The organism is Anaerotruncus sp. (assembly GCF_057433415.1).
This window is the reverse complement of record NZ_DBMDHH010000016.1, coordinates 1-56512: the sequence shown is the minus strand read 5'-3', so window position 1 is coordinate 56512 and position 56512 is coordinate 1. Positions and strand designations below refer to the sequence as shown.

General features: G+C 65.2%; 50 protein-coding genes and 1 riboswitch. Of the genes, 34 read left to right on the top strand and 16 right to left on the bottom strand.

Going from position 1 to position 56512, the window contains the following annotated elements:
* The 22 genes from ACZO3G_RS06505 to eno form a co-directional block, all read left to right on the top strand.
* Nucleotides 1-260, top strand: a 260-nt coding sequence (locus ACZO3G_RS06505) for a cupin domain-containing protein (RefSeq protein WP_486846951.1), incomplete at its 5' end; no start/stop codon positions are given.
* Nucleotides 261-476: 216 nt separating this feature from the next.
* Nucleotides 477-1652 (top strand): M20 family metallopeptidase, encoded by a 1176-nt coding sequence (locus tag ACZO3G_RS06500; protein WP_276874304.1) that lies wholly within the window; start codon nucleotides 477-479, stop codon nucleotides 1650-1652.
* A gap of 22 nt (nucleotides 1653-1674) precedes the next feature.
* The gene (locus ACZO3G_RS06495; RefSeq protein WP_276874302.1) at nucleotides 1675-3027 is read left to right on the top strand and encodes a GntP family permease; all 1353 of its coding nucleotides are present in this window, start codon (nucleotides 1675-1677) and stop codon (nucleotides 3025-3027) included.
* Nucleotides 3028-3046: 19 nt separating this feature from the next.
* Complete coding sequence (gene dsdA, locus ACZO3G_RS06490; protein WP_277138602.1) at nucleotides 3047-4402, top strand: D-serine ammonia-lyase; 1356 nt, start codon at nucleotides 3047-3049, stop codon at nucleotides 4400-4402.
* Between the two features lie 631 nt (nucleotides 4403-5033).
* A complete protein-coding gene (locus ACZO3G_RS06485; protein ID WP_207654170.1) occupies nucleotides 5034-6539 on the top strand; it encodes a sugar ABC transporter ATP-binding protein in 1506 nt (501 codons plus the stop codon).
* Entirely contained in the window at nucleotides 6526-7530 is a 1005-nt protein-coding gene (locus ACZO3G_RS06480) for an ABC transporter permease (protein ID WP_277138601.1), read from the top strand. Before ACZO3G_RS06485 ends, ACZO3G_RS06480 begins: the two co-directional genes overlap by 14 nt.
* Before the next feature lie 59 nt (nucleotides 7531-7589).
* Entirely contained in the window at nucleotides 7590-8660 is a 1071-nt protein-coding gene (locus tag ACZO3G_RS06475; protein ID WP_276872545.1) for a sugar ABC transporter substrate-binding protein, read from the top strand.
* A 242-nt stretch (nucleotides 8661-8902) separates the two neighbouring features.
* Nucleotides 8903-9853 carry an ABC transporter permease gene (locus tag ACZO3G_RS06470; RefSeq protein WP_276872547.1) on the top strand — a complete coding sequence of 317 codons (951 nt, stop codon included), beginning with the start codon at nucleotides 8903-8905 and terminating at the stop codon, nucleotides 9851-9853.
* A gap of 42 nt (nucleotides 9854-9895) precedes the next feature.
* Nucleotides 9896-10720, top strand: coding sequence for a sugar phosphate isomerase/epimerase family protein (locus ACZO3G_RS06465; protein WP_276872544.1), 825 nt, complete (start codon nucleotides 9896-9898; stop codon nucleotides 10718-10720).
* Nucleotides 10721-10747: 27 nt separating this feature from the next.
* Nucleotides 10748-12283, top strand: coding sequence for a xylulokinase (locus ACZO3G_RS06460; protein WP_276872543.1), 1536 nt, complete (start codon nucleotides 10748-10750; stop codon nucleotides 12281-12283).
* Between the two features lie 24 nt (nucleotides 12284-12307).
* Complete coding sequence (locus ACZO3G_RS06455) at nucleotides 12308-13315, top strand: dihydroxyacetone kinase subunit DhaK (RefSeq protein WP_276872542.1); 1008 nt, start codon at nucleotides 12308-12310, stop codon at nucleotides 13313-13315.
* Nucleotides 13316-13326: 11 nt separating this feature from the next.
* Nucleotides 13327-13941, top strand: a complete 615-nt coding sequence (locus tag ACZO3G_RS06450; RefSeq protein ID WP_101548700.1) for a dihydroxyacetone kinase subunit L — start codon at nucleotides 13327-13329, stop codon at nucleotides 13939-13941.
* 12 nt (nucleotides 13942-13953) lie between these two features.
* The gene (locus tag ACZO3G_RS06445; protein ID WP_101548702.1) at nucleotides 13954-14619 is read left to right on the top strand and encodes a class II aldolase/adducin family protein; all 666 of its coding nucleotides are present in this window, start codon (nucleotides 13954-13956) and stop codon (nucleotides 14617-14619) included.
* Between the two features lie 25 nt (nucleotides 14620-14644).
* Nucleotides 14645-16186, top strand: a complete 1542-nt coding sequence (locus ACZO3G_RS06440; protein WP_276872541.1) for an FGGY-family carbohydrate kinase — start codon at nucleotides 14645-14647, stop codon at nucleotides 16184-16186.
* A complete protein-coding gene (locus ACZO3G_RS06435; protein ID WP_276872540.1) occupies nucleotides 16183-17628 on the top strand; it encodes a hypothetical protein in 1446 nt (481 codons plus the stop codon). Before ACZO3G_RS06440 ends, ACZO3G_RS06435 begins: the two co-directional genes overlap by 4 nt.
* Nucleotides 17629-17705: 77 nt before the next feature.
* A complete protein-coding gene (locus ACZO3G_RS06430; RefSeq protein WP_276872539.1) occupies nucleotides 17706-18488 on the top strand; it encodes a triose-phosphate isomerase in 783 nt (260 codons plus the stop codon).
* A 20-nt stretch (nucleotides 18489-18508) separates the two neighbouring features.
* Nucleotides 18509-18949 (top strand): RpiB/LacA/LacB family sugar-phosphate isomerase, encoded by a 441-nt coding sequence (locus ACZO3G_RS06425; protein WP_101548710.1) that lies wholly within the window; start codon nucleotides 18509-18511, stop codon nucleotides 18947-18949.
* Between the two features lie 41 nt (nucleotides 18950-18990).
* Nucleotides 18991-20556: an FGGY-family carbohydrate kinase gene (locus ACZO3G_RS06420; protein WP_276872538.1), complete on the top strand. Its 1566-nt coding sequence runs from the start codon at nucleotides 18991-18993 to the stop codon at nucleotides 20554-20556.
* The gene (locus ACZO3G_RS06415; protein ID WP_242970797.1) at nucleotides 20546-21487 is read left to right on the top strand and encodes a transketolase family protein; all 942 of its coding nucleotides are present in this window, start codon (nucleotides 20546-20548) and stop codon (nucleotides 21485-21487) included. The genes ACZO3G_RS06420 and ACZO3G_RS06415 overlap by 11 nt, the downstream gene beginning before the upstream one ends.
* A 5-nt stretch (nucleotides 21488-21492) precedes the next feature.
* Nucleotides 21493-22311 carry a transketolase gene (locus ACZO3G_RS06410; protein WP_101548716.1) on the top strand — a complete coding sequence of 273 codons (819 nt, stop codon included), beginning with the start codon at nucleotides 21493-21495 and terminating at the stop codon, nucleotides 22309-22311.
* Nucleotides 22312-22502: 191 nt separating this feature from the next.
* Nucleotides 22503-23381 carry a MurR/RpiR family transcriptional regulator gene (locus tag ACZO3G_RS06405; protein ID WP_158595645.1) on the top strand — a complete coding sequence of 293 codons (879 nt, stop codon included), beginning with the start codon at nucleotides 22503-22505 and terminating at the stop codon, nucleotides 23379-23381.
* 298 nt (nucleotides 23382-23679) lie between these two features.
* Entirely contained in the window at nucleotides 23680-24963 is a 1284-nt protein-coding gene (gene eno, locus ACZO3G_RS06400) for a phosphopyruvate hydratase (protein ID WP_277138572.1), read from the top strand.
* 96 nt (nucleotides 24964-25059) lie between these two features.
* Here the strand turns inward: eno and ACZO3G_RS06395 are convergent, their stop codons facing one another.
* The 13 genes from ACZO3G_RS06395 to ACZO3G_RS06335 all read right to left on the bottom strand — a co-directional run bounded on the left by ACZO3G_RS06395 (nucleotide 25060) and on the right by ACZO3G_RS06335 (nucleotide 39074).
* Nucleotides 25060-26286 carry a hypothetical protein gene (locus ACZO3G_RS06395; RefSeq protein ID WP_276871838.1) on the bottom strand — a complete coding sequence of 409 codons (1227 nt, stop codon included), beginning with the start codon at nucleotides 26284-26286 and terminating at the stop codon, nucleotides 25060-25062.
* A 96-nt stretch (nucleotides 26287-26382) separates the two neighbouring features.
* Nucleotides 26383-26535 (bottom strand): hypothetical protein, encoded by a 153-nt coding sequence (locus tag ACZO3G_RS06390; RefSeq protein WP_276871835.1) that lies wholly within the window; start codon nucleotides 26533-26535, stop codon nucleotides 26383-26385.
* The gene (locus ACZO3G_RS06385; protein ID WP_276871832.1) at nucleotides 26532-27647 is read right to left on the bottom strand and encodes an ABC transporter ATP-binding protein; all 1116 of its coding nucleotides are present in this window, start codon (nucleotides 27645-27647) and stop codon (nucleotides 26532-26534) included. The genes ACZO3G_RS06390 and ACZO3G_RS06385 overlap by 4 nt, the downstream gene beginning before the upstream one ends.
* Nucleotides 27647-28678: an iron chelate uptake ABC transporter family permease subunit gene (locus ACZO3G_RS06380; RefSeq protein ID WP_101548726.1), complete on the bottom strand. Its 1032-nt coding sequence runs from the start codon at nucleotides 28676-28678 to the stop codon at nucleotides 27647-27649. The genes ACZO3G_RS06385 and ACZO3G_RS06380 overlap by 1 nt, the downstream gene beginning before the upstream one ends.
* Nucleotides 28679-28701: 23 nt before the next feature.
* Nucleotides 28702-29844 (bottom strand): ABC transporter substrate-binding protein, encoded by a 1143-nt coding sequence (locus ACZO3G_RS06375; RefSeq protein ID WP_276871829.1) that lies wholly within the window; start codon nucleotides 29842-29844, stop codon nucleotides 28702-28704.
* Nucleotides 29841-30743, bottom strand: a complete 903-nt coding sequence (locus tag ACZO3G_RS06370) for a hypothetical protein (protein WP_276871827.1) — start codon at nucleotides 30741-30743, stop codon at nucleotides 29841-29843. Before ACZO3G_RS06370 ends, ACZO3G_RS06375 begins: the two co-directional genes overlap by 4 nt.
* 196 nt (nucleotides 30744-30939) lie before the next feature.
* Nucleotides 30940-31899 (bottom strand): sirohydrochlorin cobaltochelatase, encoded by a 960-nt coding sequence (locus ACZO3G_RS06365; protein ID WP_276871824.1) that lies wholly within the window; start codon nucleotides 31897-31899, stop codon nucleotides 30940-30942.
* A 205-nt stretch (nucleotides 31900-32104) separates the two neighbouring features.
* Nucleotides 32105-32283, bottom strand: a riboswitch (cobalamin riboswitch).
* Nucleotides 32284-32389: 106 nt separating this feature from the next.
* On the bottom strand, nucleotides 32390-33868 hold the full coding sequence (locus ACZO3G_RS06360; protein ID WP_101548730.1) for a xylulokinase: 1479 nt from the start codon (nucleotides 33866-33868) through the stop codon (nucleotides 32390-32392).
* Entirely contained in the window at nucleotides 33826-34638 is an 813-nt protein-coding gene (locus ACZO3G_RS06355; RefSeq protein WP_101548733.1) for a tryptophan synthase subunit alpha, read from the bottom strand. The genes ACZO3G_RS06360 and ACZO3G_RS06355 overlap by 43 nt, the downstream gene beginning before the upstream one ends.
* Nucleotides 34635-35588 (bottom strand): ABC transporter permease, encoded by a 954-nt coding sequence (locus tag ACZO3G_RS06350; protein WP_101548735.1) that lies wholly within the window; start codon nucleotides 35586-35588, stop codon nucleotides 34635-34637. The genes ACZO3G_RS06355 and ACZO3G_RS06350 overlap by 4 nt, the downstream gene beginning before the upstream one ends.
* 16 nt (nucleotides 35589-35604) lie before the next feature.
* Nucleotides 35605-37086: a sugar ABC transporter ATP-binding protein gene (locus ACZO3G_RS06345; protein ID WP_101548738.1), complete on the bottom strand. Its 1482-nt coding sequence runs from the start codon at nucleotides 37084-37086 to the stop codon at nucleotides 35605-35607.
* A gap of 33 nt (nucleotides 37087-37119) precedes the next feature.
* On the bottom strand, nucleotides 37120-38115 hold the full coding sequence (locus ACZO3G_RS06340; protein ID WP_101548740.1) for a sugar ABC transporter substrate-binding protein: 996 nt from the start codon (nucleotides 38113-38115) through the stop codon (nucleotides 37120-37122).
* A 20-nt stretch (nucleotides 38116-38135) separates the two neighbouring features.
* Nucleotides 38136-39074: a sugar-binding transcriptional regulator gene (locus tag ACZO3G_RS06335; RefSeq protein WP_172439131.1), complete on the bottom strand. Its 939-nt coding sequence runs from the start codon at nucleotides 39072-39074 to the stop codon at nucleotides 38136-38138.
* Nucleotides 39075-39413: 339 nt separating this feature from the next.
* Between ACZO3G_RS06335 and ACZO3G_RS06330 the strand changes: the two genes are divergently transcribed.
* The 6 genes from ACZO3G_RS06330 to ACZO3G_RS06305 all read left to right on the top strand — a co-directional run bounded on the left by ACZO3G_RS06330 (nucleotide 39414) and on the right by ACZO3G_RS06305 (nucleotide 44358).
* Nucleotides 39414-40154 carry an NfeD family protein gene (locus ACZO3G_RS06330; protein WP_276871814.1) on the top strand — a complete coding sequence of 247 codons (741 nt, stop codon included), beginning with the start codon at nucleotides 39414-39416 and terminating at the stop codon, nucleotides 40152-40154.
* A gap of 14 nt (nucleotides 40155-40168) precedes the next feature.
* Nucleotides 40169-41797 carry a flotillin family protein gene (locus ACZO3G_RS06325; RefSeq protein ID WP_101548745.1) on the top strand — a complete coding sequence of 543 codons (1629 nt, stop codon included), beginning with the start codon at nucleotides 40169-40171 and terminating at the stop codon, nucleotides 41795-41797.
* Between the two features lie 163 nt (nucleotides 41798-41960).
* Complete coding sequence (locus ACZO3G_RS06320; protein WP_101548747.1) at nucleotides 41961-42356, top strand: DUF134 domain-containing protein; 396 nt, start codon at nucleotides 41961-41963, stop codon at nucleotides 42354-42356.
* Nucleotides 42334-42717: a NifB/NifX family molybdenum-iron cluster-binding protein gene (locus tag ACZO3G_RS06315; protein WP_101548749.1), complete on the top strand. Its 384-nt coding sequence runs from the start codon at nucleotides 42334-42336 to the stop codon at nucleotides 42715-42717. The genes ACZO3G_RS06320 and ACZO3G_RS06315 overlap by 23 nt, the downstream gene beginning before the upstream one ends.
* A gap of 248 nt (nucleotides 42718-42965) precedes the next feature.
* Complete coding sequence (locus ACZO3G_RS06310; protein WP_276871807.1) at nucleotides 42966-43442, top strand: peptidylprolyl isomerase; 477 nt, start codon at nucleotides 42966-42968, stop codon at nucleotides 43440-43442.
* A 4-nt stretch (nucleotides 43443-43446) separates the two neighbouring features.
* Complete coding sequence (locus ACZO3G_RS06305) at nucleotides 43447-44358, top strand: CPBP family intramembrane glutamic endopeptidase (RefSeq protein ID WP_276871804.1); 912 nt, start codon at nucleotides 43447-43449, stop codon at nucleotides 44356-44358.
* Nucleotides 44359-44864: 506 nt separating this feature from the next.
* On the opposite strand, the gene ypeB is transcribed toward ACZO3G_RS06305, so the two are convergent.
* Entirely contained in the window at nucleotides 44865-46232 is a 1368-nt protein-coding gene (ypeB, locus tag ACZO3G_RS06300) for a germination protein YpeB (RefSeq protein ID WP_276871800.1), read from the bottom strand.
* A gap of 177 nt (nucleotides 46233-46409) precedes the next feature.
* On the opposite strand from ypeB, the gene ACZO3G_RS06295 reads away from it, so the two are divergent.
* From ACZO3G_RS06295 to ACZO3G_RS06275, 5 genes are all read left to right on the top strand, one after another.
* Nucleotides 46410-47552, top strand: a complete 1143-nt coding sequence (locus ACZO3G_RS06295; protein ID WP_276871796.1) for a cysteine desulfurase family protein — start codon at nucleotides 46410-46412, stop codon at nucleotides 47550-47552.
* Between the two features lie 21 nt (nucleotides 47553-47573).
* The gene (gene thiI / locus ACZO3G_RS06290; RefSeq protein ID WP_276871795.1) at nucleotides 47574-48743 is read left to right on the top strand and encodes a tRNA uracil 4-sulfurtransferase ThiI; all 1170 of its coding nucleotides are present in this window, start codon (nucleotides 47574-47576) and stop codon (nucleotides 48741-48743) included.
* A 33-nt stretch (nucleotides 48744-48776) separates the two neighbouring features.
* Nucleotides 48777-52649 carry a nicotinamide-nucleotide amidohydrolase family protein gene (locus ACZO3G_RS06285; protein WP_277138571.1) on the top strand — a complete coding sequence of 1291 codons (3873 nt, stop codon included), beginning with the start codon at nucleotides 48777-48779 and terminating at the stop codon, nucleotides 52647-52649.
* A gap of 184 nt (nucleotides 52650-52833) precedes the next feature.
* Nucleotides 52834-53886 (top strand): class B sortase, encoded by a 1053-nt coding sequence (locus ACZO3G_RS06280; protein ID WP_276871793.1) that lies wholly within the window; start codon nucleotides 52834-52836, stop codon nucleotides 53884-53886.
* 57 nt (nucleotides 53887-53943) lie between these two features.
* Nucleotides 53944-54504 (top strand): serine acetyltransferase, encoded by a 561-nt coding sequence (locus ACZO3G_RS06275; RefSeq protein ID WP_276871792.1) that lies wholly within the window; start codon nucleotides 53944-53946, stop codon nucleotides 54502-54504.
* A 79-nt stretch (nucleotides 54505-54583) separates the two neighbouring features.
* On the opposite strand, the gene ACZO3G_RS06270 is transcribed toward ACZO3G_RS06275, so the two are convergent.
* Complete coding sequence (locus tag ACZO3G_RS06270; protein ID WP_121587054.1) at nucleotides 54584-54916, bottom strand: helix-turn-helix domain-containing protein; 333 nt, start codon at nucleotides 54914-54916, stop codon at nucleotides 54584-54586.
* A gap of 168 nt (nucleotides 54917-55084) precedes the next feature.
* Between ACZO3G_RS06270 and ACZO3G_RS06265 the strand changes: the two genes are divergently transcribed.
* A complete protein-coding gene (locus ACZO3G_RS06265; protein ID WP_276871790.1) occupies nucleotides 55085-55399 on the top strand; it encodes a hypothetical protein in 315 nt (104 codons plus the stop codon).
* A 72-nt stretch (nucleotides 55400-55471) separates the two neighbouring features.
* On the opposite strand, the gene ACZO3G_RS06260 is transcribed toward ACZO3G_RS06265, so the two are convergent.
* Nucleotides 55472-56170, bottom strand: a complete 699-nt coding sequence (locus tag ACZO3G_RS06260) for a M23 family metallopeptidase (RefSeq protein WP_207654173.1) — start codon at nucleotides 56168-56170, stop codon at nucleotides 55472-55474.
* Nucleotides 56171-56512 lie beyond the last annotated feature (342 nt).

Genomic DNA, 56512 nt, shown 5'->3' with positions numbered 1-56512 from the left:
CCAACGTCAGCGGGGACATCGAATTCTGCATGATGCACGTGCCGGGGAAGAACGATTCCCACAACGTCGAGACGATGCACCACGGCGAGGAGGTCGCCTATGTGGTCAAGGGGCGGATCACCGTCTACGTCAACGACGTCCCCTACGAGCTGGAGGAGGGCGACAGCGTCCTGATCCCGCCCGAGAGCCTCCACCGCTGGAAGAACGACGGGGACGAGGAATGCGACGTCCTGTTCGCGATCACGCCGCCCAGCTTTTGACGGCGGCGGGCGGCGGAAACCGGCCGACATGGTCAGATTGTACAATTTTTTGGCTGTGAACAAATCTATTTGACGATTTTTAATTGAACAGGTTGACATTTTTAAAACGGGTGTTAAACTGTACTTAACAAACAGCGTTGTTGTTAAGTACTTTTTAATGCCCTTTTGTTATTTTCGCAGAAAATGACCGGGAAAAATGGAATGGAGGAACCTGCAGTGAAAAAAGACCTCTCCGCGGCATATGCGTACATCGACGAGATCCGGGAGGAGACCCTCGGGCTCTACCGGGAATTCGTCAACCGTGAAAGCTGGAGCAAGACGCCGGACAAGGTCCGCATATTTTCCGACTTCCTGAAGGCGGAGATGGAGAAGGCCGGATTCGAATGCCGGTACGTGCCGGTGGGCGTCAACGCCGACACGCTGGTCGGCGTCCTGGGCAAGGACCGCCCGGGCAAGCCGATCCTCTTCTGCGGGCACATGGACACCGTCTTCCCGACGGGCATGCACCCGGAAAACCCCTTCAAGATCGTCGACGGCAAGGCCTACGGCCCCGGCGTCCTCGACATGAAGGGCGGCATCCTGATCGCGCTGACCACCGTGAAGGCGCTCAACAGGATCGGGTACGACGAGCGTCCGATCAAGTTCTGCTTCTCGGGGGACGAGGAGATCAACCACACCGGCTCCCAGGGCGCCGAGGTGATGGAGGCGGAGGCGAAGGGCTGCCTGTGCGCCTTCAATATGGAGACGGGCATGATCGACAACTACCTCTGCACCGGCCGCAAGGGCTGCCTGCGCTACACGGTCGAGGTGGACGGCGTGGAGACCCACTCGGGCAACGACTTCCAGGGCGGCAGGAGCGCGATCGCCGAGATGGCCTACAAGATCATCGACTTCCACAACATGACCGACCTTTCGATCGGCAACACCTGCAACATCGGGACGATCTCGGGCGGCACGGTGCCCAACGCGGTCCCCGCCCACTGCGAGGTGGTGCTCGACATGCGCTACACCACCCTGAGCGGCAAGGAAAAGCTGCTCGCCCGACTCGACGAAATCTGCAAAAAGACCTACATCGACGGCACCTCCACCAAATACGCCTTCCTGAACAAGCTGGACGTCTTTGAGACGACCGGCGAGGGCATGCGGTTCTTCGAGTACGTCAGGGGGATCGCGAAGGAATACGGCCTCCCGGAGGTCAACGGCCGCCCGCTCGGCGGCGGGTCCGACGCCGCGTCCACGACGATGGCGGGCGTCCCGACGATCTGCTCCTGCGGCGTGCGCGGGCAGTGGAACCACACCATGAAGGAGTACGCGGTGGTCGACTCGATCTTCGACAGGAGCAAGATGTACGTCGCCGCCGTGGCCAATTCGGATCAATTCGCACAGGAATGATATCTAGGAGGGAGAGAACGGCATGAATACTCTGATTGTTTTCCTGGTTTCCATGGTTTTTCTGCTGGTGGTACTGATCCGCTTCAAATGGAGCGCGTCGGTGGGACTCGTCTCTGCGACGATCATGATGGGGCTGCTTTCCGGCATGAAGATCGCCGATCTGACCGGCGCCATCAGCGGCGGCTTCGGCAGCACGATGACCAGCACCGGACTCGTCATCATCTTCGGATGCATCTTCGGCGAGATGCTCGGCTCGTCCGGCGCGCTGGAGGAGATCGCGAAATTCCTCCTGCGCAAGGTCGGCTCCAAGCACGACTACCTCGCGATCAACCTGCTGGGCTACGTGGTCTCGATCCCCGTCTATTTCGGGTCGGCCTACGTCATGCTCTCGCCCCTGCTCAATTCGCTGCAGAAGCTCACCAATAAGAAGATGACCGGCTATGTGAACGCGCTCTTCGTGGGCCTGCTGCTCACCCACTGCATCGTCGCGCCGACGCCCGGCCCGGTCGCGGTCGCGGCGGAGGTCGGCGCGAACCTCGGCTGGTTCATCTTCTACGGCCTGATCGTCTCGATCATCGCGAGCCTGCTCTGCGGCTGGCAGTTCTCCAACGGCATCAACGCCAGAGGCCGCAAGGAGGCCCAGGAGTTCCTCGACGCCAACAGCGACCTGATCAAGGCCGACGAAACCAAGCCGTCGGCGGGCATCGGCTTCGCGCTGATCCTTTTCCCGATCATCCTCATCGTGCTGGGCGCCGTCGTACCGATGTTCGTCGCGGAGGGGAGCATCCTCTACACCGTCTTCCAGTTCATCGGCGATAAAAACGTCGCCCTCTTCATGGCGATGCTGCTCGCCGCCGTGACCCTGCGCAAATACCTGGTCGCGGGCCCGGCCAAGAAGGGCATCATGCGGTATATCGACACGAGCGCCAACAAGGTCGGCAGCATCCTCATGGTCATCGGATGCGGCGGCTGCTTTGCCAAGGTCATCACCCAGACGGGCATCGGCGACGCGCTGGCGAACATGTTCTCCCACTTCAACATGCCCGTGCTGCTGCTCGGCTTCCTGCTCGCCATGATCATCCGCGCGGCGGTCGGCTCCGCCACGGTCGCCATGATGACGGCGGTCTCCATCGTCGGCCCGGCGATCGCGCTGCAGGGGCTGTCGCCCGTGCTCGTGGGCCTCGCGGTCTGCGCCGGCACCGTCGGCCTCACCCTGCCCACCGACGGCGCCTTCTGGCACCCCTCCCAGCTCAACGGCATCTCCATCAACGAGACGATGGTCGTGACGGTCAGCACCACGCTGGCCAGCGTGGTCGCCTTTGCGATCATCCTGCTCATCAACTGCTTCAGCGGCTTCCTGCCGGGATTATTCTAGTACGTTTTAGGAGTCGATTATGGATAACACGATATTGTCGATGGAGGAAAGCGAATGGAGCGCGAAATACCCGCTCCTCCGCTCCCTCCGGGATTTACGGGAATGCTTCTGGATCAACGATCAAAAACGCCCCGCCGCGCAAGCGGCGGGGAACTGTCCGTTCACCATCCGGGACATCGAGGACGCCAGCGACCGGCTGGACCGGTTCGCCCCCTATCTCGCCGCGGCCTTCCCCGAGACGGCCGTTTCGGGCGGGATTCTGGAGTCCCCGCTGCGGGAGATCCCCCGCATGAAAAAGGCCCTCGAGGAGCAGAGCGGCGTCCCGATCGACGGGAGGCTGCTGCTCAAATGCGACAGCGAGCTTCCGATCTCCGGCTCCATCAAGGCGCGGGGCGGCATCTACGAGGTCCTCAAGCACGCGGAGGAGCTCGCGGTCGAAGAGGGGCTGCTCTCCTGGACGGACGATTACGCGCGCCTCGCGGAGCCGCGCTTCCGGGAGTTCTTTTCGCGGTATAAGATCGCGGTGGGCTCGACGGGGAACCTCGGGCTTTCGATCGGCATCATGAGCGCGAAGCTCGGCTTCCACGTCACCGTCCACATGTCGGCGGACGCGCGCCAGTGGAAGAAGGATATGCTGCGCGGCCTCGGCGTGCACGTCGTCGAATATGAGAACGACTACAGCCTCGCGGTCACCGAGGGGCGCAGGCAGGCGCAGTCCGACCCCTCCTGCCACTTCATCGACGACGAAAACTCGAAGGACCTCTTCCTCGGCTACGCGGTGGCCGCCCTCCGGCTCAAAAAGCAGCTGGAGGAGATGCGGATCGCCGTCGACCGCGAGCACCCGCTCTTCGTCTACCTGCCCTGCGGGGTCGGCGGGGGTCCGGGCGGCGTCGCCTTCGGCATCAAGACCCTCTTCGGGGACGCGGCCCACTGCTTCTTTGCGGAGCCGACCCATTCCCCCTGCATGCTGCTGGGGCTCTATACCGGACGCTACGACGGGGTCTGCGTGCAGGACATCGGCATCGACAACCGGACCGCGGCCGACGGGCTGGCGGTCGGCAGGTGCTCCCATCTGGTCGGGCGGCTGATGCCCCCGTTCATCAGCGGCGCGATGACGGTCAGCGACCGGCATATGTACCGTCTGCTCGCGCGGATGGCGGACACCGAGGGCATCCGCCTCGAGCCGAGCGCGCTGGCCGGCGTCCCGGGCGTCCTCAACCTCCTCGGGACCGGGGAGGGGCGCGGCTACCTGGTCCGGGAGAAGCTCGCCGGCTTCCAGGGCCAGTTCACGCACATCGCGTGGGCGACGGGCGGCAGCATGGTGCCCGCGGACGTGATGGAGGAGTACTACCGGAAGGGCACGGAGGGGGAATAGCCGTCCGGGGCCATAGACGGAATCAGGAGAAAAAGGACCCGGCGCCTGTGCAGACAGGCGCCGGGTCCTTTTTGTCCGGGGCGGCGCCCGCGTCATCCGCGGGCGCCGTTTTTTTACCCGCCGCGGGGAAGGCCGGATACGCGAATACGCACCACCGGGAGAAAAAACTGTGTCACTTTCTACAAAGAAACGCGGACGGTTTTGTTGAGCTGGAACGAATCGGGGGAAATATTCATTTTTGGTATTGACTTTGTTGATAAAAAGTATAATAATCAAGTAAAAGATTACAGAATTTGAAATAGAAAAGTTAAATATTTTCTCAAGAAAATCTGCTTCAGATTTCCATTTTCGCGCTTTTTTCAAATGATATGTTGCAAATTGTGTGAAATTTCCGTGATAAACATGTGGTTATTCGGACGCTTTGACAACACGGCATCGTAATTTATTTCAAAAATAATAAAAATATTATGAATTATAATTTGCCAGATTAAAATTGAGATTTTGCCGAAAAGATCGGCGACGGCCGCACACCGCAGCACCGCGGACGCCCGGGAGGTAACGGTTGCTGCCGCGGGGTCACGGCAGCATTTATAACAATAAACAGGTGAGGTATCTTATGAGCACTGTGATTTTGGAAACAAAAAATCTCACAAAGGCGTTCGCAAACAAAAAGGTCGTCTCCGGGGTCGACTTCGTTGTCCGCGAAGGCGAAATCACCGCCCTGCTGGGGGAAAACGGCGCGGGCAAATCCACCTTCAAAAACATGCTGGTCGGACTGCTGGAGCCCACCGAGGGGTCCATCACCTTCGACGGCAGGGAGATGAAGGAGATCAAGATGGGCAAGCTGCCGATCGCCGCGGTGCATCAGGAACTGAGCCTGTTTTTGAACCTCACCGTCGCCGAAAACATCTGCATCGAGGACTTCCCCGGGAAGAAGTCGATGGTCAACTGGAAGAAGTGCCGCGAGGAAGCCCTCAAGTACATGGGCATCATGAACATCCAGCTCGACCCGGACGCGATCGTCGGGACCCTGGGCCCCGGCGAGCAGCAGCTGATCGAGATCGCCAAGGCGATCCGGCTCAACCCCCGCGTGCTGATCCTAGACGAGCCCACCGCATCCCTGACGGCGCCGGAACGCGAGCGGCTGTTCGAGGTGATGCGCACGCTGAAGAAACAGCGCATCGGCATGATCTTCATCACGCATTTCCTGGACGAGGTGTTCGCCGTCTGCGACAAGGTCGTCGTGCTGCGCAACTCCGAAAAGGTCTGCGACGCGCCGGTGACGGAGGTCACCAAGCACGAGATCGAGGAGCACATGGTCGGCCATTCGCTGGAGGGTTCCTCCTTCAGCCTGGGCGAGCCGGACCCGGAGGTCGCGCTGCGCGTGACCGGGCTCGAGTCGGAGAGCTTCGCGGACATCAATTTCGAGGTACATAAGGGCGAGATCCTCGGCGTGGCGGGCCTCATCGGCGCGGGACGCACCGAGCTGATGGAATCCATCTTCGGCCTGCGCAAATGCGGGGGCACGATCGAGTTCATGGGCGAGACCTTTAAAAGGTGGAACACGCAGCAGCTGATCAAAAAGGGAATGGTGATGATCCCGGAGGACCGCAAAAACTGCGGCATCTTCCCGCGGCGCGACCTGAAGGAGAACATCACCGCGGCCCAGATCGACCACTTTGTCAACCGGAGGGTGAAGTTCTTCGGCTTCCGCAGGGAAAAGGAGAACGCGCAGAAGGTCATCGACCGCTTCCGCGTCGCCTGCCCCGGCATCGAAGCCTACATCACCGAGCTCAGCGGCGGCAACCAGCAGAAGATCATCGTCGGCCGGTGGCTGAGCCATTCCCCGAAGGTCTGCATGTTCGACGACCCAACCCGGGGCGTGGACGTGGGCTCGAGGGCGGAGATCGGCGAGTACATCGTCGAGCTTGCCAAAACGGGCACGGCCGTGATCCTGGTCTCTTCCGACCTGAACGAGCTGGTCTCCATGGCGCACAGGATCATCGTGATGCGGCGCGGCCGGATGGTCTCCGAGCTGATGCGCGAGGACTTCGACGTGCGCCGGATTCTGTCGATCGCGTCCTCACAACAGGAAGACGAATCGTCGGTAGGGGGTAACCATGGTGAAAACGCATAACAGCCCGCTGAAAAGATTTATGAGCGAGCAGTGGGCGGCCGCTCTGATCGGCAACATTCTGCTCTTTTTGATCCTGGCCGTGTCGCAGCCGGCCTTCTTACAGGCGACCAACATTATGAACATCCTCTGCCAGTGCAGCCTGTTTGGAATCATGGCCATCGGCATGACCTTCGTCATCTCCACCGGCGGCATCGACATTTCGGTGGGCATGAACGCGCTGTTTACCATGGCGCTGATGTACCGGCTGAACTCCTACGGCATCTTCCCCGTGTGGGCGATCTTCCTGATCGTGCTGGTCGTCGGGTGCCTGGTCGGACTGCTCAACGGCTTCATGGCCAGCGTGCTCAATTTTCCCGACATGATCGCCACGCTGGCGACGATGTCCATCCTGCGGGGCGCGGCCTACCTGCTGCTCGACAATTCCCAGAAGTTCGTGGACGCCCCGCTGCGGGTGATCGGGAACTCCAAGCTGTTCCAGCTGGTCCCCACCCCCACGGTCCTCATGGTCATCATGACCGTCATCGGCATCCTCGTTCTGCGTTACAGCCGCTTCGGCCGGTATGTGCTGGCAGTCGGCGGAAGCAAGAACTCGGCCGTCTTTTCCGGCCTGAACGTCACCCGCATCCGGATCGGCGCCTATGTCATCTGCGGGGTCTGCGCCGCGCTGGGCGGCATCGTCTACGCCGGGCGCATCGGCTCGATCGCCCCCAACTCCTGCATGGGCTACGAGTTCACCGTCATCACCGCCGTCGTTCTGGGCGGCACCAAGATGAGCGGCGGCAAATCCTCCATTGTGGGGTCCGCGCTCGGATGCGTTTTCCTCTACCTGATCGAAAACGCCATGACGATGCTGGACATCTCCAGCTACTACCAGGTCTTCGCGCGCGCGGTGATGATGCTCTGCGCCATCGCGATCGACACCGCCACCACGATGCGCAACAACGCGAGCGTCATCAGGGAACGGCGCGCGCGCTTCCTGCAGATCCAATAGGATTGGTACCCGGCACGGCTTGCCGTGCAGAAAATAACAAAAGTCTAGGAGGACAAGAAATGAGAAAGGCATTAGCACTGGTTCTGGCGCTCGCAATGACACTCGCGCTCGCCGCCTGCGGCAGCTCCGCACCCGAGGCGCCCGCGAACACCCCGGCTCCCGAAAGCGCCGCCCCCAGCGCGGCGGACGACGCCGCTCCCGCCCCCAGCGAGGACGCGGGCAAGACCATCAAGATCGGCGTTTCCACCGATACCGCCACCACGGTTTTCCGCAAGGTGGAGCTGATGGGCCTTTACAGCGCGGCGGAGGCCGCCGGCAACGTGGAGATCATCGAGCTGTGCGCCGATGACGACACCACCACCCAGTACACCCAGTTCAAATCCCTGATCGACCAGGGCGTCGACGTCATCGTCTGCTGCGCCATCGACCAGGACGCCATCCTCACCGCTTATGACTATGCCCAGGCGGCGGGCGTCCCGGTTATCAACTACGACCGCAAGGTGGAGCACGAGAACGTCTTCTTCACCGCGATGTACGATTCCTACAGCGACGCCAAGCAGCTCGCAGAATACCTCCTCTCCGTGGACGACGGCGAAGAGCACACGATCTTCCTGACGGTCGGCTCCCTCGCGGACCCCAACGGCATTGCCCGCCGCGAAGGCTTCCAGGAGACGATCGCCGCCTCCGGCCACACCAACCTCAAGGTCGTCGAGATCATGACCGACTGGGACGTCGACAAGGCGCTCACCAACATGCAGAACGCGCTGCAGGTCTACACCCCCTGGGCGGTTGCCAACGTCTCCGCGCACATGGACGGCTCCTGCTACCAGGCGCTGGAGGAGGCCGGCCTCAAGATTAAACGCGGCGAGGAAGGCCATGTCTACTACACCTCGCTCTCCGGCGAGCCTCCCGCAGTCGCCTACATGGAAGAGGGCTACACCGACAAGATCTTCGTCATCCCGGCCGACACCGCCGGCGGCGCGATCTACGACGCGGCCGTCAAGCTCGTCAACGGCGAGACCCTTGAGAGCGACACCTTCTATATGCCCACCTTCGGCGTCGGCCCCGACGAGCTCGAGGCGAAGTCCGACGAGATCTGGACCGTCAAGTATGCCGACATGCTGGGATAATCTCCCCGCAGACGCAAGACGCGCCACCCTGTAAACTTTCCGCCCAAAGGTGCGGCGGGTTTGCCGTCGGCTCGGCCGCGGCAGACCCGCCGTTCCCCGAGGGAAGCTCGCACAACCCAAGAACGCTTCGATGAGAGGTCAATCATATGGATACAAAGTTCAAAAGCAATTCGACATTGGGAAATAAGAATCGGTTCTGGAACGGCTTCAAGAAGTTTTCCTTGGATTTGCCGGTTGTGTATATGCTGATCGTGGTCTGCGTTGTGATGGGCTTCCTGAATCGCAATTTCTTCTCGATGGCGAACATCATCTCCATGCTCACCTCGTATTCCTACTACATCATCGGCGCCATCGGCCTGGTATTCGTGTTCCTTTCCGGCAACTCGGGAATTGACCTGAGCATCGGATATGTGACGGGCTTTTCCGCCGTGGTCTCCACCAAGACCATGTCCCTGCTCTCCGACGCGAACCCGGATATGAACCCCTGGCTCATCATCGTGCTCGGCCTGCTGGTCTCCTGCACGATCGGCGCGCTGTTCGGCCTTCTGAACGGCATCGCGGTGGCAAAGTTCCACATCGCGCCCTTTATCATCACCCTGGCCAGCCAGCTTCTGGCAATGGGACTGTGCTATGTGTTCACGAACGGTTACACCGTTTCCGGCGGTCCCCGGGAGCTCTCCCGGCTCTCCACCCTCACGGGCATCCACATCGGGAAGACCATCATCCCCATGGCGGCGATCATCCCCATCGTCATCTTCATCCTGATGGCGGTGGTGCTGAGCAAGACCACGTTCGGCAGGCAGGTCATCCTGACCGGCAGCAACCCCAAGAGCGCCGAGCACGCGGGCATTTCGGTCTCCCGGATCTATATCATCGTCTACCTGCTCTCCGGCATCTTCGCCGGGATCGCGGCGATGTTCATCCCCATGTGCATCGGCGGCGTGAACCCCGATGTCGGCGCAAACCTGCTCATGCCGATGGTGGCGGCGGTCACGATCGGCGGGATCAGCCAGTCCGGCGGCTACGGCAACATGGTGCAGGCCGGCTTCGGCATCCTGTTCATCATGTGCCTGATGAGCGCAATGACCTTCCTGGGCTTCGGCCTGCCGACCCAGCAGCTCGCCTACGGAATTGTAATCGTGTTTACAATGACGCTCCTCGGCTACATCGAGAGAAAGCGTTTTAGAGTATAAGCGCGCAAAAAAGTCATTAAGAAGGTAAAGGAGTAATCAGCAATGAATTTCGGAATTGGCTCGTTCGCATACAGGTGGTCGATCGGCCGCCCCTACTACCGCCCCGAGGACCCCATGACGGTGGACCAGCTCATTGACCGCTGCGTCAAGTACGGCGTGAAGGCCGTCCTGCTCTGCAACAACATCTCCCTGCACGAGTTCACCGAGGAGCAACTCACCGCGATCCGCGACCGGATCGTGAAGGAGGGCATGACGGTCGAGACCGGCTCGCGCGGCACGGATTTCAACTACTTCAAGCGGATGCTCGAGGTCTCCAAATTCCTCGGCTCCAAGGTGCTGCGCATCGGCTGGGACATGGACCGCGACACCGACGCGGCCGGCCTGGAGCGGCAGGTGCAGAAGGGCATCGAGACGATCGGCGCGCTCATGCCCACGGCGCATGAGTACGGCGTGCACGTCGCGATCGAGAACGGCAAGCTCAACGACGTCTACGAGGTCAAGAAGATCATCGAAGGCGTGAACGACCCCTTCTTCGGCTGCGCGCTCGACACCTGCAACTCCACCTGCTTCATGACCCCGACCGAGACGGTGGTGCGCACCCTCGCGCCCTATGCGAAGACCGTCCACTTCAAGGACTATGTCGTCTCCCTCGACCCGCGCGGCGACGTGATCACCGGCGTCCCCCTCGGACAGGGATACGTGGATTTCCCGCTCATGCTGGACATCCTCAAGCAGAACGGCTACGACGGGAACATCTTCCTGGAGCTCTACATCAACCGCTGCGACACCCATGCCGAGACCGTCGCCTACGAAGAGGAATGCGTGAAGCAGAGCATGGCCTACGCGCATGACACGCTGGGCTTCTGACCCGGATGCCGGAGCGGAGGTGCGCATATGAAAGAGGCGTATATCGGCGTCGACATCGGCTCCTCCGGCTGCAAGGCCATCGCGGTCGACGGGGAGGGGAAGACCCTCGGCGTCCAGTCGGTGCGGTATGACAACACCCTGGTCTGCACGGGGCTGGGCTGCTACGAGCAGCCCGCCCGCGTGCTGCGCGACGCCGGGCTTGACTGCATCCGCGCGCTCGTGCGGGAGCTCGGCCCGGACCGCCGCACGGCGGCCATCGGCCTCACCGGGCAGATGCACGGGCTTGTGGCGCTGGACGAACATCTGGAACCGCTCCGCCCCATCCTCAGCTGCGTCGATTTCCGCAATGAGAAGCAGAACGACGAAATCTACGCCAAGGTGGGCGGCAAGGAGGGCCTTCTGCCCTACACCAACAACAAGATGGTCCCCTCCTGCACGGCGGGGAAGATCCTCTGGATGCGGGAGAATGAGCCCGCGCTCTTTGCCCGGACGCGGGTCGTCGTGAACCCCAAGGACTATGTGCGCACCGTGCTGACCGGCGTCCCGGCGACCGACGAGTCGGACGCCAGCGGCTTCGGCGTCTACGACGTGCGAAACCACCGCTGGAACCGGGAGCTGCTCGACCTGATCGGCCTGCCCGAAGAGGTGCTGCCGCCGGTCCTCCACGCCGACCAGGCGGTCGGGACCGTGCTGCCGGAGGTGGCCGCCGAGCTGGGCCTCGGCCCGGACACGGTGGTCGTGGCGGGCGCGGGGGACGCGATCATGCAGACGGTGGGCTCCGGCGCCGTGGAGGAGGGCGTCTACAGCGTCGTCCTCGGCTCGGGCGGGCTCATCTCCACCTCGCTGGGCGTCTGCGCCCACAACGAGGGCGCGCGGCTGCAGGTCTATTCCAGCGCCGCCCGCGACCAGTGGGTGGCCTACACCGGCCTCATGAGCGTGGGCACCTCGGTCAACTGGATGCGCGAGAGCCTTTACGCGGCCGAGTCCGCGCGCGGCGCGGAAGAGGGCTTCCGGCGGATGGACGAGGAGGCTGCGCGGGTGCGCCCCGGCTGCGACGGGCTGCTCTTCTTCCCCTCGCTCCTCGGCCAGCGCAACCCGGTGGACGACCCCTACGCGAAGGGCGTGACGGTGGGGCTGACCCCGTCGCACACCCGCGGGCACCTCTACCGGGCCCTGCTGGAGGGGCTGGCGTTCGGGATGCGGGAGGTCTACCTCCAGCTCCGCGAGGTGGGCGCGCCGATGAGGTGCATCCGGATTTCCGGCGGCGGCGCGGTCAACACCCTCTGGTGTCAGATCTTCGCGGACCTCTTCCAGGCCCCGGTCCGCCGGGTGCCGGAATATTCCGCCTGCGGCGCGCTGGGCGCGGCCGTGCTGGCCTCCCATCACGGCAAGGACCCCGCGTCGCTGCCCGGGCGGTTCGCCTCCTTTGGAAGCGACCGCACCTTCGAGCCCGACGCGTCGAAAAAAGCGGTCTACGACGACCTGTTCGCCGTCTACACGCAGATCTATCCCGCGTCGAAGGGGATTTTCCAAGCGCTCAAGCGTTTTGACGAGACCCATTGACCACTCGTTTCGGAGGGAATACATATGAAAAAAGTCATCAACCAACCCGCTGATTTTGTCGATGAGACGATGGAGGGCATCGTCGCCGCCTACGGCGACCGGGTGCATTTCCTGGATGGCGACCGCCGGGTGCTGGTCTCCGGCTACCCCTCCCAAAAGGGGAAGGTCGGGATTGTGACGGCGGGCGGCTCCGGGCACCTGCCGCTCTTTTTGGGCTACGTGGGCGCCGGCATGGTGGACGCCTGCGCCGTCGGCAACGTCTTCGCCTCGCCCGCCTACACCAAGATGGCAAGCGCCATCCGCGCCGTCGATTCCGGCGCGGGCGTCCTCTGCCTCTACGGCAACTACGGCGGCGACAAGATGAACTTCCAGCAGGCGATCGAGGACTGCGAGTTCGACGACATCCGCTGCCGCAGCGTGCTGGCGTGCGACGACGTGGCCTCCAGCCCGAGGGAGACCGCCGAAAAGCGGCGCGGCGTGGCGGGCATCCTCTACGCCTACAAATGCGCCGGGGCCGCGGCCGGCCAGATGCGGAGCCTCGACGAAGTCGCGGCGGTCGCCGAAAAGGCGGTCGCCAACACCCGCACGATGGGCGTGGCGCTCACCCCCTGCATCGTGCCGGAGGCGGGCCGCCCCACCTTTGCGATCGCGGACGACGAGATCGAGATCGGCATGGGAATCCACGGCGAGAAGGGCATCACGGTGGAAAAGATGATGACCGCCGACCGGATCTCCGAGATCCTCATGGAAAAGCTGCTCGCGGACCTGCCGCTGGAGGCGGGGGACGAGGTCTCCGTCCTGGTGAACGGGCTGGGCGGGACGCCCGCGGAGGAGCTGTTCATCGTCTACCGCCGGGTGGCGCAGATTCTGGGGGAGCGGGGCGTGAAGATTTTTATGCCCCATGTGGGCGAGTTCGCGACCTCCATGGAGATGGCGGGCCTTTCCGTCACCCTCTTCAAGCTCGACGGGGAGCTCAAGGAGCTGCTCCGCGCGCCCGCTTCCACCCCCTTTTACACCAATGCCAACAAATGATGGAGGGCGTTATGACGACGAAAGACCTTTGCAGGGCGATCGACGCGATCTCCGCGCGGATCGATGAAAACAGGGACGCCCTGGTGAGCCTGGACCAGCAGAACGGCGACGGAGACCTTGGCATCTCCATGAGCGGCGGGTTCCGCGCCGTGTCCGATTTCCTGCACGATTCGCAGGAGACCGATCTGGGGAAATGCCTCAACCGGTGCGGTGACCACTTCAACGAAGCGGCGCCCAGCTCGCTGGGGACCATCCTCGCCTTCTTTTTCAAGGGCATGGCGAGGAGCCTGAAGGGCACGGAGACGTGCGACGCGGCGCGGCTCGCGGAAGCGATGCGCGCGGGGCTGGAAAACGTGATGGCCAAGGCCGGCTCCAAGCCGGGAGAAAAGACCATCCTCGACTCCCTGACTCCCGGCGTCGAGGCGCTGTCGGCCCATGCCGGGGAGGGCGCGCGGGCCGCTTTCGCCAAGGCCGCGAAGGCCGCGCGGGAGGGCAGCGAGGGGACCCGGGCGATGAAGGCCGTATGGGGCCGCGCCGCCTATTACGGGGAAAAGAGCCTGGGCGTTCTGGACGGGGGGTCCGTCGTCGGGGCGCTGATTTTTGAAGCGATCAATGATATGGAATAGGGTGTGATATCGATGTTTGAAGAATTCATGTACCAGCAGGCCGTGCGCCAGACCAAACAGGATATGCTCAAGGTGGGCTCCCGCCTTGCCGAAAAGGGTCTCCTTGTCGGCAAGGGCGGCAACTACAGCGTCCGCATCGGGGAGAATCAGATCCTGCTCACGGCCTCCGGCTTCTGCAAATCCGAGATCAGCGAGGAGCAGATCAGCCTGGTGGATATGGAGGGCAACCTCCTGGAGGGCTTAAAGCCCGCCGCCGACATCCGGATGCATCTGGAGGTCTACCGCTCGATGCCGGAGATCCGCGCGATTGTGCACAGCCATCCGCCCATCATGACGGGCTTCGCCATGTCCAACTACACCTTTGAGGACTTCTGCATGCCCGAGGCGATGCTGGACATCGGCGGGATCGAGGTCACGGAATTTTCCGTGCCCACCACAATCGAGGTCCCCCAGGTGGTGCACAAGTGCATCCGGAAGAACCCGGACGTGCGCGCGCTGATCCTCAAGGGCCACGGCGTGCTCTGCCTCTCCTCGGTGGACGTGATGGACGCCTGCTACAAGCTCGAGTGCCTCGAGGCCGTCGGGCAGGCGATCCTCGTGACCAACGCGCTGGGCGGCGCCTACCAGATGACCCCGCGTGAGATCGAGGGCGTGCGGGCGATCCTGGCGAAGAAATAACGACCGCCGTTTTGGGGGGAACACCATGTATTTTATCGGCTTGGATATCGGCACAACCGGCTGCAAGGCCGCTGTTTTCGACGAGGCGGGCGCCTGCTTCGGCAGGTGCTACGAGGAATTCGACATCATCTGCCGCGCCCCCGGCTGGGCGGAGCAGAGTCCCGCGGTCATGTGGGAGGCCGTCACGCACGTCCTGAAGGAGTCGGTCGCGCAGGCGAAGGCGGCGGGCATGCGGGCGGAGGAGGTTCGCGCGCTCAGCACCTCGGTGCTGGGGGAGGAGGTCATACCGGTGGACGGGGACTACCGCCCCCTCCGGGACGCCATCCTCGGCATGGACTACCGCGCCGACGAGGAGACGAAGCTGCTGACCGGGGCGGTTCCGGCGCAGCGGATCTACGACATCACCGGCTTCCCGCCGCATCCGATGGGCTCGCTCCCCACGATCCTGTGGATGCGCCGCCACGAGCCGGAGCTGATCCCCCGGACGTATAAGTACGTCACCTTCACCGAGTACGTCATGAAACGCCTCGGCGCGGGGGAAGGTGTGGTCGACCACCCGCAGGCCGGGCGCACCATGGCGTTCGACATCGAGAGGAAATGCTGGTCGGACGAGCTGCTGCGGGCGGCGGGGCTGGACCGGAGCCTCTTCTGCGAAACGGCGGAACCCGGCCGGGTCGTCGGGAACCTGTCGCGGGAGGCCGCGGCCGAGCTGGGCCTCACCGAGGCGGTGGCGCTGGTGGCGGGCGGACAGGACCAGACCTGCGCCGCGCTGGGCGCCGGGCTCATCGATGAGAGCGTCGGCATGGATTCCCACGGCACCATCGAGGGCATCGGCGTGATGTCCTCGAAGAAGATCACCGACGAGCGGGCGCTCGCGGCGGGCGTCTCCTGCTACGCCTACACCATTCCCGGGCGGTATTTCCTCATGTCCTCCTCCCAGGTGGGCGGGCTGCTGCTCAAGTGGTTCAAGAACAACTTTTCCCTCGCCGAGGAGCAGGAGGCGCGGCGGACCGGCCGGAACGTCTACGACGTGATGACGGAGCGCGCGCCCGAGGGGCCCAGCGGCGTGATGGTGCTGCCGCACTTCATCGGCAGCGGGCCGCCCTGGAACGACCTCGACTCGCGGGGCGCGATCGTGGGGCTCACGATCGACAGCACCCGGCACGACGTGGTGAAGGCCATCATGGATTCGCTCACCTACGAGTTCAAGATCAACATGCTCTACTACGAGGATATGGGCTTTCGCTTCAAGGACATCCGGGTGGTGGGCGGCGCGTCCAAATCGCCGCGGTGGATGCAGCTCAAGGCGGACATCCTGAACCGCCCGGTCTCCACGCTGCGGGAAAAGGACGCCGCCTGCCTCGGCGCGGCGATGATCGCCATGTGCAGCATGGGGGCGTACCCCTCCTGCGAGCAGGCCGTGCGCGCCTGCGTGAAGGTGGACCGCGTCTACCGGCCGGACCCCGCGTGGACCGGCGCCTACGAAGCCGCCTACCGGAAGTACACGCACCTCTATGATTCATTGAAGGAATTTAACCACATCAAAATTCCAGGAGGCACCGTATGAGTAAATTTAACCGCAACGCAAAGCCCAAGATGGGGATCCTGCCCATCGCAAAGACGAACCAGTACCAGGGGAACATCCGGAACTACATCGAGGTTGCCCGGCGCACCTTCGGCGCGGACCCGGAGATTGAGATCATGGTTCCCGACGAGCCGCTCTTCGACATGGACGAGATCATGGAGACCTGCACCGCGATGGAGAAGGCCAACTGCGACATGTTCCTCTTCGTCATCGGCTCCTGGATGTACACCTCCCTGGTGACCACCGCGGTCAACTCGCTGGGCGGCAAGCCCTGCGTCATGTACGGGCTCTGCGACGAGATCGCCAACGGCTCCCTCGGCGTGTCGGTGCAGCTGCGCTACGTGATGGAGGAGATGAAGCTCCCCTTCGTCTACATGTACGGCAGGATCGACGACGCGGAGCGCGCCGCGGACATCAAGAAGGCGCTGCGCGCCGCATGGACCAAAAACGACATGGCGGGCAGGAACATCGCGCTCATCGGCGGCAAGTGCATGATGATGTACCAGACGCAGGTGAACGAGTTCAATTGGAAAAAGGTGTTCGGCATCGATTTCCCCCAGTACGACCACGTCGAAATCTTCAAGGAGCTGGAGAACATCGACGAGGCGGAGGCCGAGCGGCTCGCGCGGCAGTTCATCGACAACTGCGCCAAGGTCAACTGGAAGCTGGAGAACGGCGAAAAGATCAACGAGGACGCCATCCTCTCCCAGATGCGCCTGTATCTTGCCTATAAGCGTTTTCAGAAACTCTACGACGTGGATATGTTCGCCACCAAGTGCATGCCCGAGCTGGTGAACAAGTGCTACGGCTACAGCTACGGCGCCTGCCTCGCCACCGCGCTGCTCAACGAGGAGGAGTCCACCATCGCGGCCTGCGAGGGGGACGTGCCCGCCGGCGTTTCGATGTACATCCTCAAGAAGCTGGCCCACGCCCCGGTGATGTTCGCGGACATCTCCCGCCTTAACGAGCAGAACGGCGTAATGAACTTTTTCAACTGCGGCTCCGGCCCCGTGTCCATGGCGAACAGCCTGGGCTACCGGCTGTGGCCCATCCCGCCGCTCGTCCCCGACGAGGCGGTGGCCAAGCCCTACCTGAACGGCGATTCGGGCGGCGCGTGCATCGAGTTCGAGTTCGAGGGCGACCGCACCGTCACGCTGCTGCGCCTCGGCGGAAACGACGACACCCTGCGCTTCCACGCGGCCGTCGCCAAGACCAGCCTGCGCGTGAACAACGACGAGGAGGACCCCAACAACAGCTTCGCGGGCGGCACCCGCTGGCCGGGCTGTGGCATCAGGCTCGAGGACCCGGACTCCTTCCTGCGCAACGCCACCGGGCACCACTACGCGATCGTCTACGGCGATTTCTCCAAGGAACTGGAATACATCTGCGGCTTCTACGGCGTCAAGCTGGTCATGGACCGCTGACGCCATCCGCCCCGGCGGGACCCATCTCCCACCGGGGCGGCGGACGTATCGGCCGCGTTTTGAAAGGAGTCGTCCCCATGCAGGACAGATTCTACTTCGGCACCAACACCAAAATGTTCAAGACCGCCGCGGAGACCGTGGATTACCTGCGCCGCCTCGAGGAGCTCACGCACGGCATCCCGCCGGAGCGCGCGCAGCGCTTCGTGATCCCCTCCTACACCTCGCTTGGGCCCGCGCGGGCAGAGCTTGACCGCGCGGGCTCGGGAATCCTCCTCGGCGCCCAGAACATGGGCTGGGAGGAGCGCGGGCAGTATACCGGCGAGATCTCCCCGCTCATGCTGCGGGAGGCGGGCGCGCGGCTGGTGATGGTCGGGCACTCCGAACGGCGGCACACCTTCCGCGAGACGGACGCGGAGGAGGAAAAGAAGGTCCGCTGCGCGCTGGACCACGGCTTCCGCGTTCTTCTGTGTGTGGGGGAACAGCTGGAGGACCGGCGGTACGGCACCGGCGACGAGGTGCTGCGCGTCCAGCTGAAGATCGGGCTCCACCAGGTGCGCCCGGAGGAGGCGGACCGCGTGTGGGTCGCCTACGAGCCCGTCTGGGCCATCGGCGTGAACGGGATCCCGGCGGACGAGGGGTACGCGGGGGAAAAGCACCGCATGCTGCGCGGGACGATGGTGGAGCTCTTCGGGGAGGCGGGAAGCCGCGTCCCGCTGCTCTACGGCGGGAGCGTCAACCCGGAAAACGCCGTGGCGCTCAGCCGCTGCAAAGAGATCGACGGCCTGTTTATCGGCCGCAGCGCGTGGGACGCGGAGCGTTTCGCGGACATCATGCGCGCGGTCCTGGCGTCCGCCGCCTGAAAGGAAGAGGGAAGGATACGATGAAAATCGCGATTGGCTGCGACCCAAACGCGGCTGAACTGAAACAGGAACTGAAGGCCTTTATTTCAGGCCTGGGGCACGAGTGCGTGGATTTCGGCGGGGACGACCCCATCTACGCCAACACCGCCGTCCGCCTCGCGAAGGCGGTGGCGGCCGGCGAATGCGACCGGGGGGTGCTGATCTGCGGGACCGGCATCGGCGTGAGCATCGCCGCCAACAAGGTGAAGGGCGCCTATGCGGCGCTGGTGAACAACGTCTACCAGGCGCAGCGCGCGGAGCTGAGCAACCACGCGAACATCATCACCTTGGGCGCGCAGGTCACCGGCGCCGAGCTGGCGAAATGCCTCGTGGCGGCTTATCTCAAGGAGGAGTTCGACCCGCAGTCCCGGTCCGCGCCGAAGGTGCGGCGCATCTGCGAGTACGAAAACGGGATCGATTGACCCGCCCGGAGCGCGGCGGGAAGGAAAAGGGAGGCCCGAAAATGAACTATTTGATCGGAACGGACATCGGCACGTCGGGCACGAAATCCATCGTCATGGATACGAACGGCGCCCTGCTGGCCTCCTCGCTCGCCGAATACGGCGTGACGACGCCCCGGGCGCTCTGGGCCGAGCAGTGGCCGGAGGTGTGGGTGGAGGCGGTGAAGTCCACCATCCGCGACGCGGTGAAAAAGGCGGGGATTCCGCCGGAATCGGTCGGCGGCATCTGCGTCAGCGGGCTCTACGGGGGCTCGGGCGTGCCGCTCGACGACGAGATGCGGCCGGTGCGGCCCTGCATGATCTGGATGGACCGCCGCGCGGACGACGTCAGCCGCATGGTGGAAGCGCGCGTCGGCTTCGACCGGCTCTACCGCATCACCCGCAACGGCCTCGACCCCTACTACGGCTACACGAAGATCCTCTGGATCAAGGAGCACGAGCCGGAGAACTGGGCCAGAATCCGGTGCTTTTTGCCGCCGAACGCCTACGCCATCTACCGGATGACGGGGGAGGCCGCGATCGACTATTCCTCGGCGGGCAACCTGGGCGGCATCTTCGACATGGAGCGCCGCTGCTGGAGCGGCGAGCTGATGGAGGCGCTGGGCATCCCGCGTGCGATGATGCCGGACCGCGTCGTCGACTCCTCCGCCGTGGTGGGCGGGCTCACGCCGGAATGCGCGGCGGAGCTGGGCCTGCCGGCGGGCACGCCCGTCTGCGCGGGCGGCGTGGACTGCACGGTGGCCACGCTCGGCCTCGGCGTGACGAGGCCCGGGCAGCATGTGGCGGTCATCGGGACCTCGATGACCTGGGGCTTCGTGCACGGCGGCGGCGAAACCGGGCGGGAGCTCATCACCATGCCCTACGTGAAGGACGCGGCCGACCTGCTCTTCACCTTCGGCGGCGCGGCCACCGCCGGGGCGCTGACCCGCTGGTTCCGCGGCGCCTTCGCGGAGCTGGAGTACCGGGAGGAGCTTCAGGGCGGGAAAAACGCCTACGCGCGCCTCGATGAGGCCGCGGCGGAAATCCCGCCCGGCAGCGAGGGGCTGCTGGTGCTGCCCTACTTCATGGGGGAGCGCGCCCCCATCTGGGACGTCAACGCCCGCGGCGTGGTGTTCGGGCTCGACCTGCACCACACCAGAGCTCACCTGTTCCGGGCCTTTTTGGAGGCGGTGGCCTTTTCCCTCCGCCATTCGATGGAGGCCGCGCCGCAGGGCGGCGTGCTCGACGAGCGGCTGGTGCTGGCGGGCGGCGTGGCGAAATCGCCGCTCTGGCGGCAGATCATCGCGGACGTCACCGGCTTTCAGGTGGTGTGCCCCAAAAACGACGTGGAGGCCAACCTGGGGGACGTCGTCCTGGCGGGCGTCGGGACGGGCCTGCTGGACTATGCGGGCGTGGAAAGGTGGAACGTGTTCGACGAGCCGGTCCTGCCGGACGCCGCGCGCCGAAAGATGTACGAGCGGTACTACCGGGAATACCTGGAGCTGTACCGCAGCCTGAAGCCGAACATGGAGCGGATGGCAACGGTCGTGAAGGAACTGAATGGTGGAGGTGACGAGCGTGGTAGGTAATTTCAGGGACGAATTGGGCAAGACCTTCGCCGCCGTGGGGGAGGCCTTCCCGGAACTGTATGTGGTGACCGCCGACGTGTCCAAATCGACGCGCAGCAGGATGTTTGGGGAGCGCTGGCCCGACCGGTTTTATTCGGTGGGCATCGCGGAGGCGGACGCCGTGGGCATCGCGGCGGGCATCGCGTCCTTCGGCGGCCCGGTGATCTTCACCGCCTACGGCGTCTTCGCGACGGAAAAGCCGTTTGAACAGATCCGCAACTGCCTCTGCTACCCCAACCTCAATGTCAAGATCGTGGCCACGCACGGCGGAATCAGCGTGGGCGAGGACGGCGCGACCCACCAGGCGGTCGAGGACATCGCCATCATGCGCGCGCTGCCCAACATGAAGGTGCTCGTGGCGGCGGACCCGGGCGAGGTGCGGGGCGCGGTGTTCGCCGCGCTGCAAACGCCCGGGCCGGTATACGTCCGGCTCGGCCGGGGGGTGGGGGCCCCCCTCCACCTGGAGCCGGAAGCAGTCGATTTCCGGGTGGGGAAGGGCGAGGTCCTGCGGGACGGCTCGGACGTCACGCTCGCTGCGGTGGGCGTCATGGTGGAGCGGGCCCTGCGCGCCGCGGAGCTGCTGGAGGCGGAGGGCGTCTCGGCGGCGGTGATCAACCTGCGGAGCGTCAAGCCGATCGACCGGGAGCTGCTGTGGGAGTACGCGGACAGGACGGGGGCGATCGTCACCGCGGAGGACCACAACTGTTTCGGCGGCGTTTTCGGCGCCGTGGCCGAGACGGTGGCCAAACGCCGCCCCGTCCCCATGGAACAGGTGGCGCTTGAAGACACCTTCGGGGAATCGGGGAACGGCGCGCTGCTGCTCGAAAAATACGGGCTCACGGCGGAACGGATCGTTTCAAGGGCAAGGGCGGCCATTGCCCGGAAAGGATGAGGCGGATGAACGAGCAAGACAGGCAGGCGCTGGAGCGGCGGGCAAGGCAGCTGCGGCGCGACGTGCTGCAAATGACCTACGAGGCGCAGAGCGGGCATCCCGGCGGCTCCTGCTCGCTGGCCGACCTGATGGCGTACCTCTATTTTTACCGGCTCCGTTACGACACGGCCTCGCCGAAATCCCCCTCCCGCGACCGGCTGGTCCTCTCCAAGGGGCACGCCGCGCCCGTCCTGTACGCCGCGCTGGGGGAGAGCGGCTTCTTCCCGAAGGAGGAGTTCCACCGCCTGCGCAAAATCGGCAGCCTGCTGCAGGGCCACCCCTGCATCGCGATTCCCGGCGTGGACGCCACCACCGGCTCGCTCGGCCTGGGGCTTTCGCTGGGGACCGGCATGGCGATCGCCGCGAAGCGCCGGCAGCCCGGCGTCAGGGTCCATGTGATCCTGGGCGACGGGGAGCTCGACGAGGGGCAGGTCTGGGAGGCCGCCATGGCGGCCCCGCGGTTCGCGCTCGACAACCTCGTCGCGATCATCGACCGCAACCGCTACCAGAACGACGGCGCCACCGAGGAGATCCTCCCGCTGGAGCCACTGGCGGACAAATGGCGGGCGTTTCGCTGGAACGTGATCGAGATCGACGGGCACAACTTCGACGAGATCGACGAGGCGTTCTGCCGCGCCGACCGCACGAAGGGCGCGCCCACCCTTATCCTCGCGCACACGGTCAAGGGGAAGGGCGCCTCCTACCTGCTCGACCAGCCCCAGCTGCACTACACGCCTCCCACGGCGGAGCAGCTCGCCGGCGCGCTGAGGGAACTGGCAGATTAGGACGGGAAGGAACGCCCGGACAACCGGCGCGGCCCGTTTCCGTGATGGAAAAATGAGTTTTTTGTTGACCGCGTATCAAAAAGAAGTATAATAATGGGTAGAATTGCCTGTCGGTTTACGTTGCGCAGGCAAAACCGTGCGCCGCGTTTCGTTTCGCGGGAAAGGGGGATCGGTTGGGAATGCCGCAAGAGATGGATAGTTTCAGCATCCTGAAAACAAAGCTGCAGTTGATCCTTCCCTCGCTTCCCCGAAGTGAAAAGGCCGCAGCCACCTATCTGATCGAAAACCTGCACCGCATCGGGTCGTTGAACCTGAACACGATTTCCGCTGAAATCGACGCGAGCAGCGCCACGATCATCCGCCTGTGCAAGCACATGGGCTACAAGGGCTTTTTGGATTTCCGCAACAGCGTCCGGATGGCCGAGCGGCAGCCGGACGACCCCGGCTTCGCCACCCCGGTGGAGCAGGTCTCCGCGCGGGAGCTGATGCGTTCGGTGATCGACAAGAACAACGAGACGATGCTCAACACCCTCGCGCTGATCTCCGACCAGTATGAGCCCGCGGCGTACGCCCTGCGGAAGGCGAACATCATCATCATGTTTGGCAACGGCGACGCGATCATCCCCTGCCAGCTGATCAGCCTGAAGCTCATGAAGATCGGTAAGGCCTGCGTGGTGCTCAACGACCAGGACATGCAGGTGTTCTGCGCCTCCTCGATGCGGTTCGGGGACGTCGCGCTCGCGGTCTCCCACACCGGCCGGTCGAAGTCGGTCGTGGAGGCCATGCGCATCGCCCGCGAACGCGGCGCCATCACGATCGGCGTCACGGCGGCGGCCAAATCCCCCCTGCTGAAGCACTGCTCCTACGCGCTGCTGACCGGCACGGTCGACGACACCACCGCCGGGGACATCATCTCCCGGCGCATCGCCGAGCAGACGGTTTTGGAGACGCTCTACCTCTGTACCGTCGACAACAACGAGAAGGATATCGAGGAAGTGAAAAAGCAGGGCGCGAAGGTCATCGAGCAGATGACGAAGCTGTCGAACGAGGACAGTGAGGTGAAAGTCTGACAAGGCCGCGGGGCGGGTTTCCAACGGAAACCCGCCCCGCTTTTTTCGGCGCGGACCGGCCCGCCCCGGGGGAGGGCGGGAATAATCCGGCAGGAAAACGGGAATAATCCGGGAGTGGCGGAGTTGTAAACTTTTTTGGACGCGCCCCCGCGCCCTTGACAATCCTCTACCAAAGAGGTATAATTTTAATGAAAAGGTTAGCTATAGCTAACCAAATGGGGCGAATGGCGCCGTGTACCCCGCCGATCCGCTTTTCATTTTTACGACACGCACCTGAAATGTGAGAGGAGTCTTCTTTATGAAAACCATCGGTTCGATCATTTGCGATATCCACGGGCGGGAGATCATCGACTCGCGCGGGAACCCCACCGTGGAGGCGGTCGTAACGCTGGAGGACGGCAGCGCGGGCACCGCCGCGGTCCCCAGCGGCGCCTCCACCGGACAGTTCGAGGCGCTGGAGCTGCGCGACGGGGACGCGTCCCGCTTCGGCGGCAAGGGCGTGCGGAAGGCCGTCGGCAGCGTCAACAACGAGATTCGCGCGGCGCTCACCGGCATGGACGCAGCCCGCACCGCCGAGATCGACGCGGCGATGCTGGCGCTCGACGGCACCAGGGAAAAATCCCGCCTCGGCGCGAACGCCATACTGGCCGTTTCGCTGGCCTGCGCGCACGCGGCCGCGAACAGCCTCGGGCTGCCGCTCTACCGGTTTTTGGGCGGCGTCGCCGCCGACACGCTGCCGGTCCCGATGATGAACATCCTGAACGGCGGGGCCCACGCGGCCAACAGCATCGACGTGCAGGAGTTCATGATCATGCCGGTCGGCGCGCCGGATTTCCGGGAGGGGCTACGCTGGTGCACCGAGGTGTTCCACAAGCTGGCCGCCATCCTCAAGGCGGAGGGCCACTCCACCGCGGTGGGCGACGAGGGCGGCTACGCGCCCAACCTCGAGAGCGACGAGGAGGCGATCCGCTACCTGCTCCGCGCGATCGAAGAGGCCGGGTACCGTCCGGGCGGCGATTTCGTCCTCGCCATGGACGCCGCGTCCAGCGAATGGAAGAGCGAAAACGGCTACTTCCTCCCCAAGAGCCGGAAGCGGTTCACCACCGACGAGCTGATCGCCCACTGGAAATCCCTCGTTGACCAATACCCCATCCGCTCGATCGAGGACGCGCTCGACGAGGAGGACTGGGAGGGCTGGCGGAAGCTCACCGCCGAGCTGGGCGGCAGGGTGCAGCTCGTGGGCGACGACTTCTTCGTCACCAACACCGAGCGCCTCCAAAAGGGGATCGACCGCCGCTGCGCCAACTCGATCCTCATCAAGCTCAACCAGATCGGCTCCCTCACCGAGACGATCGACGCCATCAAGCTGGCCAAGCGGGCGGGCTACACCGCGATCGTCTCCCACCGCTCGGGCGAGACGGAGGACACCACGATCGCCGACCTCGCGGTCGCGCTGAACGCGGGCCAGATCAAGACCGGCGCGCCCAGCCGTACCGAACGCGTGGCGAAATACAACCGCCTGCTGCGCATCGAGGAGGAGCTGGGCGGCGCGGCCCGCTACCCCGGCCCCGGCTGCTTCTGAGCGGCAGGGAGCGGGCGGGCCCGAAGCCGGCCTCCTGACGTTTCAAAAGCCGCCGCCCGAAAGGGCGGCGGCTTTTTTGAGGGCGTGCGCCGTGGTTCACCAGCCGGACTCCAGGAGGGAAACGTTTTGCAGCCCGATCCGCCCGGAATATTCCCCGTCGGTATAGACGACGTCGGCGGTGAGCGGAAAGCCCACGGCGGAGGCGGGATAGGGGTAGTCCTTGCAGTAGGCGACGAGATCCGCCCGCAGGACGATGCGGCCGTCGTCCTGGAATTCGTACCGCATCAGCTCCCCCATGATGAGTCCGTAGCGCACCGTCTCATTCAGCTCGGGGAGCTCGGGAAGCGGCTGCGTGACCGTTTGATCCCGGTAGGAGAGGCTGAGGGAGCGCGCGCCGGGATCGCACCGGAGGGAGAGCTCGTCCTTCAGCAGGTCGTCGAAGTCGTCCGGGTCGAAGACGGTCGTCCCGCGGACCACGCCCGAATCGGGATTGTACTCCACCACGTAGAGGGAGCCGGCGGAGATGTAGGTGAGCCCGACCCCGGTGACCCACGTGTGGGTGATGACGACCTCCTCCTCACCGTCGGAATCGGCGTCCATGACCCGCATCTCCGGCAGGCCCATGCGCGGGGAGAGGCCCGGCCAGTCGGGATAGAGCTTGCTGGTCCCCCTGATGTTTAGCAGCATTCCGAACGGATGGGCGTAATAGAGGTAGGCCTCTTTTTCCGGTACGCCCGCGAGGAGCGGCAGCGGATATTCCTCGGACCACGCCGGCATGGCCCCGCCGCCGGGCCATTCCCCCGGCGCGTTCAGCGAATAGCGGTACCCGGACAGGGCCCCGGCCAGGGAGGCCTCGTCGACCGTGTAGGGGCAGTCCGCGCCCGTTTCCCCGAGGAGCGCGTGGAACCGCAGCGCCTCGCCCCGCAGGAAATCCCCAATGGCGGCGAACTGGTTGGCGGCGCTTTCCCCCTCGCCGGTCGCCATCAGCTTCATGCGGGCCTGCGTGAGGATATAGTCCCGGTCGAAGTCGATGTACAGGTAGAGGTTCGGGTCGATCCGTGAAAAGACCTCCTCCAGCTCCCAGTACCACTGGCGGGCGTAGAGATAGGCCATCGTTTCGCTTTCGGCCTCCTCCTCCCCGAGGACCTCCCGCATGTGCGCGAAGGCCCCGTCGATGGGGTTTTCCTCCGCGCCGCCGTGTGGCGTCTCCTCCCCGGCGCCCGAAGACGCGGGGGGAGCGTCCGGTTCCGCCTGTGCCGCGCAGCCCGCGCCGCAGACGGCCAGCGAAAGGATGAGAATACCCGCCAGAAGAATCCGTTTCACCTGTTTTGCCCTCCGTCCGTCAAGATTCCGACACCCTCTATAACAGGGGCGCCGCACGGAAAGGGACAGCGGGGAAGCGGATTTTTTCCGGTCCGGTCAAACCGCCCCGGCCCCGGAGAGCTCCCCGGCCGCCGGTTCGCGGAAAAAGACGCGGACCGCGAGGATCGCGCGGAAGCCTCCGGCGAGCTTGCCGGCGATCATCGGGGCGGGCATATGGGGGCCGTGTCCGCCGTCCTGCGCCGTCCTCAAACCAGGTCCGCGCCCGTCACCGTCTCCAGCCCCATCGCGAGGGCCTGTTCGTACAGCTCCCGGTTCTTCCGGTTCATTTCGCCGTAGCCCGTGAGGCAGTTGACCACCCTGCCGCAGGCCTCCATCCGCCGCAGCGCGCGGCCATAGGCGTCCGCGCCGATCGGCTCGAAGGCCCGCTCCGCGATCACCTCGCCCGCGAGGTCGCGGGCGAGGAGGCAGTCGGCGTCGTTTTCGTGCAGGACGCCGGCGGCGAAGGGGAGCCCCTTCTTTTGCAGCGCGCGGAAGACGGGGATGCCCGTCCCGCCGCCCGCGATGACGAAGAGCTGCGGCTCGCCCGCCGGGCGGGCCATCTCGAAGCTCCCGAAGAGGGGGTTGTAGCTTCCGCCCGCGAGCCCGTACAGCCCGGCGATCAGCTCCCGGTTGAAGATCTCCTGCGGGGGGCCGATGTGCGTGACCGTCTCCCCCTTGACGCACATGACCAGGTCGGAAACCTTCTGCGCGAGGTCGAGCTCGTGGAGCGACATGATCACGGTGATCCGCCGTTCCTTCGCCAGCTTCCGCAGGATGCCGAGCAGCTCGAGCTTGTAGCGCACGTCGAGGAAGGCGGTCGGCTCGTCGAGCACGATGACCCGGGGCTGCTGGCAGATCGCCCGCGCGAGCAGGACCCGCTGCCGCTGCCCGTCGCTGATCTCGGTGAAATCCTGCTCCCGCAGCGCCCAGACGTCCACCAGCTCCATGGCCTCGCGCACCAGGCGGCGGTCCTCCTCCGAAAGGATGCCCAGCATGCCCGTGTAGGGGTACCGCCCCGTCGCGGCGACCTCCCCGCAGGTCATCAGCTCGGTGCGGGGCTTTTCGGTGAGCACGACCGACACCAGGCGGGAGAGGTCGCCGCCGGTCATGCCGCCGACCGCGCGGCTTTCGAGGTAGACGGCCCCGCAGAGGGGCTTCAGGTAGTTTGTAATGCTCTTCAGAACGGTCGACTTGCCCGAGCCGTTCGGCCCGATCAGCGTGAGGATCCGGCCCCGGTCCAGCCGGATCTCGATGTCCCGGATGAGCGGGACGCCGTTATAGCCGACCGTCAGCCGTTCGGTCCGGAAGAAGGGCTCCGCCATCAGCCTTTCACCTTCTTCCTCAGCATGATCCCGATCACGACGGGCGCGCCGACCACGGCGGTCACCGAGCTGATGCTCAGCTCCATGGGCGCAAAAAGGGTCCGCGCCGCCAGATCGCACCCCAGGCAGAAGATGGCGCCGCCCAAAAAGCAGACGGGGATGACGAGCAGGGGCCGGGAGGTCTTCAAAAACGACCGCACCAGATGCGGCACGGCGATCCCCACAAAGGAGATCGGCCCGGCGAAGGCGGTGACGCAGGCGCTCAGCACGCTCGAGAGCAGCACCAGCACGACGCGGAACGCCCGGATGTTCACCCCCATGTTCTGCGCGTAGCTTTCGCCCAGCTGGTAGGCGCCGATCGGCTTGGAGAGCAGAAAGACGGCGGCCGAGGCGGCCAGCACGACGACCGCCATCACCCGCACGTCCTCCCACGAAGCGCCGGAAAAGCTGCCGCGGGACCAGTTGTGGAGGTTCACGATGCTGGCGTCGTCGGCGAAGGCGACGATGAAGTCGGTGACCGCCGAGCAGATGTAGCCGATCATGACCCCGCTGACGATGAGCATCGACGACCGCCGGACCGCCCGCGCCATGAGCAGGACGAACCCCATCGAGAGCATCGCGCCCGCGAAGGCGGCGGCGATCATGGCGGCGGAGCCGACCGAGCGGTAGCGGCTGAGCGCCAGCACCATAAGGATGGCGACCGTCAGCTTGGCGCCGGACGAGATCCCCAGCACATAGGGGCCGGCGATCGGGTTGTTGAAGAAGGTCTGCAGCAGGAATCCCGACAGCGAGAGCGCGCCGCCGAGCAGGACGCCCGCCGCGGCGCGGGGCAGCCGCACCTTCCAGATGATGCCGCGCGCCGTCTCGCCCCCCTCCCCGCGAAAGAGGATGCCGAGGATCTCCCGCACCCCCACGGACACGCTGCCGACGCCGATGTTCAGCAGCGCGAGCGCGACGAAGAGGGCGGCGAAAGCCGCAAGCACGACGCAGTACCGCAGGCGCCGCCGGGCCGTTTCCTCTCTCATTTCCATCCTCCTCCCGGCGCGGCGCGCCGTCATTGCAGCCGGTACAGGAAGCGCAGCCCGTCCGGGTCCTCCTCCGTGAGCATCCGGCGGATGTCGGAGATCATCAGGCCGAACTGGGTCGTCTCCTGGAAAAGGTTCTTTTCGGTGCACCAGACGTTGCCGTTCTGCACCGCCCGGAAGTCCCGGAGCAGCCCGTTCTTGTCGATGAGCTCGTCGAGCGAGGAGAGCTCCCCGCCGATCGTGCTGTTGTAGATGATGTAGTCCGCGTCCCTGGCCGCCGCGTAGAACTGTTCCATCTCAAGGGGCACCGTGCTGGTGGCGCTGGCGGGGTCCCCGAGGTCCTTGAAGACGTAGTTCCCCCCCGCGAGCTCGATCATCTTCGTCACATAGTCGCCGGACTTCCTGGCGACGGCGTAGCCCGACGAGCTGATGTAGAAAAACGCGACCGTCTTCCCGGTGTTCTCCGCCCCGGCGGCCTCGTCCAGATAGGCGGCCTGCTCCGCGAAGAGCCGCTCGGCCTCGTCCTCCTTCCCGAGCAGCGCGCCGTAGAGCTTGATCCATTCGGTGCGCCCGAGGGGGTGGGGCTCGTAGCTCGACTGGTCGACCAGCACCGGGATGCCGAGCTCCTCCAGCTTTTCTCGCACCTCCGGGACGTGGTTGATCATTGTGGATTCCACGGCGAGACCGCAGGAACTGGACAGGATGCGCTCAAAGTCGGGCGCGTTGTATTTCCCCGCGTAGAGGATCTCCCCCGCGTCCATCGCCGCCCGCGCGCCCGGGATATACCAGTCGCCCGCCTTCGTCCCCGAAAGCCGGATGCTGCCGAGCCCGTCGAGCGCGTCGAAGAGGCACATCGCCGAGGTGGCGACGAGGTAGATGTTTTCGACCGGCCGGCGAAGGACGGTGATCTCCCCGTCGATCCCCTCCGGGGCCTCGCGGCCCTGCGGGACAGTGAGGAAGCGGCTGCCGTCCGAAATGGTGATTAGCGTATAGCCGCCGGAATAATAATCCACGCTGAAATTCTCCGCGTACCGCAGTTCCATGCTGCGCTCGGGCAGCCAGCCGTTGCCGAGCGCCCCCGGGCTCCCGGCGGCCGGGGCCCCGGCGCAGCCTGAAAGCGGGGAGAGGGCGAGCAGGAGGGCTGCGGCCAGGCAGGCCAGCCGCCGCTTCACTGGGGCTCCGACGGCACAGCCGTCGCGGAATCGAAGCGCAGCGTATAGTCGACGTCGTGGGGCTCGCTCATCGCGATCGTCCGCGCGCTGACCGCCATGTCCGCGTCCAGAACGACAGGGATTTCAAAGGTGGAATTCCCGCCGGCGGAGAGGGGCTCGTAATCCGTCCCGTCCACCCGCATGGACTCGTAGTAGGGGCTGCTCCACACGATGACGGCCGTGGCCCTTCCGTCCGCGACCGTGACCGCCGCCGGGGACTCCACAGAGGCCCTGCCCGAGCCGCCCGACAGGGCCACGTCGACGAGGTACCGCCCGTCGGCGGGAAGCTTTCCCGGCGGGGCCGGCGAGACCGCCCCGGCGGGGAGCCCCGCGGAGTGGAAGACGAGGACCCGGTCGTACCACTTCTCCTTGCGGGTGCTCCACGCGGCGCAGTCGGTTTCCAGGTCGAGCGCGGCCACCGGGACCCGGTAGGCGTACCGGCCCTGATCGTCCTCGGTAAAATAGATGCAGTTGTCGTCCGTGTCGGCGAGCGCCTGCTCGCCGGTGCCCATATAGAGCTTTTCATAGCCCTTGCCGCCAAGCGTCAGCACCGCGGACATCTCCCCGTCCGCCACGGTGAGCTGTGCGTCGACGATCCGGAACATGGAGGAGCTTGAGGACACCTCGATCGGGTAGGTCCCCTCCTGAATCCGGTCGGCATAGACCGGCTCGGGGGCCTCCTCCCCGGGGCCTTCCCGCGCGTTTTCGGAGGCTTCCGGCTGGGAAGCGGGAGGCGCGCTCTCCGAGGACGCGGCTGGCGCGGACGTCGGGCTTTCGGCGCGCGGCGCCTCGGCCGCGCAGCCGGAAAAGAGGATGCAGGCCGCCAGCGCGGCCAGCAGAATCGTTCCAGTCTTTTTCATCGGGTGATACTCCTTTTTCGATCCCCCGGGTAAAGGCCGGGGAATTCCCTGCGATTGCTATTTTACCCGGAAGGCGGGCGCTTGTCAAAATCCGCCGGGCCGTCCCCAAAAATGAAAAACGCCAAAACCCGCGCCCGGCCGGTTTCGGCGTTTTTTTGGCGGGGCGCGGCAGGCCGCGCCCCGCCCGGCTGCGGGATTACTGCGCGATCAGCGCGCCCACATGCTCGACGAACATGTTTTGGATCTCCTCGTACTGGCCGAGGCCCCTGAGGACGCACTCGACCTCAAAGCCCGCCTGCTCAAAAGTGGTTTTCCACGAGCCCTCTTCGTCCCCCGCCATGTCGTTGTTGGCGTGGTCGCCCGCGACGATCATGAGCGGCAGCAGGACCACCTTTTTCGCGCCGGAATCCTGGACAAGCGCGAGGACGTCGTCCAGCGAGGGGGTGGCCTCGACGGTGCCGATGAAGTAGTTGCCGTAGCCCGCGGCGGTCAGGTGCTGCTGGAGCTTGGCATAGGTGGCGTTCGCCTCGTGCTCGGTGCCGTGGCCCATAAAGACCACCGCGGTGCCCTCGGCGTCATAGTCCTTTGTCTCGCCGGTGATGATCGAGACGACCTCGTCGTAATCCGCGTCGGAGACGAGCAGCGGGCTGCCGATCTTGAAGCTGTCAAATTTGTCCGCGTAGGGGGTGACCTCCGCGACCACGTCGTCGTACTCGAAGCCGCTCATGACATGGGTGGGCTGTACCACGACCTCCCTGACGCCGTCGGAAACGAGCCGGTCCATCGCCTCGGTCACGTTGTCGATTGCGATGCCGTCGCGCTTTTTGAGCTTGTCGATGATGATCTGGCTCGTGAAGGCGCGGCGGATCTCATAGTCGGGATAGGCCGCCTGGAGCTTCTGCTCGATGCTGCCGATCGAAAGGTCGCGGTTGTCGTTATAGCTGGTGCCGAAGCTGGTCACGAGCAGGACCTTGTCGGCCGCCGCCGGGGCGGCCTCTTCGGGCGCGGGCTCCTCACCAGCGGAACTCGCGGGGGCGGCGGGGGCCTCGCTCTCGCCGGGCGCGGCCGCCGGGGCGCCGGAGCAGCCCGCGAACGCGAGCAGGCCGAGCGACAGGGACAGGATCAAAGCCAGGGTCCTTTTAGCGCGCATGTTCATTTTTATTTCTCCTTCTCATTGCGGTTTCCCAATTGAAGCCCGGAGGGGTCCCCGGGCAAAACGGGTCGAAAAAAACGTCCGCGGCCAACCCGCGGACGTTCCTTCCAACACAAAGACAAGACATACCCGGAGCAAAAACGGCCGGCATGCCTCAAATCCTGTCCAGAACCCCGGTAGTCCGCGGGGCTGCACGCGCCGCGCGCTCCGCGCGGCAGGGGGACAGGCAAGTATTCTGACTGATCACCCGCGTCCGGTCCGGACGCAGGGGCCGGCGCCTTCCCGGAATCTTTTCCAGTGGCGTCCGCCGGCCCGGCGGTGAAACACAGCAACGGCCTTGCGTGGGAATCGCACCCAGCTTCCATAACCTGTCTCCACTATGAAGTTGATGTCAGTATAGCACCGGGGGATTCCGTTTGTCAATCCGCCTATCCGCGCAAAAAGGCCGGGCCGGCGGGACTTGTCCCGCCGGCCCGGCAGTAGCGGCTGTTCGTCAGTCGCCGCAGAGGGTTTTCAGCGCGGGGTATACCCGCAGGTAGCGGGGATAGACCCGGTTATACCGCTCGACGTTTGCGGGGACCGGGTCGTAGCGCACGCAGTTGTCCGAGCCCTGCAGGGTGTCGGTGAATTCGGTGTAGTCCCCGATCTCCCCCTGCGCGACCAGCACCGACGCCGCGATGGCGACCGCGGGCAGGTAGTCGGAGTTCCGGTAGACGTGTACGGGATGCCCCAGCACGTCCGCGAGGATCTGGCACCAGACGGGGGTGCGGGCGCCGCCGCCGATCAGGGAGATTTTACCGGGGACCCGCCCGATGCTCTCGATCCCCTGCCGGATGGAGAAGGCGACCCCCTCCAGCGCGCTGCGCGCGAGGTCCTGCTTGGTGGTCTCGGGGGTGACGCCCACATAGCCGCCCCGGATTTGGGTGTCCACGACGGGGAACCGCTCCCCCACGAGGTAGGGCAGGAACATCGTCCCGTGGCTGCCCGCCTCGCTCTCTTCCAGCAGCCGGTCCACATAGTCGTATTTCCCCTGCTCGCTGGGCGCGAGGGCCCGGCTGACCCACTTGTGCACGTTGCCCGCGTTGAAGAAGGGGACCACGTTGATATAGACGCCCTCCGGCATGGCCGCGAGGTTGAAGACGTCGCCCTTGGGCAGCACGTCGTCCGAGACGCAGGCCACCCAGCCGGAGGTGCCGAGATTGATGTTGAATTCGCCGTCGGCGGAGATGCCGCTGGCGAGCGTCGTGGCGCCCGCGTCGCCGGTGCCGGTGTAGACCGGCGTGCCGGGCAGGTACCCCGTCTCCGCCGCCGCCCCGGGCGTCACCGCGCCCGCCTGCTCGTGGGCGTAGCGCAGCCGCGGGAGCTTTCCGGAATCCAGCCCGGCCGCCTCCATCCAGGCGGTGTTCCAGCGCTTTTCATGGATGTCCATGAGCCCCGCGGTGGCCGATGCGGTCACGTCGCTGACGAATTCGCCCGTCAGCCGCGCGATGCAGTAGTCCTTGGAGCTGATGAGCACCTTTTCGGCCGCCCGGTAGGCGCCAGGGTTCTGCTCCTTGAGCCAGAGCAGCTTTGGGAAGGGGAGGGAGCCGTCGAACTGGTTGCCGGTGCTCCGGACAAGCTCCTCCCGGCCGATCAGCGCGGCGAGCCGCTCGGCCTCCGCCCCGGCGCGCCCGTCGGAATAGAGGATCGCGTTGCAGGTGGGGCGCAGGTCCCCGTCCACGGGGATGAGGTCCTGCATCTGCCCGCTCATGACGATCCCGCGCACGTCGCCGGGGGAGATCCCCCCCGCGAAGAAGGCGCGGGAGATCTCGCGAACCGCCGCGTACCAGGAGAGGGGGTCCTGCTCCCGCCGGCCCCCCTCGGAAAAGGTCTCGATCTCCACGCTCTTTTCACAGGCGCAGGCGTTGTCCTCCGAGAGGAGGACCCCCTTTACCGCCGTGGTGCCGATGTCGAAGGTTGCGATATACCGCATCGAATTCCTCCCGCTCTTGCCGCCGCCTTGAGCTCCTTTACAAAGGCGTAAAGCGCCTCGGGCGACTCGTTGAGTTTTTTCATCAGGGCGGTGCCGACGATGGCCCCGTCGAAGCCCGCCGACAGAAGCTCCGCGACCCGCTGGGGGGTGCTGATGCCGAAGCCGGCGAACGCCCGGACGTGGGGATGGGTGTGGGCCCGGGAAAGAGGCCCGCCGAAATCCTCCGCCAGCACCGGCATTCCGGTGCGGCCCGCGTAGAGCTGCTGGTAGATCAATGAAAACCGGTCGAAGCAGTCCTCCAGCTCCCGCGCGGACATCTCGGGATTGGTGAAGCCGAGCACGTCGGTCCCGAGCGGCGCCAGCTCCCCGGCGAGGCTGTACCGCTCCTCCGGCGTCATGTCGGGGATGACGAAGGCGTCCGCAAGGTCGGCCTCCGCCATGGCGCGGCAGACGCCCGACGGCAGAAGGTCGTCGCGGTACCCCATCACCCAGATCGGGCATTCCACGGCGCCGCGCAGCGCCCTCCAGTAGCCGAGGTCGCGGCAGATCGAATGATCCGCGAGGGTGTGCGCGTGCTGGATGACCTCCCCGTCCGAGCTCGGGTCGGCGGCGGGGAAGCCCACCTCGAGGATGTCGAGCCCCGTCCTTTCACATTCCGCGGCGGTTTCCAGGAAACGCTCCCGGTCGGGGTAGCCGGCCAGCAGGTAGCCCACCAGCAGGCCGGGGCGGCCCACCGCCGCGAGGTTGCGCGGATTGACGATCTCCCTCACTTGGCATCACCGCGCCCAATCTTCTGAACCACGACCGCCAGAATGATGATGCAGCCGGTCAGCAGGTCCTGCATGAAGGTGGGGACCTGCAAAATGGTCAGGCCGTTGGCGAGCACGCCGAGGATCGCGGCGCCCACGAAGGTGCCCCAGATGTTGGGCACGCCCTCGCGGAAGACGGTGCGCCCGAGGAAGGCGGCGGCGTAGGACTGCAAAAACAGCCCGTCCCCGCCGGTCGGGTGCGCCGAGCCCAGCCGGGAGGCCATCAGCACGCCGGTGAGGGCGGCCAGCGAGGCGCACAGGGCGAAGGCGAGGTTTTTATACTTCTTGACGTTGATGCCGGACACCTGGGAGGCCGCCTCGTTGCCGCCGATGGCGTAGAGCTTGCGGCCGAAGGCGGTGTGGCGCATCACAAACCAGAAGACCACCGTGAGCAGAAGCATGATGATCGAGAGGATGGGCGCGCCGAGCACCGTTTTGGTGCCGACGTAGGTGAAGCTCTTGGGGATGTCCTGGAAGACGGTCGCGCCCCCGGTGAACCAGAAGGTGAAGCCGCCCAGGATGGTGCTCATCGCGAGCGTGGTGATGAAGGAGAGCACCCGGAACTTGGTGACGATCCAGCCGTTCACGAAGCCGATGGCAAAGCAGATGACCACCGGCGCGATGAAGCAGAGGAAGATCGGCGCGCCCGCCACCGCCATCTTGGCGCCGATGACGCCGCCGAGGCTCGCCAGGGCACCGACCGAGAGGTCGAACTCCTCGACCGACATCACGAGGGTGGCGCCCAGCGCGATGATGACCAGCAGCGAAATCTGCCGGGTGATGTTGACGAGGTTGCCCATCGTGAAGAAGGCGTCCGGGCGCATGACGCTGAATACAATGACGATCAGAATGCCCGCAAAGATCGTGCCATACGCCCTGAGCAGTTCTGAAACGCCTGCTTTCTGTTTCATATTGATTCCTCCCTGCTTAGTTTGCATAGCAGCATGCGAGCACCTGCTCGGCCGTCAGGCCGTCGTTGACGAAGCGTTCCTTCGTCCTGCCGCCCGCCATGACCTGCACGTTGTCCGTCGCCTCCAGCACCTCCTTGAGGTCGGAGGAGACAAAGACGACCGCGCTGCCCGCGTCCGCGAGCCGGCGCAGGAGCTTGTGGATCTCGGCGCGGGTCTTGACGTCCACCGCCTGGGTGGGCTCGTCGCAGAGCAGCACCTTGGGCCGGGACATCAGCGCCTTGGCAAAGACCACCTTCTGCTGGTTGCCGCCCGAAAGCTGTAGGACCGTCTGGTTGGGGCCCTCCGTCTTGATCGAGAGGGCCTCGATCTTCTCCCGCGTGTCGGAGAGCTCCTTGCGCTCGTTCACCACGCCGAAGCGCGCGTAGCTGTCGATGGTGGAGAGCACGGTGTTCTGCTTGACGCTCAAGGACCCCACCAGCGCCTTGCCGCGCCGGTCCTCGCAGATGAGGACCATGCCGTTTTTGATCGAGCCGCCGGGGGAGGGATGCGCGATCTGCCTGCCGCAGAGGGTCACGCTGCCCTTTTCCGCCGGGCGGTAGCCGTAGATGCATTCGAGCAGCTCGGTGCGGCCGCTGCCTCCAAGCCCGAACACCCCGAGGATCTCTCCGGCGCGCACCGTGAGGCTCGCGTCCTTGACGATCCCGTCGCGGGAGGCGATGTGCTCCGCGTCGAGCAGGACCTCCCCGTACTTGCGGGAGACGGTGAGCGTTTCGCTCACCCAATTGTCGGTCATCATCGAGATGATGGCGTCCTTGTCCACGTCCGCCGTCCTGACGGTGCCGGCCGACTGGCCGTTCTTGAAGACGGTGATCCGGTCGGTGAGGCGGAAGATCTCGTCCATCCGGTGGGTGACGTAGAGGATGGCGGTGCCCCGGGCCTTGAGCTTGCCGATCGTCTCGAAGAGCATCTCCGCCTCCTTGTCGGTGAGGGAGGCGGTGGGCTCGTCGAGGATGAGCAGCCGGCACTCGGTCATCATGGCGCGGACGATCTCCAGCAGGGTGCGCTGGGGCGGGGAGAGCGCGGAGGCGGGGAGGCTGAGGTCGATCTCGACCTTCAGCTCCCGCATGACCGCCTCGACCCGCGCCTTCATCTTCGCCCAGTCGACGGCAAAGCCCGCTTTTTTTTCGTAGTCCATCCCCAGGTAGACGTTCTCCACCCCGCTGAAGGCGGGGATGAGGTTGCGGTCCTGGTGGATGACGTTGATGCCGATGTCCCGGCTCTGGCGCGGGTTTTCAATCCGCACCGGGCTGCCGTTCCACCACACCTCGCCGCTGTCGAGGCTGTAGACGCCCGTGAGGATTTTGATCAGCGTGGATTTGCCCGCGCCGTTCTCCCCCACGAGGCCGTGGATCTCCCCCTCGGCGATTTCAAAGTCGATATCCTTCAGCGCATACATGCCGCCGAACTGTTTACAAAGTTTCTTTGTCTGCAAAAGCATTCCGTTCACTCCCGGCGAAACGATTTAGAAGCCTTATTCCTTGGTGATCAGGGTCGCGGGAGCGTAGCGGTCGCCCTTTTCGATCTCTTCGCCGTTGAAGAGCTTCACCAGTTCGTCCACGACGATCTGGGACATGCCCTCGAAGTTCTGCTCGACCGTGGCCTTGAGGTTGCTGCCCTCGTTGATCAGCTCGACCGCCTGGCTGTTGCCGTCCACGCCGGTGACGATGACCTCGTCGCGGCCCGCGTCCATGAGCGCCTGGGTGGCGCCGATGGCCGGCTCATCCCATCCGCACCACACCGCGGTGACGGAGTCCTTGGCGGAATTCGAGAGGATGAGGTTTTCCATGATCTTGCGGGAGTTTTCGATCGGGCCGGGGACCTCGACGTGCTGCTCGGTGATCAGGGTGATGTCGGGGTAATCCTTGATCATGTCGTCGAACGCCTCGCAGCGCTTCACAACGCCCGGATGCGGACGGTGGGTCAGCGCGATAACGGTGCCCTTGCCGCCCATCAGGTCCTCAAAGAGGTATTTGGTGATCAGCTGGCCCATCGCGTAGTTGTCGCTGGTGGCGTTGATCATCATGCCCTCCATGTAGCCGCTGTCGCAGCCGAAGACGGGCACGCCCGCGTCAAAGGCGGTCTGGAGCTGGGGGGCGATCTGTCCGGGGTCGCAGCTCACGATGACGATCGCGTCCGCCTTGGCGGAGACGCTGTCCTCGATGCGGCTGGCCAGCTGGCCGAAGTCGCCCTTGGTGTCGACGAGGGTGACCTCCATGCCCTCCTTTTCCATGCCGGCCTTCATCATCTCGCACATCTGGTTGGTGGTCACCGAGCTGAGGTTGGCGGTGAGGATGGAGATTTTCTTGCCGGCGGCGCCGGCCGCGGCGGGCTCGGCGGCGTCGCCGCTTTCCGCGGGCGCGGCCTGGGACGCGGGCGCGGGGGTGGAGGACGGCTCGGCGGAACCGCCGCATGCCGCCAGGGAGAGCGCCAGGATGCCTGCCAAGAGAACTGCCAATAGCTTTTTCATTTCATTTCCTCCTGTACTGATCAATCTTCAGGTTCTTCTATGGTTGCACGGGCGGTTTCCAAATCGGTGATGAACACGTCGATGTAACCGCTCGAAAGTGCCGCTCGGATGGAGGCCACCTTGCTGCGCCCGATGGCCAGCGCGATCGTCCGGCAGCGGTCGAGCTGCCCCAGGGTTTGGCCGATCGAGCGTTCGCACAGCTCGAGGTCGAGCACCCGCCCCCGCCGGTCGAGGTAGGAGGTGCAGACCGAGGCGACCGCGCCCTCCGCCTTCAGCCGTTCGATGTCCCGGGCGCTCAGCGCGCCGCTCTGGGCGGTGGTGGAGCGCAGGTCGATCTGGCCGATCCCGACGATCGCGGCGTCGCATTTCGCACCCTTTTCGAGGACGGCGGCGATGTCCGGCTCCCTTACGAGCATATCCCGCGACTCCCGGCTCTGCACGATGACGGGCGCGTTGAGGATGTAGCAGCTGCCGCCGGAGCACTCCGCGAGCCGCTGGGCGATGGCGTTGGCGTGCCAGTTGACGCTTCCCGACCCGATGCCGCCCACGAGGGGGACGCACTCGAGCCCGCGCCGCTCGAGCCTGCCGATCGACCAGACCACGCGGCTGATCGTCTGCCCGCTCATGACGCCGACGCACTCCCCGTCGGCGATGTACGCGTCGAGGTACTCCGCCGCCATCCGCCCGAAGGTCTCGGGGCTGCCGTCCCGGGTGTCGAGCACGAGGGCGTCCTTCAGCCGGTAGCGCCCGGCCAGCGCGCGGCCCAGGTTGGTCTCGTCCTCGAAGGGGTTGTTGATCTTGATCGAGACGATGTTTTTCGACCGCGCGCAGGTCAGCATCCTGCTGATCTGCGGGCGGGAGATCCCCATTAGGGCGGAGATCTCCTTCTGGCTGAGGTTCTCCTCGTAATAGAGGCGGCAGACCTTTACCATCATGCGCAGGTTGTCAGTGATTGCCATAACCTCACCTCGTTTGAACATCTGTTCCAATCCTGAAATTGAGTTCACCTGCATCGTATCACCCTTTTTCCGCGATGTAAATACTTTTCGGGCGATTCCCTCCGGAAATTACTTTCAAATCCAACAAGGTACACAAGCGCGTTTTTTCCGGATTGTACATTCTATCATCATTGAAATTTATTTCAAAAGCGCCGTTTCGACGCCCCGCCCCGCACGGGGTGTCCCGCCGGGCGCTCCGGACGGGTTTTATAGGCAGCGGGAGGAACCGGCCCGCGGGCAAATGAGGTTGCCTTCAGCGGTTCGATGCGGTAAAATAGGAAGCAGAGAGGGGGCGTCGGCATGGATCTGGAACGGATGCGGGTGATCTACAACTGTTTCATCGCGGGCGGCTTCGTGGTGCCCGTCCTGGACGTGCTCGTGGGGGCGATCGGCGGCGCGCTCGACCTGGGCGCGGACGCGGACGTCGGCGCCGACGCCTCAATGGACCTGGATGCCGGGCTCGACGCGGATGCGGACTTCGACGTGGACCTCGACACGGACGTGGATTTGGACGCGGACATGGACCTCGACGCGGATCTCGATATGGACGCGGACCTCTCCGCCGAAGCGCCCGCGGGCGCGGAAGGCGCGCATGTGTCCGCCGCGGGGCGCGCCCACGCGCCCGTCATCATCAACCTGATGACCCTTTCCCTGACCGCGGTGGTGTTCGGCGCGGTGGGCAGGCTCTGCCTGACCAGGCTGCCGCCCGCCGCGGGGCTGGCCGTGTCCGCCGCCTCGGGGCTGCTGGCGGGCTGGCTGCTCGGCCGCTTCGTGATTCTCCCGCTCAAGCGCAACCGCTCTTACGCGGCGGGCATCCGGGAGATCAAGGGGCAGGAGGGCGTCGTGACGCTCGAGCTGCGGGACGACTTCGTGGGGACGATCCGGGTGCACAGCGCGTCCGGGAGCCTCGTTTCCTACGACGCGCGCCCGGCGGAGGGGATCGCGCGGATCCCCGTGGGGCAGGCCGTAACCGTTGTGGAGGTCGATCCGGAAAGGATGGTGTGTATCGCGGCTCCACTGGAAGATAAACAAGAGTCATAGGGGAGGTAACGTGTATGGAGTATCTGATTACAATCGGAATTGTGGCGGCGGCCGTGGTTTTGATCCTGATCTGTATCCTGTCGACCTGGAAGAAGGTTCCGGCGGATAAGGCGGCGATCGTCACCGGCCTGGGGAAGGCTAAGGTCATCACCGGCGGCGGCGTCATCGTGATCCCCGTCATGCAGCGGATCGACTATGTGACGCTGGAGAACATGAGCTTTGACGTGAACATGCAGGGCACCCTGACCGCCGATGCCGTCCCGATCGAAGCCAACGGCACGGTGGTCGTCAAGATCAAGAACGACGAGACGATGATCCGTTCGGCCGTCGAGCAGTTCAACTGCGGGCGCGAGGCGGAGACCCGTCAGCACATCGTGGACACCGCGCGCGACGTCTGCGAGGGCCGCCTGCGCGAGATCATCGCGGATATGACCGCGGAACAGCTCTACAAGGACCGCAAGACCTTTTCCGAGCGGGTCAAGGAGGTCGCGGAGGAGCAGCTCAAGGAGCTGGGGCTGGAGCTCAAATCCTTCACGATCAAGGGAATCGGGGACCAGAACGGATACTTCGAGGCGCTGAGCAAGCCGCAGATCGCGGCGGTCAAGCGGGACGCGGAGATCGCGCAGGCCGAGGCGATCAAGGAGAGCATGATCAAGACCTCCGAGGCCAAGCGCGCGGGCGAGCAGGCCCGTCTGGAGGCGGAGGCCCGCGTGGCCGAGGCCAAAAAGGACGCGGACATCAAAAAGCTCAACTACGAGCGGGAGCGCCAGACCACCCAGGCGATTTCCGACGCGGCGTACAGCATCCAGCAGAACGTCACCCTGAAGGACATCACCAACACCGAGATGGACGCCAACGTCCTCAAGGAGCAGCGCGCCAAGGAGGTCCGCGAGGCGGAGATCCAGATCCTGATCGCGGCGGAGCAGAAGAACATCGACCTTGCCAAGCGCAAGGCGGAGCGCAAGGAAGCCGAGCTGCTCGAAACGATGGTGAAGCCCTCCGAGGCGGAGAAGCAGAAGGCCCAGCTCGCCGCGGAAGCGCAGAAGATCGCGGCGATCCTGCGCGCGGAGGCCGAGGCGGAGGCCAAGCGCCTCGATGCGGCGGCGCGGGCGGACGCGATGAAGCTCGATGCCGAGGCGCAGGCCGCGGCGAAGAAGATGGACGCGGCGGCGCAGGCGGAGCGCATCAAGCAGGAGGGCGTCGCGCAGGCGGAGATCACCGAAAAGCAGGGCCTCGCGCAGGCCGAGGCGGTCAAGCAGCTGGGCCTCGCGGAGGCCGAGGCGCTTGAGAAGAAGGCCGAGGCGCTGGCCAAGATGAACGACGCGGGCAAGCTGCAGATGGTCATTGAAAAGCTGCCGGAGATCGCCCGCGCGGTCGCGGAGCCGATGGCGAAGATCGGCAACATCACGATCATCGGCGGCGGCTCGGAAAACGGGGACGGCGCCGGCGCGGCGGACGTGGCCCGCTATACGGTGGGCGCGCTCAAGGCGGTCAACGAGGCGCTCAAGGACACGATCGGCTTCGACATGACCGAGGTCATGCGCGCCAACACCTTCGAGGCCAGGACCACCCGCAACGTCCATATGGATATGGACGTCTCCCGGAACGAACCGGAAGGCCCCGCGGACACTCCGAAAAAATAAGCGCGTAAGCGTGCCGAACGCCCCCCTGCCGCGGCAGGGGGGCGTTTTCCGGTTTGCCCAGCGTGGAGGCGGGGTACGCGCGCGGGGCAAAGTTTTTATTGACATATGCCGGATATTGCGCTATAATAACTGACATATACCGGAAACATCGGGAGGCGATCGGATGCCGCGGCCAACAAAATGCAGGCGTATCTGCGAACTGCCCAGGCGGGAACGGTTCGGGCCGCTGGACGGCCCGCCGGAGGACGCCGTGGAGATGACGGTGGATGAATACGAGGTCATCCGCCTGATCGACCTGCTCGATTACACGCAGGAGGAGTGCGCCGCGCAGATCGGCGTCGCGCGCACCACCGTCCAGACGGTTTACGACCGGGCGCGCGGGAAGCTGGCCGACGCGCTCGTCAACGGCAGGATGCTGACGATCCGGGGCGGGGAGTACGCGCTCTGCGCCCACGCGGACCACTGCTGCGGCAGGAATTGTAAAAAACGGTGCTGTGAAAAACGGCGCTGCCAATTATTAGATGGGGGTCATTACGATGAAAATTGCGGTCACTTATGAAAACGGACAGGTCTTCCAGCACTTCGGGCACACCGGGCAGTTCAAGGTGTACGAGGTCGCGGACGGCAAAGTCGTCTCCTCCGCCGTCCTGCCCACGAACGGCAGCGGCCACGGCGCGCTGGCGGGCTTTCTGCGGGAGCGCGGCGTGGATACGCTGATCTGCGGCGGCATCGGCGGCGGCGCGCGCACCGCGCTGGCCGAAGCGGGCATCACCCTCTATCCGGGCGCCTCGGGGGAGGCGGACGCGCAGGTCGCGGCGCTGCTGGCGGGCAGCCTGTCCTACGATCCGGACACCGTCTGCGCCCACCACGAGGGCCATGGTGAGGGGCACGACTGCGGGAGCCACTCCTGCGGCCACTGACGGCGCGCACGCGCTGAGATTTTAAAGGTTTCGCCCGCCTTTTTCAAAAGGCGGCGGGCCCGCGGGGCGGCGCCTCGAGGCGTCCGCCGCCCGTTGCGGCGGCGTGAAGGGACCGGCGGACGCGACGCGTCCGCCGGTCCTCTTTCTTTCCGCGCGGAGGAAGGGGCTTGCGTGCGGTGCGCGGATGTAGTAAACTGAACAGGACAGTAAGAATATCCGGGCCAGCCCCGGCTTTGATGGAGGTCATTATGGTTACGATTCAGATGGAAAACGGCAAGGAGATCAAAATCGAGCTCTACCCCGACGTGGCGCCCGCCACGGTGGAGAACTTCGTGAACCTTGTCAAGGACGGCTTTTATGACGGGCTCATCTTCCACCGCGTCATCCCCGGCTTCATGATCCAGGGCGGCTGCCCGCAGGGCACCGGCATGGGCGGCCCCGGCCATACGATCAAGGGCGAATTCGCCGCCAACGGCGTAAAGAACGACCTCAGGCACACCCGCGGCGTCCTTTCGATGGCGCGTTCGGGCAACCCGAATTCGGCTGGCTCCCAGTTCTTCATCATGCACGCCGACGCGCCCCACCTCGACGGGCAGTACGCCGCGTTCGGCAAGGTGATCGAGGGCATGGACGTCGTGGATGAGATCGCCGCTGTCCCGACCGACTACTCCGACCGGCCCAAGAAGGTCCAGCGGATGGCAAAGGTCACCTATACCGAGGACTAAGCGGGTGGAAATCCAGGCTGCCCGCCGCGATTACCTGTGGTGCGGGCTTTCCCTGCTTCTCCTGCTCGGCATGCAGCTGGTGGCGGGCGTGCTGATCGCCCTTCTGATGCTTTTCGCCTCCCTCCCGCAGGAGCTCTTCATGCCGGTCACGCTGGTGGTCTCCACCGTGGTGGGGGACCTGCCGCCCATCCTGCTTCTTTCGCGCATGGTCGGCATCCCGCTGAAGAGCCTATTCACGGGGGAGCACCACCTCGAAAAGTGGGTGGGTCCCGGCTTCCTCATGATGGTCGGCGCCAGCTTTGCGAGCGGCTACCTGGCCGTGGCCATCGAGGCTCTGCTTTCGGCGGCCGGCATCGAGCTCTGGTCGCCCGAGCTCACCCTGCCCTTCGACCTGCCCGGCTGCGTGCTCATGCTGCTGGCGGTTTCCGTTCTGGCCCCGCTGCTGGAGGAGCTTCTCTTCCGGGGATTGCTGCTGCGCACCTTCACGCGGTACGGCCCGCGGTTCGCCATCTTCGCCTCCGCGATGCTCTTTGCCTTTACGCACGGCAACCTGACGCAGGGAGTCGGCACCTTCTTTATGGGCATCCTCCTCGCGGTCATCGCCCAGCGGGCCGGCTCCGTCCTGCCCACCGTGATGATCCACATGTTCTATAACACCTTTGCCATGCTCATCAACACGGCGGTCGAGCTGCCGAACGAGGTGGCGGTGGCCGCCGCGAACGGATTTTTTGTAATCTTTGGCCTCGTGTGCGTCGGCTATCTGGTGGTGCGCTACCGCAAGCGCCGGCCCGTGTTCCCGCCGAAATGCCCCGAGTCGAAGCCGTTCGGCTTCCGCAGGCTCTTGCGGTCGTGGCCGGTGGACGTCTTTTTGGCACTCTGCTTTCTGATGGCCTTGGTGCCGGCCCAGATGCACTAGAAAAAGCCCCGGACGGAATCATTCCGTCCGGGGCTTTTTGGCGGGGCGCGGCGCTCCCGCGGGCTTGGCGGAAAACGACGCGCCTCCGGCGCGTCCGCGCGCGAAGCGCGCGCGTGCGGTCCCGCCGCACGGTTTTCCGCCCGCCGCGCGAGGAGCTTCTTTCTTTTCTCTTGCAAAAGAAAGAAGCAAAGAAAATGCGCCCGGAGGATCGGAGCGTTCCGCGCCTGCGGGTGCGGCGCGGGGCGCGGCCCCGCGGCCCCGCAGCTTTTGAAAAAGCTGGCAAAACGTTTGGTTTGGGGACGAAGTTTCACGGGCGGCGGGTACGGGTGCGCCGGGGCCGCGCCTGAACCAAACGTTTCGGGTTTCAGGGGGCTTTTCAGAGCCCCCTGAGAAGCCGTTTCCTGGGACGAAGTTTCACGAACGGCGGGCGTGGGGGCGCTGGGGGCGCGCCTGAACCCAAAGCTTTGAAGGGATCCCGGGGAAACTTTCTCGAAAGCTTCCCCAGGTTATTTCGTCATCGTTCCCTCGGGCGTCTCCAGAAGCAGCAGAATCTGTTCCTCCGCGCCGGTGGAGGCGTTGACATAGACGAGGATTTTCTGCGCGTCGTCGCCTTCGCCCGCGCGGGTCTGGAACTCATAGGTGAGCACCTCGTTCTGTCCGCTGGTGGGGATGAGCGCGAGCCGCTCGGAGAGCACGGTCAGCGAGGGACTCACCGATTGGAGGGCCTCCTCGGCGGTGATGGCGGGCTCGCCCAGGGTGCGGTCGCGGTGGTTGTTGATATAGCCGCGCGCATCGTAAAAGACGATGCTGCCGTCGTCGAGCGCGACGCCGACCTTGATGAGGTCGGTGTAGAGGATGACGTTGCCGCTCGTCGCGGCGTAGTTGATCGTGCAGACGCCGTCCGCCTTCTCATAGTAGGTGGCGCGCATGTCCTCATAGCCGAGCGAGGTGAGGTAATCCTCCCCGAAACGAAAGATCGCGTCGTTGCGCAGGCGTTCCTCGCCGATTTCGCGGCCGTTGATCAGGTAGGTGACGAGCCCGCCCGCCTTGGTCACGCCGATGCTCAGATTTTCCGCCTTGAAGGTGTAGGAGGGCATGTTGGAATTTTCGTCGTCCGCGCGGGCGAGGTCCCCGGGGTTGAGGCGGGCGGCCGAAGCCGCGGCCTGCTGCGCCGCGTCGGGGGTGACGGTCGGGCGCCCATAGGTGAGGCGGGGCCGCCGGGTGAGCAGGTGGTCGGAGAAGGGCCCGTCATAGATGAGGGTGGGATATCCGGTCATCGTCTGCTCCACGTCCTCAAACCCGGCGGATACGCCCGCGGGCCGGGTGCCCTCGGTGTCGTCGCCGCCGTCATGACGCGCGGTGCGCAGGGCAGTCACGTCGATGCGGCCGTCCCGCACCTGCCGCTCGACCCCGCCGACATAGTCGTTGAGCTTGGCGGCGTATTCGCGCAGCGCCTCCGCGTTCTGCCGGTCCTCCTCGGAGAGCTGCGCGCCGGCCGCCACCTTTTTGGAGAGCGCCATCGCGTAATCGCCCACCTGCGACAGGAACTTATAGGTGTTGTCCATGTGCAGGTCGCTCACCGGCAGGGAGGAGAGGGCGGATTTCGCGCCGCCGCTCTCCCGCCAGATGCGCGCGGACATCTGGGAAAGCTGCGTGGGGGTGCCGACATACTGGCCCTTTTCCAGGTCGGCGGAGATGTTCGCGAGATAGCTCGACAGCTCGCCGAGCGCGCGGGCATAGGTGTTCTCGAGCTGGAGGCGGTAGTCGCGCGCGGCGGCGTGCTGCTGCACGGCGATGCCGGCGGCCACCAGCAGGACGGCGGCCAAAAAGCTGATGATGCGGATGAGGGCTCGTTTGGAGAGGGCGACGTTCATGAAGGTACCTCCCGGAAAAATTGTTGAAATTCGGATATACACCCTGTTATTTTGTGAACAAATATTGAAAATATGAGAATTTTGGTGGACATTCGTTGAAAAAAAAGCGGAATTGCGCTATACTAAAACGGATAATAGGGCGGTATGCGCCTTGGCAGAGATGGGAGCAGGGGATTGATGGAAGAAAAAACGGCATATCTGGATAACGCGGCGACCACGCGCGCCTGTCCGGCGGCGGTGGAAGCGGCGGCGCGGATGATGCGGGACTGCTTTGGGAATCCCTCCTCCCTGCACGCAATGGGGCTTGCCTCGGCGCGGGAGATGGCTGCGGCGCGGGAGGCGGTCGCGGCGCTGCTGGGGTGTCAGGCCGAGTGCGTGACCTTCACCTCGGGGGGCAGCGAGGCGAATAACCTCGCGGTCTTCGGCGGCGCGGCGGCGCGCGCGCGGCGCGGAAAAAAGCTCGTCACGACGGCGGCGGAGCACTCCTCCGTCTCGGAGGCGATGCGGCGGCTCGAGTCGGAGGGCTGGGAGGTCGCGTACGTGAAGCCCGGCCCGGATGGGAAGCTCGACGCCGGGGCGTTCGCCGACGCGGTCGACGAACGCACGGCGCTCGTCAGTATGATGCTCGTCAACAACGAGACGGGCGCAATCTTCCCGGTGGCGGAAGCCGCGAAGCGCATCCGCCGCAAAAATCCCGAGACGCTCATCCACTGCGACGGGGTGCAGGCGTTTGGCAAGCTGCCGCTGCGCGTCTCCCGCATGGAGATCGACCTGATGAGCGTGAGCGGGCATAAAATCTGCGGACCCAAGGGGTCCGGGGCCCTCTATATTCGCCGCGGCGTGCGCGTCCTGCCGCAGATCTGCGGCGGCGGGCAGGAGCGGGGGCTGCGCTCGGGCACCGAGAACCTCCCGGCGATCGCCGGGTTCGGCGCGGCGTGCGCCGCGCTTAACGGGAAGGTGCCGGAGAATTTCGCGCGCGCCGAAGCCCTGCGGGACCGCCTGCGGGAACAGCTTTCGGAAATGAGCGGGGTGCGGCTGATCTCCCCGGCGGACGGCTCCCCCTACATCGTGAATTTTTCGGTGCCCGGCTACCGCTCGGAGACGATGCTCCACTTTCTCGAGAGCCGGGGGGTCTTTGTTTCGAGCGGGTCGGCCTGCTCGAAGGGGGCAAAAAGCCCCGTGCTTTTGTCGATGGGGCTGCCCGCCCCGGTGGTGGACGGCGCGCTGCGCGCGAGCTTCATCTACGGGACAAGCGAGGAGGAGCTGGACATGCTGGTTTCGGCCCTCCGCGAAGGAATCGCCAGGGTGGCGCACAAATAACAGGATGGGACAGGGAAACGAATGAAGGAACTGATACTGCTCAAATGCGGCGAGCTGGCGCTCAAGGGGCTCAACCGCCGCTCCTTTGAGGAAGTGCTGATGAAAAACTGCCGGCGCAGGCTGGAGACGCTCGGGAGCTTTAAGATCCGCAGCGCCCAGTCGACGATCTACGTCGAGCCGGAAAGCGAAGAGATCGATATCGACGAGGCGGTCGACCGTCTTTCGCGCGTCTTCGGCGTGGCCGCGCTCACCCGCGCGGCGATCGTGGAAAAGGACTTCGCGAAGATCCGCGCGGCGGCCCCGGGCTATCTGCGGGACGCGCTCGAGGGGGCGCGGACCTTCAAGGTGGAGGCCAAGCGGTCGGACAAGACCTTCCCGATGAAGTCGCCCGAAATCTGCATGGAGATGGGGGCCGCGCTGCTCGAGGCGTACCCCCGCCTCACGGTGGACGTGCACCACCCCGACGTGACCGTCTACGTGGAGATCCGCGAGGTGGCGGCCTACCTGCACACCGACCAGCTCCACGGCGCGGGAGGGCTCCCGGTCGGCACGAGCGGGCGGGCGATGCTGCTCATTTCCGGCGGCATCGACAGCCCGGTGGCGGGCTGGATGATGGCCAAGCGCGGGCTGGAGGTCATGGCGGTGCACTTTGTGAGCCCGCCCTACACGAGCGAATTCGCGCTCGAAAAGGTGCGCACCCTCTGCAAAAAGATGTCCGCCTGGTGCGGGCGGGTGCGGCTGGCGGTCGTGCCCTTCACCGAGATCCAGGAGGCCATCCGGGACAACTGCCCCGAGGACATCTTCACCGTCGTGATGCGGCGGATGATGATGAAGATCGCCGCGCGGATCGCGCGGGAAAACGGCTGCGGCGCGCTCATCACGGGGGAGAGCCTCGCGCAGGTGGCCAGCCAGACGCTCGACGCGCTCGCCTGCACCGATGTGGCGAGCGACCTGCCGGTGCTGCGCCCGGTGATCGGCATGGACAAGGACGAGATCGTGCGGATCGCCAACAAGATCGACACGTTCGAGACCTCGATCCTGCCCTACGAGGACTGCTGCACCGTCTTCACCCCCCGGCATCCCAAGACAAAACCCCGCCTCGGCTACGTTCTGGAGGCGGAGAGCCGCCTGGACGCGGAGGCGATGCTCGCGTGTGCGACGGAAAACACGCGGATGGAAACGATCGGCTAAAACGCCGCACACCAAGAAGAAGGAGGGTTTTGCTTGATCGCTGAGATTATCGGCGTCGGCGCCGCCCTTGCCGAGGACGGCGCGCTGGCGGCAAACACCCGGTTACTCGAAAAGGAACTCGGAACCTGCGGGATCGAGGTGGGGGCTTCCGCCGCCGTGGGGACCAGCGTGCAGAGCCTGCGCGCGGCGATCGCGCGCGCGCTCGGGCGCAGCGACGTGGTCATCCTGATGGGCGGGCTCGGCCCCGGGCCGGACGGCATTGCCAAGGAGACCGTCTGCGAGGGGCTCTCCCGCCGCCTCGTCATGCACGAGCCGAGCCTCAAGCGGATGAAGGAGGCCTATGAGCGCGCCGGGCGGCAGATGCCACAGCAGGTCGCCAGGCTCGCGATGATGCCCGAGCAGTCGGTGGTCTTCCCCGGCGTGCGCGGGGTCACCCCCGGCTGCGCGCTGTCGGCGGGCAACCAGTTTCTGCTGATGGTGCCCGAGGACCCGCGGGAGTTCGTCCCGATGTTCCAGCACAGCGTCATGCCCTATCTGGCGAAGTTTTCCGACGCCGCCGTCGTGACCCGCACGGTGGGCGTCTACGGCCCCGATGAAAAGGAGATGCGCGAAAAGCTCGGCCCCATCCTGCGCTCGCAGAACCCGGCCGTCGCCGTCTATCCCCGGCGGGGCGAATTCCAGGTGCGCGTCACGGCGCGCGCCGCCGACAAGGCGCAGGCCTCGGCCATCTGCGCGCCCGTCGTGAAGGAGATCGAAAAGCGCCTCGGGGAGGCGGTCTTCGGCGTCGACTGCGGGCCCCTCCCGCAGGTCGCGGCCGGACTGCTGGCCGGGGCGAAGCTCACCGTCAGCCTCGGCGAGGCGTGCACCGGCGGGTCGCTCGGGGAGCTGCTCTCCGCCGCGCCCGGCGGCGCGGGGACGGTCGCCTACGGCGTCTCCGCCTACTCCGACCGCATCAAGCAGGATTCCCTCGGCGTGTCCGCCAAGCTCCTCAAGAAATACGGCCCCGTAAGCCCGCAGACGGCCGCCGCCATGGCGCAGGGCGCGATGGAGAAGGGAAAATCCGCCCTCGGGCTCGCGGTTACCGGCAACGCCGGCGGACGCGGCGAGGACGCGAAGCGGACGGGAACCGTCCACATCGCCCTCTGCGACGCGAAGGAGGTCTGGACGAGGAGCCTTTCGCTCCCCAAGGACACCCCGCCCGAGGCGATCCGCTACGCCGCCTGCCTGGCCGCGCTCGACCTTGTGCGGCTGTACATAACCGCCCTGCCGGGAAGGCTCCCGGGCGGGGCGCCGCTGAAGGACGCGGCGGCGGGCAGGCTGTCCGCGCCGGCCGCGGCCGGCGCGAAGGGGGAGGGCCCCGGCGCGCAGAAGAAGAAACGCGGCTTTCTCGCGGCGGTCTTCCCGGCCAGAGGGGACGCCCCCGCCGACGTGGTGCGCAAGCTCATCCTCATCGTGGCGGTCTGCGTCTTCATCGGCTCGGCGGCCTACCTCGTCAGCTTCTACGGCGGCTCGGCCAAAAACCGCAGCCAGAACGAGGAGATCGCCAAGGCGTACAGCGCCGCGCTCGGCATCGAGGACGACGGCAATATCGAGGTGCCCGACGGCTATCCCGCCGGATACCAGAAGAAGTTCGCCAACCTCTACCAGATCAACGAGGACGTGGCGGGCTGGCTTTCGATCGACGGCACCCAGGTCAACTACCCGGTGGTGCACTATATCGACAACAGCTACTACCTGCGCCGCGATTTCTACCGCAAGGACAACAAATACGGCATCCCCTGGCTCGAGGCGAACGACTCGATGGAGCCGCAGAGCGACAACTACATCATCTATGGCCACAACATGACCGACGGGCAGATGTTCGGCGAGCTGATGAAGTACAAGGGCGCGAGCGGCACCAAGGATTTCGCCAACCCCACGGCGGGCATCGAGTATCTGCGGGAGCACCCGGTCATCTCCTTCGACGACGTCTACCGGGACAACGACTATAAGATCATGGCCGTCTTCATCACCAACGCCAAGGAGGCCTACGGCCCGATCTTCTATTACAACACCTACCTGGACCTCGGCGACCAGGCCACCTTCAACACCTTCGTCGACGAGATCACCAGCCGTTCCTACTACAGTTCCAACGTCGACGTCCAGTTCGGCGACAAGTTCCTCATGCTCTCCACCTGCTCCTACGAGTTCGGGCCCGTCTCGGACGACGCGCATGTGCGCACCGTCGTGGTCGGGCGCCGGGTGCGCGACGGGGAGAAGGCGGACGGCAGCGACATCACCTACAGCGTCAACCAGAACGTCAAGCTGCCCGCGGGCTTCGCGGGCGGGCAGGCGACCGCGGAGGCGGTCAAGAACGCCAAGACCGAGTCGGCGGCGGGCCTCGTGCCCGAGCTGCCGGGCGCTTCCGCGGCGGCCAGCGCCGGCGCGTCGGGCGCGGCGGGCGGTTCCTCCGCCGCGGCGTCCCCGTCCTCCTCGCAGAGCGCCGCGCAGACGGAGTACGACGATCGGGCGCTCGGTTACGCCGACGACGCGCAGTACGCGCTGAAAAAGGCCCGCGAGGCGCGCGATGAGGCGCAGAACTACCTCGACAGGGCCGGGCGCGGCTCGGCGGGCGCCTCCGAGGCGCGCGGCGCGGCGGACAAGGCGGCGCAGGCGATGGACCGCGCGAAGCAGGCCTATTACGACGCGCTCGACGCGTCCGACCTCGCGCGGGAGATCTACGAGAAGCATCCGTCCGGCGTGACCAAGCAGGCGTACCAGGACGCGCTGGCGGCGGCCAATTCGGCCAAGAAGGAATTTGAAAAGGCGGAGCAGTACGCCGACGAGGCGGAGAGCATCGCGCGCGACAAGGAGAAGGAGTCCGCCTCGTCGAGCAGCAGCACGGCGAGCACGGTGACGCCGCCCGCGTCGAGCGAGGCCGCGCCGCCCCCGGCGAGCAGTGAAACGCCTCCGCCCCCGCCCGCCTCGAGCGAGACGGCGGCCTCCTCCGAGGCGCCGCCGCCCAGCGAGCCGGAGCCGGAGCCGGAACCCGAGCCCTCCCCCGAGAGCAGCCAGCCGGTCGAGGAGACGGGCGGCGGCGACGAGGGCGGCGAAGGGGAGACGCAGGTCGCGGCCGCGACGGTGCGCAGCTCCGCCAACGACAAGCTCACGATCGTGACGGGAGGCAAAAAGACGACCGGGCGCGCGACGGACATCGTCGCGCGGGTCGTCATGAACGAGATGGGCGCGGGCTTCGAGGAGGAGGCGATCAAGGCGCAGGCGGTCGCCGCCTACACCTTCATCAAGCAGCAGAACAAGAGCGGCATCACCCCCTACCTCGGCACCAGGACGCCGAGCGACGAGGTGTACGACGCGGTCGAGGAGGTCGCGGGCGAGGCGGTCTACTACAAAAACAAGCTCGCCTTCACCCCCTTCTACGCGACCTCGGCGGGCGTGACCATCGCCTCGGAGGACGTGTGGGGCGGCAGCTACCCCTACCTCGTGTCGGTCGACAGTGAGATCGACGAGATGGCCAGGAACTATGAGGTCAGCGTCAAGCTGAGCGCGGACGCCGTCGCCAAAAAGGTGAAGAGCGCCCTCAAGATCGACCTCTACGACTACAGCGACGACCCGGACGACTGGTTTGACATCGAGGACTACACCGAGGGCGGCATGTACGTCAAGTCGGTGCGGGTGGGCAGGAAGACGGTGACCGGCAGGGTCCTGCGGGAAAATGTGCTCGGCCTGCGCTCCGCCGCCTTCGAGATCGACTATTCCTCCCGCCGCGACGAGTTCACCTTCACGACCTACGGCTACGGCCACGGGGTCGGCATGAGCCAGACGGGAGCCAACCTCTACGCCGCCGAGGAGGGCTGGGACTACCTCGACATCCTGAAGCACTACTACCCCGGCACCAAGGTCAAATAGGCCGGAGCCCCCGGCGGGGGCGGGCCGCCGGGCGGCGGCCCGCTTTTTCGGCGGCATCCGGGAGTTTTATAAAATTTCCTCTCCACAATCCGACGGGAATGTGCTATAATTTGAAATTGTAACTGGACTGTTTGGGGCGGCGGGGCCGCCGGGAGAATGATAAAGAGGATAAAGAGGGTTTTCTATGAATCTGCTCAAAAAGTTCCTGCGCGGGGTCTACTATTTCTGCGTGGGCGTTAAGTCGGCCGTGTGCGACTTCCTTGACTGGTACACCAACAACCGGAGCATCCCCCGCGTGCTGCGCAGCCGCGCGTCCCTCGCGGTGATCGTGCTCGCGGTGGCGGCCGGAGGCTGGGGGCTCGTCTCGGCGGTCTCCGGCATGGACCTCACCCGCAGGGAGCCCGTCTCCCCGAGCTCCTCCGTACAGGAGGAGCAGGCCTCGCAGCCGCAGCAGCCCGTCTCCGAGGCGGAGCCTGTTTCCGCGCCTGCGGAGCCGGCGGAAAGCAGCCAGCCGGAGGTGGACGCGCTCGCCGGCGCGACCCGTTACGAGCCGGTGACGGCGGTGCAGCTCTCCCGCCTGCTCAAATCCCGCGCCGAAACCTATGAGAAGGAGGAGGGCGCGACCTTCACGCCTCCCGCCGCCGGGGACATCGCCGGGTGGAAGGCGGTCAACCCCGACGTGTTCGGCTGGATCACCATCGCGAACACCAACATCAGCTACCCGCTCGTCTACAACGCGAACACCAATTTTTACACCAGCCGCGGCTACTATAAAGAGGCGAGCCGCAACGGCGTCATCTGGGCGGACGGCGACACCAAATTTGACGCGAACGGCGAGATCACCTCGCGCAACTGCGTGCTCTACGGGCACAACTGGACCAACTGCTGGCGGCCGGTGCGCATCGGCAATCCGGGCGACGTGATGTTCGCCCAGCTCGCCGCCTACGACAACGCCGAATTCGCCAAGGCGAATCCCTACATCCGCGTCGCCACGCTCGGCGGCGACCACCTCTACCAGGTGTTCACCGTCTTCTACACCGACCTGAGCTTCGGCTACAACTACGCGGACGGCGCGGTCGTCAACCAGATCATCTCGACCGCCAAGGCCAAGAGCATCCACGACTTCGGCGTCACGGTCGGCCCGAACGACAAGATCATCACCCTCTCCACCTGCACGCGGGTGCTCGGCGCGGGCGACAACCAGCGGTTCGTCGTCATGGCCAAGAAGATCTCCTAGCGGACACCGGCAAAACGGCCCTCGTCTGAGGGCCGTTTTTTAAAGGAGGACATCCCTTTGAAGGACCTGATTTTTTCCATCCTGCGCCCCTTTCTCGAGGCGTATGCGATGCTGCGCTACAAGTCGATCTGGGGGCTCAAGGCGCGCCTGCAAAAGCGCCCCGGCAAGCTGATGAAGCTCACCTACGGGAACTATTTCCTGCGGCGGGGCAGCTTTGTGGGGCTCGACAGCGAGTTCGTCGGGACGCCCTGCTTCCCGCACGGCGTGCAGGGGATTTTCATTTCCAACGGCGCGAAGCTCGGGCGGGACGTGGTCATCTTCCAGCAGGTGACGATCGGCTCCAACACCCTGCCCGGCAGCAAGTGCCCCGGCGCGCCCACGATCGGCGACAACGTCTATATCGGCGCGGGCGCCAAGATCGTCGGGGGGATCACCGTCGGGGACAACTGCCGGATCGGCGCCAACGCGGTGGTCTATGAGGACATGCCCGCGAATTCGGTCGCGGTCTGCGCCCCGACCCGCATCCTGCGCAAGGAGGCGCTCGACAACACCTACACCACGACGCTCGACGGGGTGGACTACTACTTCCGGGACGGAAAGCTGCACGTCGACCGCTGACGAATGAAAAAAGGCCCGCGCTCTGCGCGGGCCTTTTTTCATGTTACGCGCGCGCGCCGCCGCGGCGAACGGCCCCGGGTCAGGCCTCCCGCTGGTCGACCAGCAGGTCGATGAAGCCGTCTACCAGGCGGCGTTCGGCGGGGGTGCAGCCCTCCAGCTTGCGCAGAATGTCGCTGTTCAGGTAGTTCTGCTCGTGCGTGCTCGTGCCCAGCAGGAGCTCGTCGGGCGTCACGCCCAGCGCACCGCACAGCTTGACGACCGTTTCGAGGCTGGGGATCGAACGGCAGTTCTCGATGTGCGAGATGTAGTTGTTGGTGACGTCCGCGCGCTCCGCGAGCTGTTCCTGCGTCAGGCCCTTGCGGCGGCGCAGATAGGCGATCCGCCTGCCGAGCAGGCTGTAATCCACATACATTTGTTTCCGCTTCCCTCCCTGCGCGCCCCGTGCACGGACGCGCCTATAATAAAAGGATAATGAAAAGCGCGGCAAAGAAAACTCACTATAAATCCTAAAGTACTTGTATTTATAATTATGATGCGTTATAATACGATTATACTTTGCGTGATTGTTGAGGTGGGGGATATGCGGAGATCCGGCCGGATCGCGGCGGGCCTGTTCCTGGCGGCGATGCTCTTCGCCGCCGGGTGCGGCGCCGCGGCCTCCGAACCCGCCGCCCCGCTTCCGCCCGCCCCGTCCGCGCCCCTTCCGGACGGGATCCCCGAGCCGGTGAGGCGCGCGCTCGCCCGCACGGAGGAACGCAGGGGGCGGACGGAGCTGATCGTCGTGAGCGTCACCCCGTCCGGGGAGGGACTGGCGGTCCTCCTCTGTGTGCGCGCCGGGGAGGGCGTCTGCGCCGACCGCTACCTCTGGCGGGACGGGCGCCTGCTGGAGGGATAAACCGACCAAAACGCGCGGCGGCCGCCGAGAAATCCCGGCGGCCGCCGCGCTGTTCTATGGGAGAATAGGAAGTCAGTCAGAAACTTTGCCCATCGTTTTGAGGGGATCGACCCACGCGCCGCCGACCTTCATCGCAAAATGGAGGTGGGGATCGAGGGAGATTTCACAGGGGATATCGCCGACCGTGCCGATCGCCTGGCCGACCTGGACGCTGTCGCCCTCCTTGACGGAGGTCTTTTTATCCAGTCCGCAGTAGATCGAGGTGATGTCGTCGTGGTGGAGGATCTCGATGGTCATGCCCATCAGCGGGTCGTCGCGCACGGCGGTCACCTTGCCGTCGCAAACCGCCTTGACCTGCGCGCCCTTGTCGGCCTTGATATCGATGCCGTCATGGGTGCGCCATTCCTTCAGCGTGGCGTTCTTGACAAGCTCACCGCCGCTGTAGGGCGCGAAGATCTCGCCCGAGATCGGCAAGACGAAGGAGGAGGGCTGCGGCTCGGGCTGCGCCTTTGCCTCTACGGAGGGCTCGTCCGGTTTGGACGCAGCCGCGGAGGAGGACGAAGGCGCTGTAGACGAGGAGGGCGAGGCCGACTTGTTGCCGTCGACGCCGACGCCGCTCTGCGCTTTTCCCGCCTCCTCCAGATCGGGGAAACCGTAGGCCGGCTCCTGTGTGCTGGATGGGGCCTGCTGTTCGATCACGCGGTCGTTATTTTGATCGATCCGCTCGATGGTTTTGTCTACCGCCACCCATGCGGCGGTACCAGCTCCCACCACACAGATCGCAAGGGCAATGTAAAAACCTTTTCCTGCCATGAATTTACTGAATTTGCTCTTTGGATTATAAGAATCATTCATTTTGTGGTTACACCTCCGGTATTATTTTGAACGCTAGGCAAGCGCTTTATACTCCGATAAAATTTTCTTTCTTTCCCGTTTGGGGAGCGGCGGCCGCCGCCCTGCGGCCAGGGGTTTTTGCGCGCCCCTCCGGGGCGCTTTGGATTTGCCTCGCTGTGCCCGGCGGGGCTTTAGATGCGCTCCTCGCCTGCGGCGAGCGCCGCAGAGCGGCGACGCGCATTCAAAGAGGGCCACAGGCGCCACTTGTCCCTTCGGGAC

Excerpts from the sequence above, each read along its gene's own strand:
- ypeB (WP_276871800.1), bottom strand. The coding sequence starts at position 46,232 with ATGAACGTCGCCCTCTCCAAACGAGCCCTCATCCGCATCATCAGCTTT.
- eno (WP_277138572.1), top strand. The coding sequence starts at position 23,680 with ATGAAAACCATCGGTTCGATCATTTGCGATATCCACGGGCGGGAGATC.
- ACZO3G_RS06310 (WP_276871807.1), top strand. The coding sequence starts at position 42,966 with ATGGTTACGATTCAGATGGAAAACGGCAAGGAGATCAAAATCGAGCTC.
- ACZO3G_RS06350 (WP_101548735.1), bottom strand. The coding sequence starts at position 35,588 with ATGAAACAGAAAGCAGGCGTTTCAGAACTGCTCAGGGCGTATGGCACG.
- ACZO3G_RS06455 (WP_276872542.1), top strand. The coding sequence starts at position 12,308 with ATGAAAAAAGTCATCAACCAACCCGCTGATTTTGTCGATGAGACGATG.
- thiI (WP_276871795.1), top strand. The coding sequence starts at position 47,574 with ATGAAGGAACTGATACTGCTCAAATGCGGCGAGCTGGCGCTCAAGGGG.
- ACZO3G_RS06360 (WP_101548730.1), bottom strand. The coding sequence starts at position 33,868 with ATGCGGTATATCGCAACCTTCGACATCGGCACCACGGCGGTAAAGGGG.
- ACZO3G_RS06475 (WP_276872545.1), top strand. The coding sequence starts at position 7,590 with ATGAGAAAGGCATTAGCACTGGTTCTGGCGCTCGCAATGACACTCGCG.
- ACZO3G_RS06265 (WP_276871790.1), top strand. The coding sequence starts at position 55,085 with ATGCGGAGATCCGGCCGGATCGCGGCGGGCCTGTTCCTGGCGGCGATG.
- ACZO3G_RS06410 (WP_101548716.1), top strand. The coding sequence starts at position 21,493 with ATGAACGAGCAAGACAGGCAGGCGCTGGAGCGGCGGGCAAGGCAGCTG.
- ACZO3G_RS06270 (WP_121587054.1), bottom strand. The coding sequence starts at position 54,916 with ATGTATGTGGATTACAGCCTGCTCGGCAGGCGGATCGCCTATCTGCGC.
- ACZO3G_RS06430 (WP_276872539.1), top strand. The coding sequence starts at position 17,706 with ATGCAGGACAGATTCTACTTCGGCACCAACACCAAAATGTTCAAGACC.
- ACZO3G_RS06405 (WP_158595645.1), top strand. The coding sequence starts at position 22,503 with ATGGATAGTTTCAGCATCCTGAAAACAAAGCTGCAGTTGATCCTTCCC.
- ACZO3G_RS06425 (WP_101548710.1), top strand. The coding sequence starts at position 18,509 with ATGAAAATCGCGATTGGCTGCGACCCAAACGCGGCTGAACTGAAACAG.
- ACZO3G_RS06450 (WP_101548700.1), top strand. The coding sequence starts at position 13,327 with ATGACGACGAAAGACCTTTGCAGGGCGATCGACGCGATCTCCGCGCGG.
- ACZO3G_RS06325 (WP_101548745.1), top strand. The coding sequence starts at position 40,169 with ATGGAGTATCTGATTACAATCGGAATTGTGGCGGCGGCCGTGGTTTTG.
- ACZO3G_RS06370 (WP_276871827.1), bottom strand. The coding sequence starts at position 30,743 with ATGAAAAAGACTGGAACGATTCTGCTGGCCGCGCTGGCGGCCTGCATC.
- ACZO3G_RS06460 (WP_276872543.1), top strand. The coding sequence starts at position 10,748 with ATGAAAGAGGCGTATATCGGCGTCGACATCGGCTCCTCCGGCTGCAAG.
- ACZO3G_RS06385 (WP_276871832.1), bottom strand. The coding sequence starts at position 27,647 with ATGGCGGAGCCCTTCTTCCGGACCGAACGGCTGACGGTCGGCTATAAC.
- ACZO3G_RS06435 (WP_276872540.1), top strand. The coding sequence starts at position 16,183 with ATGAGTAAATTTAACCGCAACGCAAAGCCCAAGATGGGGATCCTGCCC.
- ACZO3G_RS06320 (WP_101548747.1), top strand. The coding sequence starts at position 41,961 with ATGCCGCGGCCAACAAAATGCAGGCGTATCTGCGAACTGCCCAGGCGG.
- ACZO3G_RS06440 (WP_276872541.1), top strand. The coding sequence starts at position 14,645 with ATGTATTTTATCGGCTTGGATATCGGCACAACCGGCTGCAAGGCCGCT.
- ACZO3G_RS06495 (WP_276874302.1), top strand. The coding sequence starts at position 1,675 with ATGAATACTCTGATTGTTTTCCTGGTTTCCATGGTTTTTCTGCTGGTG.
- ACZO3G_RS06340 (WP_101548740.1), bottom strand. The coding sequence starts at position 38,115 with ATGAAAAAGCTATTGGCAGTTCTCTTGGCAGGCATCCTGGCGCTCTCC.
- ACZO3G_RS06365 (WP_276871824.1), bottom strand. The coding sequence starts at position 31,899 with ATGAACATGCGCGCTAAAAGGACCCTGGCTTTGATCCTGTCCCTGTCG.
- ACZO3G_RS06345 (WP_101548738.1), bottom strand. The coding sequence starts at position 37,086 with ATGCTTTTGCAGACAAAGAAACTTTGTAAACAGTTCGGCGGCATGTAT.
- ACZO3G_RS06295 (WP_276871796.1), top strand. The coding sequence starts at position 46,410 with ATGGAAGAAAAAACGGCATATCTGGATAACGCGGCGACCACGCGCGCC.
- ACZO3G_RS06335 (WP_172439131.1), bottom strand. The coding sequence starts at position 39,074 with ATGGCAATCACTGACAACCTGCGCATGATGGTAAAGGTCTGCCGCCTC.
- ACZO3G_RS06380 (WP_101548726.1), bottom strand. The coding sequence starts at position 28,678 with ATGGAAATGAGAGAGGAAACGGCCCGGCGGCGCCTGCGGTACTGCGTC.
- ACZO3G_RS06330 (WP_276871814.1), top strand. The coding sequence starts at position 39,414 with ATGGATCTGGAACGGATGCGGGTGATCTACAACTGTTTCATCGCGGGC.
- ACZO3G_RS06280 (WP_276871793.1), top strand. The coding sequence starts at position 52,834 with ATGAATCTGCTCAAAAAGTTCCTGCGCGGGGTCTACTATTTCTGCGTG.
- ACZO3G_RS06445 (WP_101548702.1), top strand. The coding sequence starts at position 13,954 with ATGTTTGAAGAATTCATGTACCAGCAGGCCGTGCGCCAGACCAAACAG.
- ACZO3G_RS06465 (WP_276872544.1), top strand. The coding sequence starts at position 9,896 with ATGAATTTCGGAATTGGCTCGTTCGCATACAGGTGGTCGATCGGCCGC.
- ACZO3G_RS06315 (WP_101548749.1), top strand. The coding sequence starts at position 42,334 with ATGAAAATTGCGGTCACTTATGAAAACGGACAGGTCTTCCAGCACTTC.
- ACZO3G_RS06470 (WP_276872547.1), top strand. The coding sequence starts at position 8,903 with ATGCTGATCGTGGTCTGCGTTGTGATGGGCTTCCTGAATCGCAATTTC.
- dsdA (WP_277138602.1), top strand. The coding sequence starts at position 3,047 with ATGGATAACACGATATTGTCGATGGAGGAAAGCGAATGGAGCGCGAAA.
- ACZO3G_RS06420 (WP_276872538.1), top strand. The coding sequence starts at position 18,991 with ATGAACTATTTGATCGGAACGGACATCGGCACGTCGGGCACGAAATCC.